We start from the raw sequence: 57,671 nt of genomic DNA, 5'->3' as shown, positions 1-57,671 counted from the left end.
TGATTAAAGATGATGATGGCAATTTATGGATAAGTACGGATAATGGTTTATCTAAAATGAACCTGAAAACCGGCAGGTTTAATACTTATACGAAAAGCGACGGCCTGGCAGGTAATGACTTTAATATGAGGTCTTTTCTTAAAACGTCAGAAGGTGAATTCTTTTTTGGCGGGTACAATGGTTTAACTTCATTTTTTCCCAATCAGATTGAAGTAAACAATACTGTAAGCCCGATTACTTTTACCGGTCTTAAGCTTTTTAATGAGACCGTGCAGGTAGACAATACAAATATAATGATGAGGGAAAACATCATTTACAGTCCAAAACTTAAATTCAATCATGATCATAATAACTTTACGATCAGTTACGCCTTATTAAATTATATTAAACCTGATAAAAATAAATATTATTACAAGTTGGAAGGTTATGATAAGGATTGGATAAGTACTAGTTTACCTTATGCAACCTATACCAATCTTCCATCTGGAAATTACATTTTTAACGTAAAGGGGATCAACAATGACGGAACACCTGGTGGAAATCTCGCTACCATAGGAATCAATATGCTCCCCCCGTTCTGGGCCAGCTGGTGGGCATATCTTTTTTACTTTTTTCTTTTTTCAAGCATCTTATTTGTAACACTGCGGTACTTTTTCGTGAAAGCAATGTTAAAGAAATCTGAAAACCTTCAAAAAATGAAACTGAATTTCTTCACCTACGTGGCGCACGAAATACGCACTCCATTGACCTTAATACTGGGACCAATCGAACATCTTTTAAATACGTCCAAAAACTACCCGGAAATAAATAATCAAGTAATACCACTTAAGAATAACGCCGACCGGTTGATGAGGCTGGTAACAGAACTTATGGACTTCAGAAAGGCCGAAACCGGTCATCTTAAACTTCAGGTCAGCATTGGCGACTTAGTCGGTTTCTGCGATGAAATTTTTGTAGCCTTTAAAGACATGGCCGTCAGCAGGAATATAGAATACAACTTTATAACAGATCAAGAATCTACGGAACTTTATTTCGACAAAGGCCAGTTGGAAAAAGTACTCTTCAACTTGATCGCAAATGCTTTTAAATTTAGTAATAAAGGTGGAAAAGTAGAATTATCAATACATCAGACGAGCCAGGAAGTGGAAATCAGAATTACCGATAATGGCCAGGGTATTCCTTACGAAAGTCAAAATAAATTATTTAGCGACTATTTTCAGGTAGATGAACAAGAATCTAACCACATCGGATCTGGTATCGGCCTTGCACTTTCAAAGGGGATAATTGACGCCCATCATGGTAAAATTGAAATTGTAAGTACACCTGCCACTATAGAACAAAATGGTTATACCTGTTTTACCATTAAGTTGAAAACGGGAAAAGCTCATTTTAAAAAAGAGGAACTTCTGGAAGTTAAAGAAACTGCATCACTGCATAAGGTTTACCTGCAGCAGGATGCCCCTCCTATTTTTGTGAATCAGAATACAGACGTTGTGAAAAGTAACGAAATGATCCTGATCGTTGAAGACAATATTGAAATCATACAACTCCTTGTTGATGCGATAAGTCCGAATTATCAAATAGAGACCTGCATGAATGGTCTTAGCGGCCTAAAAATCGCTGTCGAGCTTTTACCTGATCTCATCATTTGCGATGTAATGATGCCTTTAATGGACGGATTAGAGCTATGTCATAAACTCAAAACAGATGAGCGGACAAGTCATATTCCAATTATATTGCTCACAGCACGTTCATCCTATGACCATCAGCTGGCGGGATACGAAACAGGAGCCGATGTCTATGTTACAAAGCCGTTTAGTATGGCACTGTTAAATCTAAGCATCAAAAATCTGTTGGCGGCAAGAGATACGATGAGAAAGAAATTCTCCCAGGAAATTAATCTGCAGCCCCAAAATGTCACAATTAATTCGACAGATCATGCATTCATTGATAGGACAATCAAGTATATTGAGAAACACATGGCCGACGAAAACTTTGGAGTTTTTGATCTGGCGAAAGAAATGGGAATGAGTCTGCCGATTTTATACAAAAAAATAAGAGCTATGACTGATCTCTCTGTAAATGATTTTGTGAAATCAATAAGGTTGAAAAGGGCATCACAGTTGCTAAAACAAAATGTATATACCATATCTGAAATTTCCTATATGGTAGGTTTTAATGATCCAAAATATTTTAGCAGGGAGTTCAAACGAGTCTATGGTGAAACGCCGAAGACATTTAGCAAAAGCTTAAGCTAACTTATGATACTTTTAGCCATAGCTTTGTAAAATCCTTTCGAATTGTGGGTCAAATGGAAATTAGTATATACTTTTGACTAAAATAACCATTTAGTCAAAAATTATGAAAGCTATCTTATCGCTTATTTGTCTTGTAACGCTGCTTAGTGCTTGTAATAACACCACAAAAATGAAGCTTAGGGCACCTGAACCTGAAATCGCAGAGGTAAACACTGTAAAATCCGTCGATTCTTCAAAAACAGACACAACGATTGCTGTTGGTGTAAAAAACTAACCAATCAATTCTTTCATCAGTTTATTGAAAGCTTCTTTCAATTCCGCTAGTTCTTGTTCTACATGAGCAAGACGGATTTCCATATCGGTTGCGGGTTTACTATAATTATCCTCATTAGTTTCATCCTGTGTAAGATCTGGTATTCCGCTAAGCAAATGTGTATACCGAGTTTCCTTTTGCCCTGCTTTTCTTGGAAGTTGGAGAACATAAGGTAATTCAGAATCAGAAAGTCTTTCTAATACAGATTGTACTTCTTCTAATGATTCAAATTCATATAGCCTTCCTGAATTCGTATTTAATTCGCCGGGAGTTTGAGGTCCTCTCAACATTAGCAGGCAAACAATAGCGACCTCCTGAGGTGTTACCGCAAAAACAATTGCAAAGTTATGTTTATATTTAATACTACGACTGGAACCTCCCGTTGCCGTAGATATCAGGCTTTTTCTTTTAAGCGAATCAAGAGTTAATGTAACCGTTTGCTCATCATACTGTACTACAGGTTTCCTTGAGGTTTTCTGATTACATGCAGCCGTAATCGCATTAATTGTCATAGGATAATACTCCGGCGTAGTCCTTGCTTTTTCCATAAGCACACCAAGAACACGCAGTTCTTCAGCATTTAAAATAGGTAGCGTCTGTGATGTGTCCATTAATAGATACTAAGAATTGGAAAGGATCCGGTTAATACTATTGAGTTCCTCTTCACTAAAGTTAGTATTATCCAGGCATTTTAATGAATCTGCAAGTTGTTCTGGTTTACTCGCCCCTACCAGCACTGAAGTAATCCTTTCATCTTTCAATATCCAGGATAAAGCCATGTGAGCCAACTTTTGCCCCCTGCTTTCTGCTATTTTATTGAGCTGTACAAGCTGTTGAATTTTGGATTCAGTAATCTGATCCTTTTGTAGAAATCCATGCGATTTCGCTGCTCTTGAATCTTCAGGAATACCTTTTAAATATTTATCTGTTAACATCCCCTGTGCCAAAGGAGAGAAAGGAATACACCCAACACCTTCATTACCGAGCAGGTCTAATAGACCATCTTCTATCCAGCGTTCGTACATTGAATATTTTGGCTGATGAATCAAACAAGGTGTTCCTAATCTTTTGAGAATTCCGATGGCCTTCTTTGCCTCTTCAGGCTTGTAGTTTGAAATTCCAACATATAATGCTTTGCCTTGCCTTACAATAAGATCAAGAGCATTCATTGTTTCCTCTATCGGAGTTTCCGGATCTGGTCTATGGTGATAGAAAATATCTACATAATCCAATTCCATTCTTTTCAAACTTTGATCTATACTGGATATAAGATATTTCTTTGAACCCCAATCACCATATGGCCCATCCCACATGGTATATCCTGCCTTTGTGGAAATGATCATTTCGTCCCTGAAGCCCTTAAAATCTCTCTTTAAGATGCCACCAAAATTTTCTTCAGCTGATCCTGGAGGAGGACCGTAATTATTAGCAAGATCGAAATGTGTAATTCCGCTGTCAAAAGCCAGCTTTAAAATATTGGCTGAATTCTCCAGTTGATCAACATGCCCAAAATTATGCCAAAGGCCAAGGGAAATTGCTGGAAGTTTAATGCCACTATTACCACAGCGGCGGTATTTCATTTTAGTATATCTTTCTGGATCGGGTAGGTATGGCATATTATCGGAAATATTCAGTAGCAGTAAAAAACTGCTACTGATATTTAAAAAGTACTGATACTTATTTAGCGTTTTTCTTGTCTGTTACTTCAGTACGAATCTCCTGAGCAAGAACTTTTAAATCTTGCATAGCTTTACGTACTCTTGTTCCAGCAGCGTTGTTACCTGCATTGTAAAATTTCTCAGCATCAGCCTCTACGGAAGCTAACAATTCTTTAACTTTTGAAAATTTTTCCATAATTTTTAATTTTTGTTAATGCCATGAATCCGCTTTCACGGCCTTCATGTTGTGATTTTTAATTTATAAGCCAAATATATATTATTTTAGAAATAAATGGGTATAACTTCATTCCTATTGCAGTTTTTCTGACTAATGTTGTTTTTAGGGCAAACCTTTTACTGCGTCTGTTGGTTACTTTCACAATACAACTCACAAATATCCCAACTATGCCCAAACTTATATATATTGTTGAAGATGATCAAGATATCAGTTTTATTGTAGAATATATACTAATTGAAGAAGGGTATCTTGTAAACACTTTTAAAACAGCCAGGGCCTTTAATACCCAAATGAAATTAAATTGGCCCGATCTGATACTTTTGGACGTGATGCTTCCCGATGGAAACGGGATTGAAATATGTCATTCATTAAAAACTGCTGCTACAACTACGCACATCCCCGTAGTGATCATGTCCGCTCATGCAGCCGAAACAGCAATACTCGAAGAAGCTTGCGCAGATGATTTCATTAGTAAACCATTTGATCTGGAACATCTGATACAAATCATAAAAAATACATTATCTAAGGTGACATCATCAGGCGACTCCCGTCAATAGTGCCACCCCCACATAAAACATTCAAAAAACAACGCTTTACGAAATCCGACAGAATAAAGACCGATATTTCTTTGATATGAAGAAAAAGCTACCGAGATTAGCCGCAAATGAAATACTTTAAAAGTACATATAAAGCATGGATTGCGACCTACAACAAAGGTCAGTTGCAAATGTATGCCCTATTTAAAAAGTTTTTCAGAGAAAACTATCCTTTTGGATTTACATTCCAGACGACCAGTAAGGACTTTATCAATTAAGCCCCGGATCATTTCGACTTTTCTTCGATTCTGGGGCCGTTGATCTCCTGATCATTCTACATGTATTTATCACCTTGCGTTTAAAACCGAAGCTTCAACTATCTGATCCTAGATTTTAATGCGTATTCAATTATAACACTTTATGGAAACAAAATCACTATCGCTATCAAAAAGCGACTTTAAATTATTGAAAGAGCATTTAGAGAAATCTAACATGAGCGCATACAACAAAGAAAAACTAAGGCTTGAGCTAAAGGAAGCCACTATCTATTCTGAGGAAGATCTCCCCGCTGATGTGGTTTGTCTTAAATCTGAAGCAACAATAGCAAATACTAAAACCGGGCAGGAATTTACATTTACTTTAGTCATGCCCGAGGAAGCCAATATCCAGATAAAAAAAGTTTCTGTATTTGCCCCTATCGGTATCGCACTTTTTGGCTACCGAACCAATGATATCATTAACTGGGAAATGCCTGATGGGATACAGGAATTCAAAATCCTGCTTGTAAAAAGAAATTAATATTATTTTCTTCCGGCCATCTTAATCATTCGCTGTGCAAGGTCTTTACCCAGATAACCATCAATAAGACCATGTACAATATATAATATAGGAGTCATTAAGATGGCCACAATGAATTTATAAGTATAATTTACCAAACCTATCGCCGCTACCATTTGCCAGCTCCAGTGATAAGCAGGATTCAAATAGAAAGCAATAAAGATGACAACAAAACTGTCAATAAATTGAGACACCAGGGTTGATCCAGTGGCACGCAACCACAAAGCTTTATCGCCGGTTATCCTCTTAATCCTGTGAAAAATCAGTACATCAGCAATTTGTCCAACCAAAAAAGCTACTATGGAACCAACTATGATCCACATTCCCTGTCCAAAAATGCCTGCAAACGCATTATTCATATTCAATGGTGCTCCATTAACTTCCTGATTCACCCAAAATCCAGATGGTGTCAGGTGCATAGCTGCCCCAACAACAATAAAAGCATAACCTATAAGTGCAGCGGTCAGAATCGATAAAAATCTTACCTGTTTCACACCAAAATATTCATTAATGATGTCTGTCATGATGAATATAAGTGGCCATGTCAAAACACCCGCCGACATATTAAAAGAAAGATTTGGTACACCAAGTAAATTTATATCAAATTGTTTTATACCAAGTGTACCCTCTACGGTAAATATCTTCACACCAATAAACTCGGAAAGGATTGCATTGGCAACAAAAAAACTACCTAGAATGAGCAATAGCCTACTCTCTTTTGTTTTAAAACTCATAGCAAGATGAAATTATTAAATAAATCCGATATAACGAGATAAATATTATTTCTATTTTCGCTTTAACATGATATCTATACAATCCAAATTACCAGGTGTAGGCACCACTATTTTTTCCGTGATGTCAAAATTGGCTGAGACTCATAAAGCCATCAATCTTTCTCAGGGTTTCCCTGATTACAATTGCGATGACAAATTAATCAGTATGGTTAATGATGCAATGAAAGACGGATTCAACCAATATGCACCCATGCCTGGGCTATTATCACTCAGAGAACTGATTGCAGAAAAAGCAGAGTTTCTTTATGGTGCAAATTATCATCCGGATACTGAAGTTACAATCACCGCTGGTGGTACGCAGGCCATATTTACAGCATTATCTTCATGCATTAATGCCGGAGATGAAGTGATCATATTTGAGCCTGCTTATGATTGCTACGCCCCTGCTGTTAAGCTTTTGGGTGGACTGGTAAAACCTTACGAACTGAATCCGCCAGACTATGAAATTGACTGGGAAATGGTCAAAAAGCTTTTTACTGCAAACACAAAAATGATCATATTGAACAGTCCACAAAATCCTACGGGCTGTATCCTGTCTGAAAAAGATATAAAAGCTCTCATTAAACTCACAAAAAATACAGATGTCTTAATTTTAAGTGACGAGGTATATGAGCATATTATATTTGATGGCAAAAAACACCATAGTATAGCATTATATCCCGAATTAAGAGAAAGAAGCTTTATTATTGCTTCATTTGGAAAGCTATTGCATACCACGGGATGGAAAATGGGATACTGCCTGGCGCCGGAAAATCTAATGAAAGAATTCAGAAAAGTCCATCAGTTCAATGTCTTTAGTGTAAACACACCTATGCAGGTTGGCATCACCAATTACCTTCGCAATCCTGCTGTTTACAATGAACTATCCGATTTCTTTCAGGAAAAACGTGACTTCTTTAGATCATTACTAAATGAAACAAGACTAAAACCGTTACCTTGTCATGGCTCTTATTTTCAGTGTGTAAGCTATAGTCACATCAGTGATGAAAAAGACACCGATATGGCCGCTAGAATGATAAAAGAATACGGAGTCGCCGGTATTCCTGTTTCTGCCTTCCATATCCGCAGTACAGATCACAAGATATTGAGATTTTGTTTCGCCAAGAAACAAGAAACATTAGAAAAAGCCGTTGAAAGACTAATGCAATTATAATTCACATCCTTTAAATCAGCATAATGGAACATCCAAATTACCTGAACATTAACAATCTTAAGATAACTATCTTTCAGGCCTATTTATTTTGGGAAAACACAGACAAAAACCTGCAGAACCTGGCGCTTAGATTATCCATGGGTATCAAGGAAAAAACAGACCTGATCATTCTTCCCGAAATGTTCAATACAGGATTTACCATGAATGCTGAAGCATTGGCCGAAGAAATGAATGGAAAAACAATGCTATGGATGCAGCAGACTGCACAAAAATATGATTGTGTAGTTTGCGGAAGCCTGATCATAAAAGAAAACAATCATTATTACAACCGGTTAATCTGGATGTTGCCTGACGGCAGCTTTAGTCATTATGACAAACGTCATTTATTTGGTCTCGGGAATGAAGACAAAAGCTATACAGCAGGTGAACAACAGGTCATTGTTGATCTGAAAGGATGGAAAATTCGTCTCGCTATTTGCTATGACCTTCGTTTTCCTGTATGGCTTCGCAACAAATATCAAGAGTATGATATCCTTTTGATCATTGCAAGCTGGCCAGATAAAAGATCTGCACACTGGAATGCTTTGATTCCTGCAAGAGCTATTGAAAATCAAAGTTATGTAATCGGAGCAAACCGTGTCGGACATGACGGGAATGAAATCTACCATAGTGGCCATTCACAATGTATAGATCCACAGGGTAAAACTGTATATTATAAACCTGAAGACGAAGACCTATACACCTTCAGTATCAATTACGAAGAGGTAGTAAAAACACGTAGAATCTTTCCCTTTTTAAGGGATGCAGATCAATTTAAAATCATTTAATAATAGCATATATGCTTAACCGTAGAAAATTCATTAAGTCCACTGCTGCCACAGCTTCTTTGTTTGCTATAGGTAATAAAAGTGCCTCAGGGATGATACCTCCACCGGACATAAAAGACATTAAACCGATTGTGATTTCTACCTGGGATTTTGGAATTGCGGCCAATCAGGCAGCATGGAAGGTATTGGTTTCTGGCGGAAGAGCCTTAGATGCAGTTGAAAAAGGTGTTCACGTACCTGAGGCAGATCCCAAGAATCAGTCTGTAGGATACGGTGGTTTACCTGATCGTGACGGACACGTTACACTTGATGCATGTATAATGGATGAACTGGGTAATTGTGGTTCCGTAGCTGGATTAGAACATATCGTACACCCTATTTCAGTTGCCCGATTAGTGATGGAAAAAACGCCTCACGTCATGCTGGTTGGCGATGGCGCATTACAGTTTGCCCTTGAAAACGGCTTTAAAAAGGAAAATCTTCTGACCAAAGAAAGCGAAAAGGCCTGGAAAGAATGGCTTAAAACAGCTAAATATGCACCCGTGATGAATATAGAAAACAAACTATATGATAAGGCTGCACCTACAAAATTACCAGGAAATCAATACAACCATGATACAATAGGTATGCTTGCTATTGATAGCAAAGGTAACATTTCAGGTGCTTGCACTACGAGTGGAATGGCTTACAAACTACATGGACGTGTTGGAGACAGTCCTATTATTGGTGCTGGACTTTATGTAGATAATGAAGTGGGCGGCGCCACCTCTACCGGCGTTGGCGAGGAAGTGATCCGCAATGTAGGCAGTTTTCTGGTAGTCGAATTGATGAGACAAGGCTATAGTCCTGAAGCAGCTTGCAAAGAAGCAGTCATGAGAATCATCAAAAAGAAACCAGAGACAGCTAAAAACATTCAGGTGGGATTCCTGGCGCTGAATAAAAAAGGCGAATATGGTGCTTTTGCAATTCAGAAGGGTTTTAGCTATGCGGTGTGTACGGAAGAAAAAAATGATTTATTGATTCCTGGAAAGAGTTATTATTAAAATAAAAGTATCATGGTAAATATGGAGGTGTGCGCCAATTCTGTTAGGTCTGCTCTGGCGGCTCAGGAAGGTGGCGCAATTAGGGTTGAACTATGTGACAATTTACCTGAAGGAGGAACGACCCCCAGTTATTCCCAAATTGCACTCGCAAAAAAGACGTTATCTATAAAAATTTACCCCATCATTCGCCCCCGGGGTGGTGATTTTCTATATTCTGATTTGGAGTTTTCCATAATGAAGGAAGATATTAAAATATGCAAATCATTAAAATGTGACGGGGTCGTTATCGGTATTTTGAGAGCCGACGGCAGCGTAGATAAACAAAGATGTGCAGAATTGATCGAAATGGCAAAACCAATGCATGTAACCTTTCACAGGGCATTTGATATGAGCAATAATCTGGAGCAGGCCCTGGAAGATATCATCGAACTCGGATGTGAACGCATCCTAACTTCAGGTGGTGAATCATCCGCACACAGAGGAATTGAAGTATTGGCCAAGTTGAGTAAACTTGCAAACGGAAGAATCATTATTATGCCTGGCGCAGGTATCTCCACAAGTAACATTCAGGAAATCATCAAAATAACTGGTGCTATCGAGTTTCATGCCTCTGCAAAGCACGCAATAAAAAGTGAAATGCAATTCAGAAACCCTAAATTAAACATGGGCAGCATAGCTGATGAATTTAGTTATGATCTTACTGATAGTGAGACCGTAAAAAATTTAATTGAGCTGGCTAACAAACCTATATAATAATCCGCTCAAAATCTTATCTTTGCGCCACTGATGAAGCATATACGTAATTTTTGCATAATTGCACATATTGACCACGGAAAAAGCACCTTGGCTGACCGTCTATTGGAATACACCAAAACGATTTCTCAACGTGAATCGCAGGCCCAGTTACTGGATAACATGGATCTTGAACGCGAACGGGGCATAACGATTAAAAGTCATGCCATACAAATGAATTATAAAGTTGGTGAAATTGAATACAACTTTAACCTGATTGATACGCCTGGGCACGTAGATTTTTCTTACGAAGTGTCACGTTCTATCGCAGCGTGCGAAGGTGCCCTGCTTATTGTTGACGCATCTCAGGGAATTCAGGCCCAAACAATTTCAAACTTATATTTAGCTTTAGAGCACGATCTTGAAATTATCCCTATTTTAAATAAAATGGATCTTCCTGGGGCAATGCCTGAGGAAGTGAAAGACCAGATTATTGATTTAATTGGTTGTAAACGGGAAGAGATTATACCAGCATCCGGTAAAACAGGCATGGGTATTCCCGATATCATTCAAGCTATTGTAGACCGTGTTCCTGCACCTGTTGGCGATCCTGAAGCACCTTTACAAGCACTGATTTTCGATTCGGTTTTTAATCCTTTCCGGGGGATTATCGCTTATTATAAAGTAGTAAACGGGGAGATCAAAAAAGGTGATAAAGTTAAATTCATTAATACCGGCAAGCAATATTTAGCAGACGAAGTAGGTATTCTCAAGTTGGATATGTCGCCGCGTACAGTAGTTAAAACGGGCGATGTTGGCTATATTATTTCTGGCATTAAAGAAGCCCGTGAGGTAAAAGTCGGTGATACAATTACTACTGTAGACAGACCATCAACGGAGTCTATTCAAGGTTTTGAAGAGGTAAAACCTATGGTTTTCGCAGGTATCTACCCTGTTGATACCGATGAGTTTGAAGAATTACGTGAGGCAATGCACAAATTGCAACTGAATGATGCTTCTATCGTTTTCGAGCCGGAAAGTTCTGCCGCATTAGGTTTCGGTTTCCGTTGTGGATTTCTTGGAATGTTGCACATGGAAATTATTCAGGAACGCCTGGAACGCGAATTCGACATGACGGTTATCACTACCGTACCCAACGTGTCTTATATCGCAAAGACAACTAAAGGTGATGAAGTGATTGTAAACAATCCATCAGATTTACCGGATCCTAGTAAACTGGATTCTGTGGAAGAACCATATATTAAAGCAAATATCATTACCAAAGCGGAATTTGTCGGGCCGGTAATGTCTCTTTGTATTCAGAAAAGAGGAATTATTGTCAATCAGTCCTACCTTACTTCAGATCGTGTAGAACTTGTTTTTGAGATGCCTATGGGAGAGATCGTTTTCGACTTCTATGATAAGCTAAAAACGATTTCTAAAGGTTATGCTTCATTTGACTACCATCAGGTTGGATACCGAAAATCTGATTTGGTCAGATTGGATATGCTATTGAATGAAGAGCCTGTTGATGCTTTATCCTCATTGATCCACCGCAGCAATGCTTATGATTTTGGAAAGAAAATCTGTGAGAAGCTGAGAGAATTAATCCCGCGTCAGCAATTTGAGATTAAAATACAGGCATCTATTGGTGCAAAAGTTATTGCCCGCGAAACACTTAGTGCTTTACGTAAAGATGTCACCGCTAAATGCTACGGTGGTGATATTTCCCGTAAACGTAAATTATTAGAAAAGCAGAAGCAAGGTAAAAAACGAATGCGCCAAGTGGGTAACGTAGAAATCCCCCAAACAGCCTTCATGGCAGTATTAAAATTAGATTAACCAAAATACATCATTTCAATGCAGTTACTCGACGGAAAATTCGTATCGGAGAAAATAAAACAGGACATCGCTGTTGAAGCAGCAGATTTTTTAAGTGAAACAGGGAGAAAACCACATTTGGTAGCTATTCTGGTTGGAAATGACGGAGGTAGCGAAACCTATGTGGCCAGCAAGATGAAAAACTGTGAAAAGGTTGGCTTTCAATCTTCTCTGATAAGATATGACCTTACTGCAACTGAAGAAGAACTGCTAGGAAAAGTTAGAGAAATCAACCAGGATCCAGGTGTCGATGGACTGATTGTACAGCTACCGCTTCCTAAACATATTGATCCGGAAAAAGTTACTGAAGCAATTGATCACCGCAAAGATGTAGATGGCTTTCATCCAGTTAATCTGGGAAGAATGATGCGCAATTTACCATGTTTCATACCTGCTACTCCCTATGGCATCATGCTAATGCTTGAAGCTTACCAAATTGATACGACCGGTAAACATTGTGTAGTTGTAGGTCGAAGTAATATTGTAGGTAGTCCAATGAGTATTCTTATGGCTCGTAATGCCACCCCAGGGAACTGTACGGTTTCATTAACACACAGCAGAACCGCGAATCTCAAAGACATGACATTACAAGGCGACATTATCATCGCTGCTATTGGGAAAAAGAACTTTATCACAGCAGATATGGTCAAACCTGGTGCTATTGTTATTGATGTTGGTATGAACAGAGAAACTTCAACTCAGACTAAATCAGGTTATAAATTATATGGAGATGTTGATTTTAACAATGTAGCCCCTATTTCTTCATGGATAACTCCTGTTCCCGGAGGTGTAGGTTTGATGACGATAATCGGCCTGCTAAAAAACACATTGGCTTCAGCTAAAAAAGAAATCTATAAATAATCAGTATTCGGAAAATAACGTTGTTTATTTTCCGAATATTCTTTTAATCCAGCGCTCTTTTAAACCCACGTATATTCCATCAGTTCTGATTTCAACAGGATATATGTCGATATAATCCCCCTGTCCTTCAGCACCTCTGCCCGTCTGCAGATTATATTCCCATCTATGGATAGGACAAACTAAATGCCCTTCTTTGCACCACCCCCCACTAAGTATTCCTCCAGCATGGGGACAAGTATTCTGAACCGCATATAACTTATCCTGGTGTTTTAACAAACACATTTTTTTTCCGTTCACAACAACTTGTTTCACGAATTCACCATCTGGTAAATCGGTTTCTATTTTATACCATTTCAGATTCATGCAATATTTAAAGTCTAAATATAAGCAACGCAATTATTTTATCTACCTTTGCAATCTTAAATATGGCACATCAAATACCAGCAGACGGCACGTTACTTCCTTTAATGGAAGAATTTTATACTATACAGGGAGAAGGATTTAATACAGGTAAGGCAGCCTATTTCATTCGATTAGGTGGATGCGATGTAGGTTGTCATTGGTGTGATGTAAAAGAGAGCTGGGACGCTGAACTGCACCCGCTTACAAAATCAGATGATATCGTTACTAAAGCAGATAGCTTCCCCGGAAAAGCAGTAGTCATTACCGGTGGGGAGCCATTAATTTATAATCTTGATTACCTGACTCAAAAACTTCAGGAAAAAAACATACTCACTTTCATTGAAACCTCAGGTGCTTACCCCCTTTCAGGAAAGTGGGATTGGATCTGCCTGTCGCCGAAGAAATTTAAAGCGCCTAGACCGGATATCACTCCATTTGCAAATGAACTGAAAGTGATTGTATTTAATAAAAGTGATTTTGAATGGGCAGAGAAGTATGCAGAAACCGTTTCAGATACGTGCAAACTTTACCTGCAGCCGGAGTGGTCCAAATCAAAAGAAATTACACCCCTTATTATCGACTATGTAATGGCTAACCCTAAATGGGAGATTTCATTACAGACACATAAATTCTTAAATATCCCGTAAAGCTGATTTTTATTTCCAATGAATTGCAGTATATTTAAAATAAAGACAAATAGCTGCAAATGAGAGTAATACTGCTTATACTTTTCTTACACCTTAGCATTCAGCAAGTTGTAGCACAGTTAAGCAATGTAAAAAAGGCACAGACCAGTTTTGATAAAGCCCAGACTCACCTGAAATCTGACAACTACGATCAGGCCGTACTTATTTTGAAAGAGGCCGTTATTGCAGATCCCAATTTCCAATATGCCTTTATACAGCTCGGAGATATAAACCGTCGAATTAAGTCATTCGGAGCGGCTAAAAGTGCTTATAAAAGTGCATTGGCAATAAATGAAAATGTAGATGCCAGAGTTTATTATGGATTAGCGGAGTCGGAAATATTTACTGGTGATTATGATAATGCTTATAAGAATATCCGGATTTTTATCGAAAAGTATAAAGGAAATGACAAGGATTTTATAGTCAAGGCCAACAAGTACCTTAAAGATTGTGAATTTTCTGTGCTTGCTATTAAATCACCAAAAATATACAGCCCTGTCAATATGGGTAAGGAAATCAATTCAAGCTATCGTGATTATTTCCCGTCAATTACCGCAGATGGCGAAAAACTAATATTTAGCCGAAATATTGATGGAAATGAGGACTTTTACATTTCTGAAAAAAAAGCAGATACCTGGACTAGTCCGCGGGAATTGAGTGACAAGATTAATACCAAAAAATACAATGAAGGTGCACAGTCAATTTCCCCCGACGGCAAATATCTTTTCTTCACAGGATGCAACAGACCAGATGGCTTAGGAAGGTGTGACATTTACGTAAGTCATAAACAAGGCAACAGCTGGGGCGACCCATTTAATCTTGGCAACCCGATAAATACACAGTACTGGGAATCCCAACCGGCAATCAGTCCAGATGGCAGCACTCTTTATTTCGTAAGCAACAGGCCTGGTGGACTTGGGGGATACGATATATGGAAAAGTACATTGCAAAGTGATGGATACTGGAGTAAACCTGAAAACCTGGGGTCGGATATCAATACTCCCTATGATGAGCACACTCCCTTTATTCACCCTGATGGAAAAACCTTATACTTCTCTTCTGACGGCTGGCCAGGCTTAGGAAACAAAGATATTTTTCTAAGCAGAATGAGCGATTCCGGCAAGTGGTCGAAGCCGGAGAACATGGGATACCCCATCAATACTTTTAATGAAGAAACAGGACTAATCGTTACACCAGATGGCACCGAGGGTCTCTTTTCTTCTCTCTTGCAAGGAGGATTTGGTGATATGGATATTTATCATTTCAACATACCAAATGACAAGAAGCCGCTTGCAATCACTTATGTAAAGGGCATTGTAAAAGACAGACAAACCGGCAGTTTCCTGGAAGCCAAAGTACAAGTGGTAAACTTAAAAAACAAACAGGTAGAATATAATGATTACACATCTAATGAAACCGGTGATTTCTTAGCTGTAATGCCTATAGGAGGAAATTATGCTTTTAATGTTAGTGCAAATGGGTATTTATTCCATTCTGAGAATTATGAATTAGGTAATTCTTACATTAACAAGCCCTTTTTATTGGAGATAAATATGGACAAATTGAAGGTTGGAAGTAATGTTATATTAAAAAATATCTTTTTTAATACCAACGAATATAATCTCCTTCAAACTTCATTTATAGAATTGGCCACCCTGGTAGACCTTTTAAAAAATAATCCTGCCATCAATATTGAAATACAGGGTCATACCGATAACGTTGGAAATGACGAAAATAACATGAGACTTTCTCTTCAACGTGCAAAATCAGTTTACGATTACCTTTTAAATAGTAAAATAGCAGGCGAAAGATTAACCTATAAAGGTTTTGGAGAAACAAAGCCCCTAGCAACAAATGATAGTGAGACCGGTAGAAAGCTCAACAGAAGAACATCCTTTCTAATCACCAGGCTATAACCAGACTTAAAAAAGCGGTTAAATAACCGCTTTCCTTATTTTTATCAGTTTTACAAGTAAATCTTCAAGCAAGTCCAGATGAAGCATATTGGCACCATCAGACTTTGCATTGGCTGGATCGGGATGTGTTTCAATAAATAATCCATCAGCCCCTACTGCAATGGCTGCCTTTGCGATAGTACCGATCAGTTCGGGTTTACCACCTGTTACACCACTGCTTTGATTAGGTTGCTGTAAAGAATGTGTACAATCCATTACTACAGGAACTTCGAAACTCTGCATTTCAGGTAAACCTCTATAGTCTACAATCAAATCCTGGTAGCCGAATGTATTGCCCCTGTCAGTAAGTATAACTTTATTATTTCCGGCTTCTACTATTTTTTCAACCGCAAATTTCATTGAAGCGGCAGACAAAAACTGTCCTTTTTTCACATTCACTACTTTTCCCGTCTGGGCAGCAGCTATCAGCAAGTCTGTTTGTCTGCATAAAAATGCGGGGATTTGTAATACATCCACATAAGCAGCTGCCATTGCAGCTTCTTCATGGGCATGTATATCTGTTACCGTCGGCACATTAAATGTGGCCCCTATTTTTTCCAGGATCTTAAGTGCTTTTTCATCTCCTATACCGGTAAAAGAGCTTCCTTTTGAACGGTTCGCTTTACGGTATGAGCCTTTGAATATATAAGGAATCTGCAATTTATCTGTAATGGCAACTATTTTTTCTGCAATACGCATGGCAATATCCTCACCTTCAATAGCACATGGGCCAGCCATTAAAAAGAAATTACCGGAATTGATATGTTTTAGTTTATCTAACTCGAAATTGATCATTGTGTTTTTTAATTGTTAATTACCTAATTCAGACATGAACTTTATACGCATCAGTTGTATTTCTTCACGTGAATAATCGGTCTCACCAAGTTCTTTCAGGGCTTCATCAATTGAATCGTTCTCTGCGGATTGAAAGTAATCAAATACTTCATCCTGGCGATCCTCATCAATAACTTCGTCCACAAAATAACTTAAATTTAATTTCGTACCCGAATTTACAATCGCCTCAACCTCTTTCAAAATATCATCATAAGTGATACCCTTTGACTTAGCAATATCTTCGAGTCCTATTTTCCGGTCTATATTTTGAATAATAGAAACCTTGAGCTGTGACTTATTAGCCTGTGTTTTTATGATCAGATCGATAGGTCGTTCTATATCATTGTCCTCTACATACTTTTTGATCAATTCAAGAAAAGGACCTCCAAACTTAAGTGCCTTCCCGTTACCTACTCCCGAAATCTGCTTCAATTCGTCCATTGCAATAGGATAATGGGTGCACATTTCTTCCAATGAAGGATCCTGAAAAACTACAAATGGAGGTACATTTTTTTGCTTTGCTATCTTCTTCCTCAGATCTTTTAACAACTGAAGCAATTGCGTATCTAACGTGCCACTACCATGTTTCACATCATCTTCATCATCATCTGCAGCACTTTCTATTGGTTCATTCAACACAAATTTCAGGCTGTAGGGACTATCAATAAATCCTATACCGGCATTCGTTAATCCTAGTAGGCCATAATTATCAATGTCTTTAGACAAAAAATTATTAAGTACAGCCTGCCTAATTAAAGATTTCCAGTGATTTTCACCTTCTACTGTTCCAATACCAAACTCTGGTAGTTTACTGTGTTCATATGCAATCGTCTGAGCAGTTTCAGTCCCCATGATGATGGCTAAAATATGGCTGTCATCAAACTTCTCTCCTATTTTTTTGATCAGCTTGAGCAGAATCATTAATGAGTCTTCCGCTTCAAATTGCTTTTTAGGCTTTTTACAGTTGTCGCACATACAGTTACAACCAGTCTCATTGAAGTTCTCTCCAAAATAATGAAGAATCTGCTTTCTTCTACAAACGCCTGATTCAGCGTAGTCGATGACTTCCTTTAAGATTTGTGTGCCAATTTCACGTTCAGATACAGGCTTGTCTTTCATAAACTTAGCCAGCTTATCTACATCCTTTTGTGCATAAAATGCAATGCAGATTCCTTCGCCACCATCTCTTCCAGCCCGACCAGTCTCCTGATAATACCCTTCCATACTTTTGGGAATGTCATGGTGGATCACAAAACGCACATCCGGTTTATCTATCCCCATACCGAAAGCGATTGTAGCTACGATTACTTCCACATCCTCCATAAGGAATTTATCCTGAGTATCTGCACGTACTTTAGGTTCAAGCCCCGCATGATATGGAAGTGCTTTTATGCCGTTTAAATTAAGCGTTTCCGCCACTTCCTCTACTTTTTTACGGCTTAAACAATAAATGATACCTGATTTACCTGTGTTGTATTTAATGTACCTGATGATCTCTTTGATCACATCACGCTTCGGTCGAATCTCGTAAAACAGATTAGGTCTGTTAAATGACGACTTAAATAACGTGGCGTCAGACATTTGAAGATTTTTGATGATGTCCTGCTGAACTTTAGGCGTAGCAGTAGCTGTCAGTGCAATAATAGGGATATCCTCTCCAAGCCCTTGAATCACCTGCCTGATTTTCCGGTATTCAGGTCTGAAATCATGTCCCCACTCCGAAATACAGTGTGCCTCATCAACGGCAACAAAAGATATTTTGATCAATCTCAAAAAATCAATATTGTCTTGTTTAGAGAGTGACTCTGGCGCGACATACAAAAGCTTTGTCTGTCTGCTCAGCAGATCACTTTTAACCTGAGTGATTTCTGTTTTATTTAAAGAAGAATTTAAGAAGTGTGCAATACTGTCGCTCCCGCCAAAAGCACGCAGTTGATCTACCTGATTTTTCATCAGCGCAATCAGCGGTGATATAACTATAGCAGTACCTTCTTCCATTAAAGCAGGCAACTGATAGCAAATGGATTTTCCCCCACCCGTAGGCATTATCACAAACGTATTTCTCTTTTCGAGAATATTGGTGATGATAGACTCCTGATCACCTTTAAAATTATCAAAACCAAAAAAGGTTTGTAAGTTGTCAAACAACGACTTTTTCACATCCATTTCGTGTATAAAATATTCAGTGCTATTTTTACTTCAAAATAACATAATTTTGCACTAATTCAAAGCATCAATATACTAATAATTTCTGTTTGAAAAGTAAAAAATCTATTATAGACAACGCAATTAACACGTTACAACTAGAAGCTCAGGCCATTCTCGACTTAATTCAACATATAAATGATGATTTTGTAGAGATAATTAACCTGATTCACGAAAGTAATGGTCGTGTAATTGTAACCGGAATAGGAAAAAGTGCAATTATAGCGCAAAAAATTGTCGCTACTTTTAATTCTACAGGAACCCCTTCGGTATTTATGCATGCAGCAGATGCAGTCCACGGCGACCTTGGGATGATTCAAAAAAACGACATCGTGATTTGTATTTCCAAGAGCGGAAATACGCCTGAAATAAAAGTACTCGCTCCTCTTCTCAAACAATCCGGAAATATCATGATTGGTATGGTAGGACAAATTAATTCAGATCTTGCTTTACAGGCTGATTATGTATTAAACACTTCAGTTGAGAAAGAAGCCTGCCCACACAATCTCGCACCAACAACCAGCACGACAGCCCAACTTGCAATGGGTGATGCACTGGCGGTATGCCTGCTCCATGCACGCAATTTTAATGAAAATGATTTTGCCCGTTTCCATCCCGGCGGTTCATTAGGAAAGAGACTTTATTTAAAGGCCGCCGACATCGCGCTGAAAAATGAAAAACCACGTATACACCCTACTGCTTCAGTAAAAGATGTCATAATAGAAATTAGTCAAAACCGTTTGGGTACGGTCGTTGTTATTGAAAATGATACGATCATAGGAATAATAACTGACGGAGATATTAGAAGAATGCTGGAGAAACATTCTAACTTAGCAGACATCACTGCAAGGGATTTAATGAGCAAAAACCCCAAGAGTATTGATAAAGAGATACTGGCGGTACAGGCACTTGAACTGATTAAAAATCACAACATTACTCAACTGCTTGTTACTGACAACGGCAGTTATTTTGGGATCATACATTTACACGACCTTCTGCAGGAAGGTATAATATAGAGATACGCGATTACCAGATATGAATAAAAATAATTACGCCTTAATAATGGCCGGTGGCGTCGGAAGCCGCTTTTGGCCAGTAAGCAGAACTGAATATCCTAAACAATTCATCGATTTTTTTGGCGTCGGAAAGACCCTAATCCAAAGCACCTACGATAGGTTTTTAAAAATTTGTCCTCCTGAAAATATTTTCATTGTTACCAATGAAATATATACTGACATCATTAAAGAGCAACTACCTGATTTGGATGCTAATCAGATTCTTGCAGAACCAATCATGAGAAATACAGCTCCCTGCATTTCTTATGGTTCTACAAAAATTGCCAGGCTCAATCCTGATGCTACAATAGTTGTGGCTCCGTCTGATCATACCATTACTAATCAGGATGCCTTTATATCTGCTATTGAGCAGTCGCTTACGGCGGCTTCCCAAAATGACTGTCTAATTACCCTGGGAATCAAGCCAAGCAGACCTGACACGGGATATGGATATATTCAGTATACTGAAAATCGCTTAAAAACTGATGACCAGATCCATAAGGTAAAGATATTTACGGAGAAGCCTAATCTTGAACTTGCGAAATCATTCGTGCAAAGTGGCGATTTTTTATGGAATGCCGGGATATTTATCTGGTCTGCAAAGTCTATAAACAACGCTTTCTCTAAGCATTTACCAGATATGTATGAGATATTCCAACAGGGCGCTCCTATATACAACACTGCCAATGAACCGGAATTTATCAGCAATGCCTACCAGCAATGCACCAACATTTCAATCGATTTTGGCATTATGGAAAAAGCAGATAATGTTTATGTTCTCCCGGCAGACTTTGGTTGGTCTGATTTAGGGACGTGGGCTTCCATTTATGACATAGCTGAACACGACTATGTTGGCAATGCGGTGATCCCCTCTGAAAAGGTAATGATGTTCAATTCATCAAACTGCATGGTAAATGTCCCGAAGGATAAACTTGTGATCCTGCAAAACCTTCACGACTACATTGTGGTAGAATCCAATAACACTTTGTTGATTTGTCCAAGATCAGAGGAACAAAGCATCAAGCAGATCGTTGCAGATGTGAAATCTAAATTTGGAGTCAAATACATTTAGAGAAACCTAATTTCATAAAAAAGGGCTGTATGAATCAATTATACAACCCTTTTTTATATTCTGATCAATTAAAGAGTCCTCTGTCTGATGGCCTCATATAAAATGACACCTGCTGAAACAGAAACATTCAGAGAATTGATTTCTCCTATCATCGGTATTTTAGCCAAATGATTGGCCATACGCATAATCTCATTTGAAATTCCCTCATCTTCGGCTCCCATTACAATTGCGGTTGGAACAGTATAATCAGGAACATAGATCAATTCAGTTGTTTTTTCAGTACATGCTACAATCTGCAAACCACAATCTTGCAGATAAAGTGCTATCTTCTGAAGATTAGGGTGTCTGCATACTGGTATAGTAAACAATGCACCTGCAGAGGTTTTTATAGCATCTGCATTGATCTGTGCTGAATTTTTGGTCGGCACAACAATGGCATGCACACCCGCGCAGGCAGCTGTTCTTGCTATCGCCCCCATATTTCTCACATCTGTAATTCCATCAAGGATCAATACTAAAGGCACTTCACCTTTCTCGTAAATCACAGGAACAATGTCTTCGATTTTCTGAAAAGAAATGGCTGAAATTACAGCAATAACACCCTGATGATTTTTCTGGGTCATCCTGTTCAACTTCTCTACAGGAACATTGTGAACCGGAGCATCCACGTCTTTTAACAACGCTTTCAGTTCAAGGATAATTCCTCCTGTTAATCCACGCTGAATGTAAATACTTTCAATATCTTTGCCTGCTTTAACAGCCTCTATAACAGCGCGTATACCAAATATAAACTCATTATTTTCTTTAGGTCTTCCCGACCTCCTGGAATTTTCCATTTCATTGCAAATTGAGCTGCAAAAATAGTTCAAAAAATGGGATTATTTGAACCTTATTTTACAGATACTTCTTACCCGCTTATCCACATATCCTTGTTAGCAATTTCACAAAACAAACCAAGCCCCTAAAAATTGACTGATATTTCAGCTGTTAGAATGTGTATAAAGAATTTAAGATGGCACCTTATTTTTGTATATTTTTGTACCTATGATTACGGACAACGGAAAACAGGGACAGGACAAAGGCAGTTACAATGCCAGGAAAAACAGGTTAAGTAATTCTATGAATACCCTGGGAAAAATACCTCCTCAGGCTATTGATCTTGAAGAAGCTGTGCTCGGAGCCTTAATGCTTGAAAAAGACGCATTGTCTACCGTTATCGACATTTTAAAGCCTGAGGTATTCTACCATGAGGCACATAAGAAGATTTTCGAAGCCATTCAAGGCTTATTTCAAAAATCAAAGCCTGTTGACATACTGACCGTAACCTCTGAATTACGTACGCTAGGTTTGCTGGAAATGGTCGGAGGAGCCTATTACATTACCAATCTTACCAATAGGGTCGCTTCTGCCGCTAACATAGAATTTCACGCCCGTATCATATCTCAGAAATACATCCAAAGAGAACTGATCAGAATTTCTTCAGAAATCATTCAAAATGCTTACGAAGATACCACTGATATTTTTGATCTTTTGGACCACGCTGAGAAGAACTTGTTTGACATCGCTCAAAACAACCTGCGCAGGGATACGCAAAAGATGGATGAGATCATCAAACAATCACTTGCTACGCTTGAAGAGCTTCGTGGTAAAAGTGACGGACTCACAGGTGTACCTTCTGGATTTACCGACCTCGACCGCATCACTGGTGGATGGCAGCCTTCAGATCTTGTCATCATTGCTGCACGTCCTGCAATGGGTAAAACAGCTTTCGTTCTGACATGTGCCCGTAATGCTGCTGTAGATTTCAAAAGACCAGTAGTTGTATTCTCTCTGGAGATGTCCTCTGTTCAGCTCGTAAATCGTCTCATATCTGGTGAAACAGAAATAGAACAGGAGAAGATAAGAAAAGGTAACCTTGCAGAATGGGAATGGCAGCAATTACACAGTAAAATCGGAACCTTAACAGAAGCACCTTTATTAATCGACGATACACCAGCACTGAACATCTTTGAATTCAGGGCCAAGTGCCGTCGTTTAAAATCACAATACGATTTGCAACTGATCATCATCGATTACCTGCAGTTGATGCATGGTAAAGGAGAAGGCCAGAGTGGCGGCGGAAACAGGGAGCAGGAAATTGGTAGTATTTCAAGAGCCCTTAAATCTGTAGCCAAGGAACTAAACGTCCCTGTACTCGCACTTTCTCAGTTGAGTCGTGCCGTAGAAAGCAGACCCGGAGCAAACGGAAAAAGACCGATGCTATCCGACTTACGTGAATCCGGTTCCATTGAGCAGGATGCCGATATGGTATTGTTCTTATACAGACCAGAATATTATGGCATCACAGAGGATGAGCAAGGTCGTTCACAAGCCGGTATCGGTGAGGTAATCATCGCAAAACACCGTAACGGTGAAACCGGTATTGTGCCGCTAAGATTCATCGGTAAGTATGTGAAATTTGCAGATTTGGAAGAAAACTTCTCTGCACCAACTTCTTTCTCCATGGAAAGTTCCGGTGCCGGAATGCAGCCATCCCAGGATTTTGACAGACCAGCAGGAAATGTCATCATCAAACCTTCACGCATGGATGACATGCATGATGAGGATGCTCCCTTCTAGTTAAAGAAAATAACCCAGCAATACCCCTCCAAGTACAATAAACGTCGGGCTGATTTTGGTGAAATTCAAAATCAGAAAGGTAGATATCAATATGCTTATCGCCAGAAGATCAAAGCCAACCGGCTTTACCAGCAAAATAAAGGCGGCTATAATAAAACCCACACTAACGGCATTAATGCCTGATAGGGAATACTTTATTCTTCCCACTTTTTTTAGATCTTCCCAGAAAGGAACAATCAGGAGTACCAAAATCAATCCTGGAAGATTTATCCCCAATACAGCGACAGTGCCTCCAAGTATCTGCCCTGTCAATCCATATCCAAAATTTCGCATACTTAATGCGCCTACATAACTTGTAAATGAAAATGTAGGCCCGGGAAGTGCCTGTTGCAATGCAAAACCAGAAAGAAAACCTGGAGAAGTCAAATAATGTTTCATCTCCACAAATTCTGTAAACATCAAGGGTACCAGAACTTGCCCACCGCCAAATATCAGGATACCGTTACGGTAAAAATTCTCAAAAAGCCTGATCGGCAAACTAAATGGAGACGTCCTGTTTATAATGGCGCCAAGGAGCGCAAAAAACAAAAGCACACTCACAAAGTAAATCAGTTTTTTCCTGTTGATATTAGAAAATAGCTTCACCCTGATCACACTCTCTTCCTGAGGCGTTTCAAGCGCCGAAGATATCATACCACCTATTAAAATGGCCATAGGGAAAACGTAAGCATTTCTAAGCACCAGCGTTGCTATTACAGCTGAAACCGCAAGAAATATAGAAACCTGAGAGACCAAAACTCTCCTTGACAGGTTATAAGCTCCATAGGCTACAATCCCCAATGCAATTGGTTGAATATATTCCAGAATTTCTGTGAATTTTTGCTTCTGATCAAGCTTTGCGAAGGTAATGGCCGCAAAAGTCATAACTGCAGCTGAAGGTATGATCCAGATAAAAAAGGTGAAAAGTGACAGGCGCAAGCCCCCAACCTTATATGCTATGCCAACAAGCGTCTGTGTAGAAGCCGGTCCGGGCAACACCTGTGCCAGGGCATTCAGCTCGAGCAAATCCTCTTCAGATATAAACCTTACATCTTTTACAAAGTACTTGAGTAATAATGAAAGGTGTGCCTGGGCTCCTCCAAATGCGGTAAAAGTAAATAAGAAGACATTTCTGATAAATAAAAGTTGTCGTTTATTCATCTGATCATCATTTAGTCGTCTTCGTAATCCAAACCTGCCGCCGAATTATAAGCGCCCTGAAGTTCTGAAAAAGCATGCATATCACGCTTATTTCTCGCTGCAGTCATTCCAAGCTGGTAAATTTCTATCGCCTTTTCTTTACTATCTGTTTTTTCATAGAGCTTACCGAGGTGATAATAAGTGCCTACGTATTGCGGATGCTCCGCAACTAGTTTTAAATAATACTCAAATGCCTTTTCAATGTCATTTGATGAATTGTATTCCGTCGCCAAAGCGTATAAAACGAAGGGATCATTAGGATCGCTGTCTAAAAAGTTTAATAACTTCTCTATTCGGGTACTTTGCATTTTTTATCCCTGCTTTTTTAATTAGATTTGCAAAAAGGCTATTAATCAGCTCGGCTAAATAATAGCTTCATTACCTTTAAAAATCAATATGTAAACTTATGAAAATATTAGTTTGTATCAGTAATGTGCCAGACACAACCACAAAAATAACTTTTACTAATGATAATACACAATTCAATACAGCAGGTGTACAATTTATTGTAAATCCTTATGATGAAATTGCATTATCAAGGGCTATTGAACTTTGTGAAGGTGGTAAAGGCACTGTTACGGTAATCAATGTTGGTGAAAGCCAGACAGAACCAACTATAAGAAAAGCACTTGCTATCGGAGCTGATGATGCTGTACGCATCAATGCTGCGCCTAGAGATGCCTATTTCACCGCTTACCAGATCGCTGAATATGCTAAAACTACAGATTTCGACATGATCCTTTGCGGTCGCGAATCAATTGACTATAATGGTTCTCAGGTAGCGGCAATGATTGGTGAATTTCTTGATATCCCGTCCATATCTATCATTAAGAAACTTGATTACGATGGAAGTACTGCAACTATAGAAAGAGAAATCGAAGGTGGTAAAGAAATTGTTTCTGTTAGCGGAAAATTTGTTGCAAGTTGCGCTGAAGGAACAGCAGAACCTAAAATTCCAAATATGAGAGGAATTATGTCTGCCAGAACAAAACCACTTCAAGCTATAGAGGCTAAAGAAATTGAACAGGTTTCTAAAATTGACTCATTCGAAACCCCTCCTCCCCGCGGAACAGTTAAACTAGTTCCTGCTGATGAAACAGCAAAATTAATTGATCTATTACATCAGGAAGCCAAGGTAATCTAAACCAAAGCACTAATACAGTTTAAATTTTTAATAAAGATCCTATGTCAGTTTTAGTATATGTAGAACAAGTAGATGGCAAATTTAAGAAATCAGTTTTCGAAGCTGTATCTTATGCAAAAGCCATTGCAGATAATCAAGGTGGTAATTTAACCGCAATAGCTATTGGTAACGTTGATGAAAGTGAACTTAAAGCACTTGGTAATTATGGCGCATCCAAGGTATTGAATGTAACAAACGACCAATTAAAGAATTTTGTAAACCAGGCTTATGCCTCAATTATAGCGGAAGCTGCGAAAAAAGAAAATGCTGATATTGTAGTATTGTCCAATTCATTTTCTGGAAAAGGCCTTGCACCTCGTATTGCTGTTAAACTTAAAGCCGGTCTGGTTGACGGTGCAGTAGAACTTCCAAAAACCGATGGCGGCAAATTCTCTGTAAAGAAGATCGCTTTCTCTGGAAAAGCTTTTGCTATCACTGAATTAACTTCCGCTGTTAAAATCATCGCTTTAAACCCTAATGCATTTGGTGTCAAAGAAACTACCGGAAACATTACCATAGAAAGTTTTAGTCCTGAGGTTAAAGCTACAGACCTAACCGCTATTGTAAAAGAAATCGTGAGGGCAACCAATAAAATTTCCTTACCGGATGCAGAACTTGTTGTGTCAGCAGGACGCGGACTAAAAGGCCCTGAAAACTGGGGAATGATTGAAGAACTGGCTGATCTACTGGGAGCGGCTACAGCCTGCTCTAAACCCGTTTCTGATGCAGACTGGAGACCTCACTCTGAGCACGTTGGTCAAACCGGCATAGCCATTAGTCCAAACTTATACATAGCCATCGGAATATCAGGTGCCATCCAGCATTTGGCTGGTGTAAGTTCTTCAAAAGTAATCGTCGTTATCAATAAAGATCCAGAAGCTCCTTTCTTTAAAGTAGCTGACTATGGCATCGTGGGCGACGCGTTTGAAGTTGTTCCAAAATTAATAGAAGCATTAAAGGCACATAAAGGTTAATTAAACAGGTGGTTGTCGGCAACACTGACAACCACCTGTTACTTAATATGAAAAAAGTAAAACTCGATATCGTTGGTTTATCTTATAGCCAAACTCAATCTGGTGCGTATGCGCTTGTACTCGGAGAAGTAAACGGAAGAAGACGTTTACCAATTATAATTGGTGCTTTTGAAGCGCAGGCAATTGCAATTGAAATAGAGAAAATGACACCTAGCAGGCCACTTACCCACGACCTGTTTAAAACGTTTGCCCAGACCTATAATATCCAGATTCAGGAAGTGCTCATCTACAATCTTGTAGAGGGTGTATTTTTCGCAAAGCTAATCTGTACAGATGGTGAGAATACTCAGGAAATTGACGCCAGAACATCAGATGCCATAGCATTAGCCGTTCGTTTCAATGCCGTCATCTATACCTATGAGTTTATCCTGTCATCTGCAGGAATAGTAATTGAAGGAAATGATTTTCTATTCCTGGAAAACATGGATAACATGACTAAAGAGCAGGGCACCGAGGATATGAGTACTGCCATCCCTACCTCCAGCTACAAATCATTGAGTATAGAAGAACTGCAACAAAAATTACAGGAAGCTATCGCCGAAGAAGCTTATGAGAAAGCGGCAAAAATTCGTGATGAGATCAGTAAAAGAAATTCAGCGTAGTAAATAAACTATTTTGTTTCCCATAGAATTTGTATCAACAAATAATTCTATATTTCATTTATTAATTACTAGATCATTTTAGATTATCATTATGAACGTTAAGTTACGCTTAACCCTGATGAATTTCATGCAATTCTTTATCTGGGGTTCATGGCTCATCACCATTGGGGTGTATTGGTTTCAAAACAAACAGTGGTCAGGTGCCGAATTCGGAGCTATCTTTTCTACAATGGGAATATCTGCCATCTTTATGCCTGCGCTAACTGGAATTATCTCAGACAGGTTTATCAACGCAGAAAAATTATACGGTACCCTACACATATTAGGAGCCATTGTCCTTTTTTATCTGCCTATGGTTGATAATCCCGGAACATTTTTCTGGGTCATCCTGCTCAATATGATCTTTTATATGCCCACGCTGTCATTATCCATCACCGTTGCTTATTCCGCACTAAAAAGGCATCAAAAAGACGTAGTAAAAGATTACCCTCGTATCAGAATCTGGGGAACAATCGGTTTTATAGCTGCATTATGGGCAGTTAGCCTTTCCGGCAATGAGGCATCTTCAAATCAGTTCTATATTGCCTCAGCCGTTTCCCTGGTTTTAGGAATTTATTCATTTACACTTCCGAAGTGTCCTCCGTTGGCTAGTAAAGTAGATTCCAAGTCTTTCGTAGATGCATTGGGATTACGTGCTTTTGCCTTGTTTAAGCAAAGAAAATTTGCTGTATTTTTCCTGTTCTCTATGTTTCTGGGTGCAGCACTTCAGCTTACGAATGCTTACGGAGATACATTTTTACACGATTTCAAGAATATTCCTGAATACAAAGACCTGCTGGCAGTAAAGTATCCTGCCATCATCATGTCTATCTCACAAATTTCTGAAACACTCTTTATCCTTGCCATTCCATTTTTCCTAAGAAAATTCGGCATTAAATACGTAATGCTTTTTAGCATGCTGGCATGGGTGCTGAGATTCGGACTATTTGCTTTTGCAGACCCTGCAGGGGGCTTATGGATGATTATCCTATCATGTATTGTGTATGGAATGGCTTTCGATTTCTTCAACATATCCGGATCACTGTTTATGGAGACACAAATAGATGAGAAAATAAGGGGAAGCGCACAAGGACTATTTATGATGATGGTAAATGGATTTGGTGCATTGTTCGGCAGTTTCACCAGCGGATTAATCATAGATAAGTTTTTCACACAAGCGGACCAAACCAAGGACTGGACAGGCATATGGATCACCTTTGCATCCTATACCCTTATTTTAGCAATTGTCTTCCCGCTCATCTTTAAATACAAACACAATAAAGCAGAAGCAGCGGCCATAGAGGCGATGAACCACTAGCTATCACAAAAGACTATAAATAAAAAAGCCCGCTTTAAAACTAAAGCGGGCTTTTCGATTATTATAAATGAATATATGATTATCTCGTGGTAATGTCATTAAAGTCCCTGTTGGTATGGCCAACATATACCTGACGCGGACGACCGATAGGCTCTTTATTTTCATGCATTTCTTTCCATTGTGCAATCCATCCAGGTAGACGACCCAACGCAAACAAAACTGTGAACATATCTGTAGGAAACCCTAATGCTCTGTAAATGATACCTGAATAGAAGTCTACATTAGGATAAAGCTTACGTTCTACAAAATAAGGATCATTCAAGGCTGCTTCTTCTAGTTTTTTAGCAATCTCCAAAACTGGATCATCAATTCCCAGTTTCTCCAGGATATCATCGCAGGCCTTTTTAATGATCTTAGCCCTTGGATCAAAGTTTTTATAAACTCTGTGACCAAAGCCCATCATCCTGAAAGGATCATTTTTATCTTTTGCTTTATTGATCCATTTCTCAGTGTCGCCACCGTCTTCCTTAATGCGCTCAAGCATCTCAATTACAGCCTGGTTTGCACCGCCGTGCAATGGGCCCCACAATGCAGAAATACCTGCGGAAACAGAAGCGTACAGGTTACAGTCAGAAGAACCTACCATTCTTACAGTAGAAGCAGAACAGTTTTGTTCGTGATCAGCATGCAGAATAAGCAAAGTATTCATCGCGTTAACTACAACCGGATCAATATCAATCTCTTCAGTACGCTGACCGAAGATCATGTTTAAAAAGTTGCTTACGTAATCGTATTTGTTCTTTGGATAGATCAGTGGATGACCCAATGATTTTTTATAAATGAAAGAAACGATAGTTGGAAACTTAGCCAGCAATTTAATCATCGTCAGATCCATCGTCTCCGGTGATGAATTCGCATTCAGTGACTCCGGATAAAAAGTAGACAATGAGCAAACCAGAGAAGCCAATTGAGCCATTGGATGAGATTTTGAAGGATAACCATCCAAAAATTTCTTCATGTCCTCATGAATCAATGTATGCATCCTGATAGACGATTGAAATGCATCAAGCTCTCCTAAAGTCGGCAGGTTTCCATATATAAGCAGATAAGCAACTTCCAGAAAGGTAGATTTTTCGGCCAGTTCTTCAATAGGATAACCACGATACTTCAAAATACCCTGCTCCCCATCAAGGAAAGTAATAGCACTTTTAGTTGATCCTGTATTTTTGTAACCGAAATCTAAAGTAATATGACCGGTTAAATCTCTGAGTTTAGAAATATCAATGGCCTTCTCCCCCTCTGTACCTGTAATAACCGGGAACTCGTACACCTTCCCGTCAATCTTAATTTCTGCAATATCTGACATATATATTCTTAAATTTATAATAAACAAAACTAACTAATCCTTTTCGATTAGATTTTAATCAACTATAACAAAGCTGTTAAATAATTATTAAATGTGGGTCAAATTCCCGTAAGAATCCGAATTATTTAGCTGACTTGATCTCTTTCAATACCCTTCCGCACTCCATCATTTCATCTCCATAATAAGGGTTTTGAATCTTCTTTTCAGAAGCGAGCCAATCCCCTCCATTTCCGTCATTAGCCATTGGGCAATGCTGAACAAAAATGGATCCTTTTTGAACATCCGCATGCTTAAATAAAGCAATTACATCCGAACTTAAATCTGTAAATTCTTTCCTTTGTGCCACAATGTCTTTAGCAGAAGCTATTTTCTCTGCTGTCAAAGCTGTATTCTCACAGCCTTCATATCCTGCCAGACTAACCTGAAGTTTGGCAGCAGCACTTTTAGCATCTTCATATTTAGTGGCAACCAATGCATTTTTCAGATTGATGTAACCATCATAGATGCCTTGAACTTTAGCATTTTTTAATTCAACACCAGTTGGTGCTGTGGCCTCCTGTGAGGCTGTTGCAGTACTATCCGAAGAAACTGCTGCTTTTTTTTCAGCGTTGGTGCAGGAAAAAGCAATCATTATTACCCCCGCGGCAATATATCTTTTCATAGTTTATGTTTTGGTTTTTTAATAATTCTAAGTTAGCCCTATAAGTTACAAATATTTACACACATATTAGCTAATTATTGCTTTTATAGGCAATTAAAGCAATAATTCTCTTCTAATTTCTCTATCGCGGTTAAAATAACATTTTAAATTCAAATAAATAAAAAAGCCTCCCGATAATTCGGGAGGCTTTTAATAAAATGTTATAATTCAGGATTATAATTTGAAGCCATAAGCTAAACGTAAAGCAAACTGACCATTGTATGGTTGGTAAGTTGTAGACGCTGCATCTTGTTTGTAACCTTCGTATCTAGCACCGATATCAAAGCCACCTTGAAATTGGTAACCTAAACCTGCTGACCAGATTAAAGAAGTTTTACCACCATCTTTAGTTGCAAAACCTGCACCTGCTTCACCTAAAAGGTAAGTACCACCGATTTGAGGAAATACTTTAATTCCACCTTTTACCGGGATGAAGTTATAGTCAGTTCCATTGTCTTTAGCCATCATTGTAGTGTAACCACCTGTAGCTGTTAAAGCCACTTCTCTTGATAGACCAAACTGGAAACCTAAATCTGCACCTAATCCGTATTCAAATGGAGAGCCTTTATCTGCAACACCTCCGCTTACGCCAATTGCCAAACGTACACCTTTAGCAACCTCAGTTGATTGTGCATGTAAATTGGTTGTCGCGAATGTAACTAGTGCTGCTGCAACTGCAAATAATTTAGAAACTGTTTTCATAATGTTTAAATTTTTAAAAAATTTCGTGTGTTAATTAATTTATATGATCACTACAACATAAAAACCTTGCCAAACTTTTACGCCTGACAAGGTTTTTACATAAAAAATTTTATTTATAACGATTATAATTTGAATCCGTAAGCTATGCGTAATGCAACCTGACCCAATGAAGCACCGCTAACCTCAGCACCTTCATAACGTAATCCAAGATCTAAACCATTATCAAAACCATAACCTACACCTGGAGCCCATAAGAACGCAGTTTTAGATCCTGATTCTGTACCGAATCCAGCACCAAGCTCACCTGATACATATGCACTTTCAGCAAAGAAAATCTTAGCACCTGCTTTAACTGGAATCATTCCGAAGCTTCCGCCACCGTAAGAATCTTTTAATGACCAGCTATTGTAACCAGCTGAAAGAATACCAGATACATTAGAACTGAAATCTTTCTGTAAACGCAAATCACCACCAATTACAAAGCTATAGCCAGTAGTTGTAGGAAGACCTGCATTCAGACCAATACCTAAACGTAAAGCTTTAGAATCCTGAGCGTTAACACTCGTCGTAAAGAACAGCGCAACTGCAGCTACTGCAGAAGCAAGAATTTTAGTAGAATTTTTCATTTTTTGATCGCTTGTTTAAATTAAATAATGATAATTTTATCGTACAGTGGTTAACAAATTTCATACCACACATCCAAATTTATATATGTTCTTCATTAAGAACAACATTTTAGCAAAAAAAATTCATCTGAATTAATCCACCCCCCGCATATGTCTATTAAATGAGTCAGTGATGACAGCAGTCAAATCGTCTGCATCTTGAGAGGCATCATACCAATTAATTTCAACCCCGTCTTTTTCCATTTTCCTGAAAAATGTCATTTGACGCTTCGCAAACTGACATATCGCAATGGACAACCGCTCTTTCAATTCTGATATACTCATCTCGCCGAACAGATAAGCACTGATAAATTTATACTCCAATCCATAAAACTCAAGCATTTCTTTACTTACCCCACAGTCCAAAAGCATTTTTACTTCCGGTATCAATCCTTCGTCAAACCTGGCTTCTAATCGTCTAATCACCTTCTCTCTCCGCAATGCCACATCTGAGGTCAACCCAACTACGAATGGATTAATCACAGGTCGCTCTTCTGCCACCAGTTCATGACACAATAGGTATTCTGCAATCTCTATAGCTCTGATCATTCTCTTATGTGACGACAGGTCAGCATGCGATACAGATGCTAAAGGATACTGCCGAAGCCTGAGCCTCAGCTCCTCTTTAGTCAGCACACCAAGCGCATTTCTAAGCTCCTCATCGACAGGCACAGCAGTAAACGGTTGATTTTGGAGAACGGAATGGATGTACATTCCCGTGCCACCGCAAAGGATGGGCAAAATATCTCGATTTGTCAGATCTCCAAAAACCCTGTAAAAATCCTCCTTAAACTCATTCACGTTATATTTTTCTCCAGCCTCCTTAATATCTATCAGGTGATAAGGCACAACTCGACCGTTGAACTCATATGCACCCAGGTCTTTACCGGTACCAATATCCATACCTCTAAAAACCTGACGGCTGTCTGCACTAATAATCTCTGCATGAAGCGCTACAGCCAACCTTACAGCAAGATTTGTCTTTCCGGAGGCAGTCGGACCTAATATAACCAGCAAGGGGTTTTCAAGCATAAATCTGATTTAAGACTGCAAATATAACAGGTACTTGAGATTGCCAGTATTGAATATTTGAATATACTCATCTGAACAAAGTTCCTCATCACTTACCCTGTGAGGGAAGAACCGCTCTAGCGTATTTACATTTAAAAGGATCGTTGCAGGAGGCGTAATTTCTTTTAATTTAAATCCGGCACATTCATAAGCTTTACCCAGCGACCAGTCTCTATCCGAATAGCTCATCACATCATGCGGACCGTATTCTTTTATAAAATGCTTCAGTAATTTACTAAAACCTCCGATAACCGTGTACCCTGCCAATGTGGCAAAACGGATCAATTCAGCCGACCGATACCCTTCAACTCCGTTTTTCATATACCTGAGGTTACTGAAGGTCACCACCGCTACCAGCCGGTTATTTTCTCTAAGCCCAAACCTGTACTTTGCTTTTGCAGATTCCTGCAGATGATTGGCGATCAGGAATTCATCTGCCTGCTGTTGTGTCACAGCCACGATTTCTGTCTTTCTGGCATGAATGCGCCTGTTCACACCAATTACAGCAGCAATTCTGCCCAATACCTGATCTTTTCTGGTCACCCATATGTCTTCCCAAAGGTTAAAGCAATCTATTCCTTTACCTTTATAATTATCCTGCAATTCAATAAATTTATGGGGAGATGAATCATTTTCCAGGGAAACTAGATTCAATACAACACTATTAAATCTAATGAGAGTATGTTTCTCAGCAGATGTACCCTCAAAATGAAAACCCTGGGCTCTTAAACAATCTATAACTTCCTGCTTCCAAAGCGCTGCTATACCCAACCTTTTTCTTTATATAATTTGAAACCCGCTGCAAGTGCATTTTCAATATTCATCAACAGCGCGTCATCCAGCTTTTTAATATGAAAGCATGACTTACCTTTCAATAATTTTAACAGTTCGGGGTCAAATACATCTTTCATCTCCGACTCCATATATACCGGCATGTAATAAAATCCTACATGACCTTTTTTGATCATTACCGCTGCAAAATAAACCTCATTTCTCTTTTTACCTTCAATAACCACCAGTTTTTCACTCCAGAGGTCATAATCACTTTCACTATTGATCCTATTGGTAAACCCCTGTACCGTATACGGCTGCATTACCGCCCTGATGGTCTGAAATATTTCTACAAAATCTGTTTTCATCAGTATATCATTTAAGGGTGTCTATTAAAAATCATCTATAATATCAATTACACAACAAGATACCAATCTATATTGTTCTTAACAAAGATTAAAACGTCCACCATTCTTTTGAAGGATAGGTTTCATCTAAAATCACAGATTCTCCCATCAATGGCGTGGTTATTTTAAGCTGCTCAGCCTTAGCTTTTCTAACCACCCTGATCGCAGGCTCATTCCAGTCGTGCATAGCCAGTGTAAACTTACCCCAATGCACTGGCATCAGCACCTTTGCCTCCAAATCTATAGCCGCCTGAACAGTTTGCTCCGGAAACATATGGATCAATGGCCAGTAAGCGTTGTATTGTCCGCATTCCAGGATGGCAATGTCAAACGGACCAAACTCTTCGCCCGCCTTTTTAAAATGGGTATCATAACCTGAGTCACCTCCAAGATACAACCTGTTACCAGAAGTCTGCAGTACAAAGGCCGACCATAAGGTCTGGTTTCTCTTAAATAACCGTCCGGTAAAATGCCTTGCAGGCAAGGCAGTAAACTTTAACGGGCCAACTGTAGTATCTTCATTCCACACCAATTCAGTAATCTTTTCTGCCTGCACCCCCCAATATTCCAGGTGTGACCCAACCCCCAGCGAGGTTACAAACCGCTTGGTCTTGTCCTTCAACTTCAGAATGCTGTTGTAATCCAGGTGATCATAGTGGTCATGCGTAATCAACACCACATCCAAAGCAGGAAAATCCTCCGGCTTTACAAAATCAGTCCCTTTATAATTTTTACTCCCAATAAAACTGAGCGGAGATGGCCGCTCACTAAATACCGGATCTACCAATATGTTCAGCCCGTCTACCTGTATCAGATATGTGGAATGACCAAACCAGATGATCTTTGCTTTGCCTGAAGGTGAGAAATCAGGTTTGACGGTTGGAATCGCCTGTGGTGGCGTACCATTCTTATTCCCTTTGATCATCCCGCGGATCATATCCCAATAGCTTACACTATCCGGCTTCATGGGCGTCGGAGATAAGTTTTCGAGCGCACCATCCTTATAATTACTCAGGTTACTGATTCTTTCCAAACGCGCACCCTCCGGAACCTTACCAAAAATAGGGAGATTCACTACCCATACCGTTATCAAAACCAGTATTATAAACACGACTAAAGTATATATCATCCTTTTTTTCATTTACATCAAATGTGATGAATCTATTAAATTTATTTATCCACTTTTTCCTCTTTCATAAATTTTTCAGCCAGTCCGGCGCCTGCCTGAAGCAATTCATTGGTGATAGATCTGGTATATTCAATGATCTCGGCCTTAAAATCAGTCACCGATGCCCCCGACCGGATCTCTTCCAGTCTTTTTTCCCATTGACCCGTCAGTTCCGCCTGTGCTATTTTTTGATCTTTCACCACGTCATACACCGCCAGTCCTTTATTGGTTGGTACCAGGTTCCTTTTCTCCCTAACTACGTACTCCCTGTTGATCAACGTTTCAATGATCGAAGCCCTGGTGGCGGGTGTGCCCAAACCGCTGTCCTTCATTGCATACCTCAGTTCCTCGTCTTCAATATCCTTACCCGAAGTCTCCAGTGCCTTCAACAAAGATGCTTCGTTGTACATAGCTTTAGGCTTGGTTTGTTTCTCCAGCAAAGCTTTATTGACGATAGGTAGCTCTTCACCAGCCTTTACTTTCGGTAGTGAAGGGTTTTCTTCGTCCTTTTTCTCATCATCCGACTCGTTAAATACAGATCTCCATCCTGCCGAACGGATCACCGTACCATTTGCCATAAAAACTGAACCAGCTTCTATCGCAATCTTGGTGATTTCCTTTACACATTCCTGATGGAAGGCCTCCAGCATCCGGCCTATAACCATCTCATAGATCGCCTGCTTATCGCCGGTCAACTGGTACGGCGACTCGCCCGTAGGCAATATCGCATGGTGATCCGTAACTTTCTTCGCATTTACACTCCTCTTATTTAAAGGAACTGTAAGCAGGAAATCTGCCTGTTTCCCAAAGTCCTGATGCCCTTTCAATTTTTCAATCAAAACGGGTACCCCGGCAAAAACATCATCTCCGATATACCTGCTGCCCGTACGTGGATAGGTGACCAGCTTGCTTTCATACAATCCCTGCAATAAGTTTAGGGTCTGGTCGGCCGTAAAGCCTTTGCGTTTATTGGCTTCCTGTTGCAAACTACTCAAATCATGCAATAGCGGAGGCGGCTCCTTTCTGGGCTTCGCCTCTACTGTAAGCACCTTCGCTCCATTCGGAAACCCGGAAGCTACATCTTCTATTTTCTCGAACAATGCCTCAGCATCTTCCTTTTTATCGAAATTAATTACAGAAATTGCCTTGAACAGTTGCCCGTCCTTATCCAGTTGTATCGCCAGCTGATAATACAGTTGCGGCACAAAATGCTTGATCTCAAGGAAACGCGAACAGATCATAGCCAATGTGGGGGTCTGCACCCTACCCAGCGACAGTACCGAGCGTGCTCCAGCCGAAATACTCAATGCCTGCGTGGCATTCATCCCTACCAGCCAGTCCGATTCTGACCTGCAATGCGCAGAATTAAACAAGGTATCATAATCCGTACCCGGCTTTAGGTTTCTAAAACCTTCTTTGATCGCTTCATCAGTCTGCGAAGAGATCCAAAGCCGTTTAAATGGCTTTTTACATTTCAGAAAATAATAGATATACCTGAAGATGAGCTCACCTTCCCGCCCGGCATCCGTCGCCACAATGATCTCTGTAGCCTCATCAAATAGTTTTTTAATGATATCGAGCTGTTTCCGCACTCCTGGATCTTCCACCATTCCATCTTTCGTCTTGATCTTACGGATTCCCAGCTTAAATTTTTGTGGAAGCATAGGCAAATGTTGTCTCCTCCAACCAATAAAGCCGTACTCCTGTGGCGGGGCCAACTGCAATAAATGCCCAAATGCCCAGGTAAAGGAGTAACCTTTACCTTCTATATAACCATCTTTTTTAGTCGTAGCACCGAAGACTTTAGCCAACTCACGGCCCACAGAGGGCTTTTCTGCAATAACAATCTTCATAAATTATTCAAAAATATCTAAGCCAACTTTAAATGTATTGCAATGTGCTTCCACAATATCTCTGATGTCGGGCGAATAACCACCTCCCATGCTTACCTGTACCGGTAAATTGTGCTGCTTACAAAACTGCAATACCATATTATCTCTTTCTTTACACCCTGATTTAGTCAAGGCAAGCTTACCTAACTTATCGCTTTCCAGTACGTCTACGCCCGACAAATAAAACACAAAATCGGGTTCGTGCTTCAATAATTCGCTCAGCGCCCCATCTAATTTATCCAGGAACTGCTCATCGTTCAGCCCATCCTCCAATGCGATATCCAGGTCACTGCGCTCCTTTCTGAATGGAAAATTCCTGTCTCCATGCATCGAAAAAGTAAAAACCCTGGGCTCGTCATAAAAGATTTCTGCCGTACCATTTCCTTGGTGAACATCTAAATCTATAATTAAGATGCGACTTGCTAAACCATTATCCAGCAAATAGTTTGCAGCAATTGCCTGATCGTTCAACAAACAAAATCCTTCTCCCCAATTACTTCCTGCATGATGTGTACCACCAGCCACATTAAAAGCTATTCCAAACTGCTTTGCATACAATGCACCATCAACCGTTCCTTGCGCTATCCTCAGTTCCCTTTCCAGCAATTGCGCTGTCAACGGAAAGCCAATCCTTCTTTGTTCCGCAGCCGTTAGAGTCAAATATCTAAGCTGCTTCCAGTAATTTTTATCGTGAGATAACAACACAACATCCTCATTCAATACCTCAGGAGCAAACAAATGCTGTTCGGTAATCAAGCCCTCATGCAGCAATTGCTCCGGGATCAGTTCATACTTAAGCATCGGAAAGCGATGCCCCTCCGGCAAAGGATGTGCATACAGGGGGTGCCAGGCAACCTTAACCATCTACCTGAGGATCTCCCCTACATGTTTTTCTATATTGTCACAGATCTCATCCACCGGCAAATCATTGGCATCTTCTCCAAAAGGATTCTCAATTTCCTCTGCAATCAGCTCTAAACTCGCCAATACATAGAGAATAAATGGCACTATAGGAATCACAAAATAGCCCAGACTAAACACCCAGCCGAATGGCAATGTAATCACGTAAATGAAGATAAACTTCTTAATAAATGCACTGTAAGAATATGGAATTGGTGTCCGCTTAATACGCTCACAGCCACCACATATATCCGTGAATTGCTGAACATCTGCATTAAGTATGATTAATTGCTCCTGACTGATCTCTCCGCTGGCTTGCAGCTCAAAAATTCTGGACGCTATACTGGTCGCTACCTGGTTGGGAATGTGCTTACCACCATCCACTTCAATCAGCAAACTGTTCTTGCCAAAATACTGCTTCTCTCTCAAATGTTCTTTGAGTGCGAAAGCATATTTAGGAATCGCATATTCAAAAAATTCAATGTGTGTCTCCTTCAGTTTCAAAGCCTTAAGCTTAATCGCAAAATTACGGCTCACATTGGTCAGTCCACCTAAAAGTCTTCGTCCTTCCCACCACCTGTCATACGAAGTATTGGTCCTGAACACCAGCAGCATCGAGATGACAAAGCCCAGCAAACTGTGCATCATGCCTATATTTTTCACATAAGTAGTCTCCGCCAGCTTCAGATAATTCAGCTCCAGAAAAGCAATGCAGCCAGAAAACAAGGCTACACTCAACATCAACGGCCATAAAATCCTGATCGTGTCTGCCTTATGTACATGAAAAATAAATGTTACCCAGTCTTTAGGATTATAATTGATCATAATTAGCTAGCTTTCTCTCAAAATTAATGAAAACTTACAACAACTCTCTGCCAATACTCAACAGTAGTTCTCCTGTTTTAAAAACATCTTCGAATGAGTTATACAAAGGCACAGGACTCAGCCTGATGACATTGGGTTCTCTCCAGTCGCCCAATACATTATTAGCAACAAGTAAGTCAAATATCTTCTTTCCCTCAGCTCTTGCAATGATAGATACCTGCGCACCACGGTCTGCCTCTTCTGCAGGCGTAATGATTTTATATTGCTCTACTCCCAACTTGTTATTTACCTCATTTATAACATAAAATAAGTAACTGGTTAAAGTTTTACTTTTAGTTCTTAAAGGCGCTATAAATCCTGCTTTTTCAAAGATCTGCAAAGAAGCATGGTATAAAGCCATAGGCATTACCTGCGTGCAGCTCACCTGCCATCCATCTGCTCCAACTTCGGGCACAAAACCTTTTTCCATCTTGAACCGCTGCTCTTCCTGGTAACCCCACCATCCAGCAAATCGGTTCAACGTGCTGTCAGAAAAATGCTTTTCATGTACAAAAATACCACTAATCCCACCTGGTCCGGAATTCTGATATTTATAAGAACACCAGCAGGCAAAATCGATATCCCAGTCGTGCAGCTTCAAAGGAACATTACCCGCAGCATGCGCCAGGTCAAAACCTACAACAGCACCCGCAGCATGCCCTGCTTTGGTGATGGCCTCCATATTAAACCATTGACCGGTAAAATAATTTACTCCGCCGAACATCACCAGGGCGATTTCAGTGCCGTTTTCTTTAATAATACTAATGATATCATCAGTCCTCAGGGTATATTCCCCTTCACGTGGGACAACCTCGATGATCGCATCTTTAGGATCATAACCATGAAACCGAACCTGACTTTCTATCGCATACTGATCAGAAGGAAAAGCTCCGGCTTCCATGATGATCTTATACCTTCCTGCTTTTGGCTTATAAAAACTGACCATTAGTAAATGAAGATTTACCGTCAGGGTGTTCATCGGACAAACCTCAGCGGCACTGGCGCCAACGATAGGTGCCATTAGTTTTTTCAGCTCTTTGTGATAAAACATCCATGGACTATCACCTTCAAACCAGCCTTCTACAGCCAGGTTTTGCCAGTTACTAAGTTGCACCTCTAAAACTTCACGTGCAACTTTAGGTTGAAGCCCTAAAGAATTACCACACAGGTAAATAAATGGCTTTCCATTTTGTTGAGGAAATAAAAATTCATTTCTGATATCACGAAGCGGATCAGCCTGATCCATTTCCTGAGCAAATGCTAATGTGTTTTCAAAATTCATCGTTTCAAACTTATATAAAAGTAATCAGCAGTTATGAACATTTTTAAAATTTAGTCCAAGACTGTGGCATTTGTCGGAATTGTGCTCTAATTCTCTCTTGCTTTTCTCTTGCTTTCCTCTTGCTCCTCTCTTGCTATTCTCTTGCTCAAGCAGTAAAACACCAGGATTTAAGCAGTACTTAAGCGAATTAAATACCAGTCCGTATTAAACCACAGTATAACACTAGCTATTTGGTTTACTCACGAAACGGTTGCCTTTCACATAATACCTCCAGGGCAGTAAGGCATGATCGCCCGCATAGTCGACACCTACCCGTGGGGAAGAAACGATCTCATCGTCATTGAAGCTAAGACCTTTGTCCTCTATCCAGATTTCATCTCCGCCAAGATCCTTTGCATTCAACCCCCTGTCAATGCCCATAGCTTTAGCTAAGGCACCAGGCCCGGCTGTAAGATTTGGTTTTAAAACAGGCATATTTCTTCTCTCCTGCATCACATCCAATCCTTCCACCGGCTCCAGCCCTCTAATCAGCACGGCATGAGGTATCCCCTGAGGTGCTGTAACTACGTTAAACAGGTGATGGATACCATAACAGAGGTATACATAAGATAACCCTCCCTGCTCATACATCACTCTGGTCCGGTCTGTAAATCGGCCGCCATAGGCATGTGACGCTTTGTCCTCTACACCTTTGTAAGCTTCAGTCTCCACGATGATGCCACCGGTAAGCACGCCGTTGACACAAGTGTATAACCGTTTACCCAGCAGTTGCACTGCAAGCTGGTTTACTTCTATATTCTGATAAAATGATAGTGGTAACTTAGCCATTAAGCAGGTTAATTATTTCCTTCAAATACTTTGCATCAACTTCATCAAAATGAGATAGATATTGACTATCTACATCTAGTACACCGATCACCTCATCTCCTTTATATAAAGGCAATACGATTTCCGATCTGGAAGCTGAAGCACAAGCAATATGCCCGGGAAAAAGATCTACATCCGGAACAATCAGCGTTTCGCGCTGCGCCCATGAGGCACCACAAACGCCCTTACCTTTTCTGATCCTGGTACAAGCTACAGGCCCCTGAAATGGGCCAAGCACGAGTTCTTCTCCCTTAATCAAATAAAACCCTACCCAAAACCAACCAAATTGCTCCTTCAAAGCAGCCGCAATATTACCGAGGTTGGCAATCTGATCTTCCTCTCCTGTAATCAAAGCCTTAATTTGTGGAATCAGCGTCTTATACTGAGCCTCTTTATCTGCGTCTTTTAAGATTTCTAAATCCTCTGCCATTAGTTTATAATTGAAATTTCTTTTTATTGAACTGATAGCAAAAGTAATAAAGTCTATCTTAGAAAAATTCAATCTGCTGTCATGTTTCAGCGATTACTAAAGTGCTGACTTCATGGGCACCTTGTTCACACCTTGTCATTAGCTAGTTCGCAAAACGGTACTTATTAGCGACGGAGGTACGCACCAGGTAATAATCAGGTAATATCGAGCTACGACGCAGCCCCTATTAACACTACTGCAAGTATGTACGACACTCAAATTAAAATAATTAGATTTGTGATTTTAACGACCATTGCCGGAACCGGCAATGTGTTTCTATCTGATCACTAACTTACATAAAAACAGAGATGAATAAAAAGACGCTAATTACCTCCCTACTGAGCTGCTCACTGTTAACCATCGGTGTATTGCAGTCAGGTTACAAGCCCTGGGAAGAAGGCATGTTTCCTTTAAGCGAAATCCACAAGCTGGACCTGAAAAAAGCAGGACTAAAAATAGACCAGAATGAGATATACAATCCCAATGGAACAAGTCTGGTTGATGCCCTTGTAAACGTTGGCGGATGCACGGGATCTTTCATTTCAGATCAGGGATTGATCATCACCAATCACCATTGTGCCTTCAGTGCCGTGCAGCAAGCCAGCACACCGGAACACGATTACCTGACCAATGGATTTGTAGCAAAATCACATGAAGAAGAAATTGAAGCAAAAGGATTAACCTGCCGTATTACCGATAGTTATGAAGACGTATCGGATAAAGTAATGGGTGCTGTAGCGCAAATCGAAGATCCAGCCTCCAGACTACAACTCATCAACAACGCAATGAAAAATATCGTTGTGGAAGCTGAGAAAAAAGACCCTTCCATCAAAGCTGAGGTATCTGAAATGTTCATCGGAAAGACCTACGTACTGTTCCGCTACAAGACCATACAAGACGTAAGATTGGTATATGTACCAAACCGTCAGATTGGTGAATACGGCGGCGAAACAGACAATTGGGTGTGGCCTCGTCATACAGGCGATTTCTCTTTCATGCGCGCATATGTTGGCAAGGATGGCTCTCCTGCGAAGTATTCAAAAGACAATGTGCCTTATACGCCTAAAAAATTCCTGAAAGTAAATCCAAAAGGAACTACTGAGGAGGACTTTGTGTTCATATTGGGTTATCCCGGCAGAACCTTCCGCCACAGACCTGCACAATTCATTGAATATCAGCAGAAGTTTGTGCTCCCTTACACCTCAGATCTATACGATTTCCAGAATACAACCATGGAAACCGTAGGCAAGAAAAATAAGGCTACAGAGATCAAACTGGCCACCAGGATTAAAAGAAATGCCAATACGCTAAAAAACTACAGAGGTAAGCTACAGGGATTGAAAGGCATAGACCTGATCGCACAAAAGAAACAGGAAGATGCTGCCCTATCCCAATTCATCAATAACAATGCGGATGTAAAGGCCAAATACGGGAGTCTGATGACCGACATCGATAACCTTTACAAACTCATCAATGGTGATGCACAAAGAGACCTTTGGCTGTCGCAGATCTACAGCTCTACCAGCTTACTAGGGGTAGCGAGAAACATAAACACGTTTAAAGCCGCTTATGACGCACAGCCGGCGGCACAAAAACAGGCGTTTTTTGAACAGAACCATCCGAAGCTAAAGCAGAACCTGGCCGCCATCTATGATGCTTATGAAATAGATGCCGACAGAAAGATCTTCAAGAGAATGATGAGTGATGCAGCAGCGTTTAATTTTACTCAAAAAGTGAATGCGGTAGATAAAATCAGCAGCAAAGGATCGAACGGCAATACCGTGATAGACCAATACATCGACAATACTTTTGGCTTGAGTAAACTAAAGGATGCAGAATATGTATTGAATACCTTAATCCAATCACCTAAATCGATCAGCACATATAATGATGGCCTGCTTCTTTTTGAAACAGATCTATCTAAACAAATAGCTGAACTGAAACCGGAGAAAGACCGCAGAGAGGGGCTTTTGAATAAACTGATGGGCGATTACGTGAATGTAAAAGAGAAATTCCTGAAAAAGGATTTCATTCCGGATGCCAACAGCACACTGCGCCTGACTTACGGATACGTGAGAGGCTACTGGCCGGCTGATGCATCGTACATGCGCCCCTACACGACCATAAAAGGAATCCTGGAAAAAGGCACGACCGGCAACCCTGAGTTTGCATATCCTCCACAAATCAAGGCGCTATGGGATGCGAAAGATTTTGGGCCTTTTGTAAAGAAAGACCTGAATGATGTACCTGTTTCATTCCTGTACAACATGGATACTACAGGCGGCAACTCCGGCTCTCCTATCATGAATGCTTACGGAGAACTGATTGGAGTAAATTTTGACCGTGCATATGGCGCTACGATCAATGATTACGCATGGAATGAGAGCTACAGCAGATCTATCGGGGTTGATATTCGCTATGTACTTTGGGTAGCCGCAAAAATCGACAAGGCAGACTTCCTGCTCACCGAAATGGGAGTCAAACTTTAAAACAATTGAAATAACCGACAGCCGTCCCTTAATTGAGGACGGCTTTTTTTTAATCAATTTAATCTTCACCATCTTTAAATAAATCACATGAGAGTAATAGCAGAACTTCCACATCCGGACTGTAAGATCACCTTGTTCAATATGAACCAAAAATACATCGTCAAATTTGAGCAGGGAACATTAGAGCAGAGTTATAAATTATCAGAATTAGACCTCACCGGAGGAGGGGCAAACGAGATCTTCCAGATGCTGGATGAAGCTTTTATAGCGACTGTTGTGGAGCGTTTTAAAACGATGAGAAGCGATTTCTCTGCAGCGTATGACCGTCAGCAATATTAACCCAAATAAAACACATAAAATACTGTAAAACAACAAGATAAAACTACAATCAAAATAATATTCTGTATTTAGACGCTGTTTTCATCTTAAAAAGTTCCTTTATGTAAATAAATACTTAAAAATCATTGATTTAAATCGCTTGAAATACAGCACGTTAAAAACATCAACAATATTAAATTCTGTTAGTGAAAATAGCCAAATAAATGAGAGGTTTGGTAAAAACGCAATCTAATTATACCCGTTTATTGGTATTGTTTAATTCGACAAATTTTGTGAATATTTGCAACTTATAAATATAAACTAAAACCAAATTACATGAACATTAAAATCTCTACCCTATTTACATCAGCAGTTGCCTTGATGATTGCTTTTTCATCATGCAGCAAAATTAAAGAAGCAACACAACGCGACATTTCTATCAGTCCAGCAGGTGTTACTTTCACTGTGCCAATCATCACATCTTTAAATGCAGGTACTACAATCGGAACTGTTCCGGTAACTATGGATTTGGATGCTTTGATCAAAGCGCAAGCTTCTAAGTTTGGCATCAGCAATGTAAAGAATGTAAGAATCACCGGCGTTAAGATCAAACTTAATGATTCTGATGCAACGAACAACTTTGCAAACCTTGAAAACCTGAGCGCTACTATTAAGTCTAATACTTCAGAAGTTGTTGTAGCTTCCGTGACCGGTAATGCTGACGCAGAGAAATCTGAACTGACTATCCCTATCACAGGAGGTAATGCAGAATTGAAAAGCTTTGTGACTGCTAGTTCTTTTAGCTATGTATTGACTGGTAAAGCAAGAAGAGTAACCACAAAACCTTTGAGCGCTACTGCTACATTTACTTACACGCTTACTGTGGGTTTATAAGACAAAATACTACGGCAAAATTTGCTGTATTAAAGGGCTGTTTGAAAAGATAGTCCTTTTTTATTGGGGACAACCCAGCAGACTGTTACCAAGGGGTAATCAAGCACGCAAATCCAAAGCTTTGATCTTAACCTAAAAATTGCTATATTTGCAAAACGGGTTTATAAATCACAAAAACTTTTTCTCTAATTGTAATTATCTGCCGGTCAGGCCTTGACCGGAAGTCCAATTTCTCCACGACACTGGCCCGTTGCCGCCGGGATAATCTGCAAAAAGATAAATAGAGAAAGGTTATTTTTTAACTAATACATTGAATTTATGGCTAAATCTCAGGCTACCTTCATGAAGAAGCAACTGGAAAAAAACAGACAAAAGAAAAAAGAAGATAAGGAACAACGCAAATTGGAGCGTCAGCAGAATTCGTCCGGAGGTGATCTAGACAGTATGATGGCGTATGTAAACGAATTTGGTGAAATCGTTTCTACTCCTCCGGAAAAAAAATAGTCTGCATAAAAAACAAAAAAAGGCAATGATGTTTCATTGCCTTTTTTTATAGTTCAATTTCCTGATCCTATTTTCGCTGTGCTTTTTCCCAGATCACAGATTGCTCCCCAAAGAAATACCTGATCAATCCTGCCAGTACCGCATAATTCATCACACAGAAATAATAGGGTATAAAAAGGATCTTTACCCTGAGCTTCCGTGCTTCCAATAACTTACCTAGATAAGCAGAGAGATAAAACAGTACTTGTCCGCCTAGTAAAACGACATATAAAGGATTTGCTTCATTCACTACGATACATACGTTTAAAACAAAGGAAAGGATCATCAGGAAAGGCGTGATTGTCCACCTCAGTACGCGGTGACTTATATACTGAAAAGAAAGCAGAGGATATCTGAAGGGATTGAGCAATGCACTTAGCCAAATCACCGACTGTATTCCGCCGGCTGCAATCCTGATTTTCCTTTTCAGCTCTTCTTTAATATTTGCCGAAGACGTCTCCTGAGCATAAGCTTCAGGTTCATAAACAATCACATATCCCTTTTCAGCAATGCGCATAGAGATCATAAAATCATCGAGCACGCTATTTGAGGGAACAGGTTCATAAAGGCTTTTGCGGATGCTGAACAATTCTCCTGCCGCACCTACCACAGAATACAACTCAGAATCCCACTCCTTTAACTTAGATTCATATTTCCAGTAAAACCCTTCTCCAGCTGTAGCATCAGCTGCCTCATCGATCATTACACGCTTCTCTCCTGCTATGGCACCCACTTTCTGATCTGCATAATGACGACAAATCAGCACAAGCGCATCCTGGTTTAAGAAAGTATTGGCATCAGTAAAGACAATCACCTCAGAGGTCACCTGAGCTATGGCGCGGTGTACCGCAGATATTTTGCCTTTACGTTCGGGCGAATGCAGCAATTTGATCTGAGGATATTTCGCAACCAGTTCCGGAGTATTGTCTGAAGAACCATCAGTGACAAAAATCAGTTCTAGCTTACCCTGCGGATAGTTAAGTTGTAATGTGTTGGCAATCTTTTGCTCTATGAAATCAGACTCATTGTAGGCAGCGACAATAAGCGTACAGGTCGGCAACTCGTCAAAACCAGACATTTTTCTACGTGTCTTTTTAAACAGCCTCTTGATCCTGATGAGGAAATATAATAATATTCCATAGCCGAAGAAGGTATAGAAAACCAGGAACAGGGAAACCCAAAATGTCATTTTCATTATTACTTTAATCTAAATCCTAAATCCCGGCTATTTGTTTTATTGCGGATGTTCCAGAAGATGGCAGACCACAAGACCTTTGTGAAACCAGCAGTACCCGCTGCCAGGTATTTTAGCATATTTCTGGGAACTACCAGCAGCATGAAATAAATATAGAAGACCATGCGCTGAAGTGGCTTTGCATTGCGTCTTATAAACAGAATTCTGTTGCGGTTCATAAAAAACTCTTTTAATGCACTGTTTTTACCAACAGAAAGCGATTCTTTATGGTAGATCAATCCATTGGTGTCGACCCAGATCTCATAGCCCGCATCTTTGATGCGTTCGCACCAGTCCATTTCTTCATAATAAAGGAAGAAATTCTCAGCCATAGGACCTGCCTTTTCCAGCGCTTCGCGTCTGATCATCATTGCTGCCCCATGGATAAAACCAGTTTGTTCTATTTTATTATGGTATTGCCCGCTATCTGTTTCAAACTGCCCAATGCAGGCATTTCGACAGGTGTAATAATCCATTGGCGTAAAGCCAGCGTACTGGATGATTTTCTTATTATCAAAATAATTGATCTGGGGCGAAATAATGCCGATTCGCTCATTTTTCTTTAAAGTATCAGCTAAGGTTTCTATCAAACCAGGCGTAACTTCTGTATCATTATTGATAAGAAAAAGATACTCTCCCGTAGCGTGAGCAATTCCAAGGTTATTTCCACCCGCAAAACCTAAGTTTTTTTCAGAACGTATGTATTTGATATTCTGATAATCTCGTTTAAAGTAAAGTTCATTATCAATAGGACTACCATTATCAACTAAAATTATTTCTATATTAGCTATAGCATAATATTGATATAAAGAATTAAGCAATTCTATTGTAGCCTGTGGCTGAAAAAAGTTTACGGTTATAATCGATATTGAACTCATAAAATATTAATACACCCTCAAAGTAGACTATTTTGGCTGATAAAAACAAACTTATTCAAGATCTGCGGCATTTTGAACAGCTTGAAGCTAAAGATCAGGAACTGATTCATAAGCTCAATGAGTTTATCGCGCTGCTTGAGGGCAGTAAAATAGACACTGAGAATATCCATGGGATCAAAACAAAGATCAACCAGGCACTGGATAAAAAGCTGACGGGCAAAGAGCTGATCAAACAAATCCAGGACGTATCCTCATCAGACGCCAGCAAATTTGATCAGCTGAGCCAGCTCGAAGATCTGTTGAACAATAACTACATTGATTCCGTTCAGGCAAAAAAAATTGGCTTCGGCAAAACAATAGTTAATATCGTAAAGCTTATTATCGGGTTTTTATTTGTTACATTGGGCTTTGCCATGATCATTATGCCCGCCCCGCCCTATTTTGAGATGTTCGTGATCTTCAATTTTAATGCCGACGACGGTTTTACATTAATGGACCTCATCTCACTCATCATCATCGTCATTGGAATTTATATTGTTCTGAATTCGTTAATCCACAAGAAAAAATATGAATAAGCTCATTTTACTTGTTGATGATGACATTGTGCAGCTGAAGCTGTTTGAAAAGCTCTTGACCAGCAACGGCTATACCTGTAAAATTGCATTGTCTGTTGATGAAGCAGAGCAGTTGCTGATGGATGAAACACCTGACCTGATCATATCAGATTACCAGATGCCGGTAAAGAACGGGTTTGATTTCAGGAAAAAACTGCTGAACAATGATTTATTTAAAAACATTCCCTTCCTGTTCCTCACCTCTGTAAACGACGATAATTTTATACAGCAAGGTCTGGACCTGAAAGCGATTGATTACATCAGCAAAGGAACGCCGTCCGCACATGTATTGTCTAAAATAGACAACCTGATGCAATCGGTCAGGGAACACTATGAGCGATCCCTGAGCGAGGTAAAAGGTATCGCAGAGAAACTAAACCTTAGAAATACGCCACAAAAGGCTCCTGAGTTAAAAAACTATGGCATCAGTTATTTCAATCAGACTTTTCAAAACCAGCCCGGCGGAGATTTTATCGATTTTATAACCATCGGCAACAGGTTTACGTTTGTGGTTCTTGGTGATGTAATGGGAAAGAAATGGGGAGCATGGTTTTTTTCATTCAGCTTCCTAAGCTATATCAGATCCGCTATCCGGCTTTGCGTTTATGACGGAAATTTTTCTTTATCAGAAATTTTAAGTAAATTGAACAAAGTAATTCATTCAGACGAAATCCTTAGCGATATATTTTCTACGCTGAGTATTGTGTTGATTGATGATGAAGAAGAAAAAATAAGTTACGCCGGCGCCGGTGATTTGCCTTTACTGAAGTATGAGAATGGACATGACGCTCTAAAAATTTACCAGTCAGACGGTATTCTACTCGGCTTTTCAGAATACAGTGATTTTAATGAAATCGAAATTGAGCTAAAAGAAGGTGAAGAGTTATATCTAATATCCGACGGAATGATAGATTTCGAAATAAACGGGGTTAAAAAGTCAGACCTGGGTTTATTAAAATCGAGACTTTATGAAATGAAAAAAAATGGAAAAACTGCTATAGATATTAAAAATAACCTGTTCAATAAACATACATCACAGGTTGACGATTGCAGTATTATTATTATAAATAAAAAGCGTACTAATAAAAGCTTGCATGATGAAGACAAGAAAACAGAAAATTGACGGTGTGCTTGCGATTGTTATTGAAGAAAGAGAAGCAAACCTTTCGAGATCAGAACAATTCAAAGAACTCGTGCAACAGGAAATAAATGCAGGAGAAAGAAAATTAATCATTTCCTTTATCAATGTTGATTACGTCGATAGTTCCTTTTTAGGTGCTTTAGTGGCGATATTAAAAAGCCTTCTTCCGTTGGATGGCAAACTCGTACTCATTGGCATGAACGACGACATAGTAAACCTGTTTCAACTTACCCGCCTTGACAAGATCTTTAGTTTAAAAGACTCTTTGGAAAATGCATTAAAGGAATTTTAGATGGAAAATTCATTCCCCATTATTGTAGAACTTGAAACACCCAGAAATGCCGACGATATTTTCACTTTTACTAAAAGTGTATTAGAGAAAATACTTAAGTATAAAGATCTTGATCTGGCACAACAGCGAAGAATTAAGCTGATTTTGATAGAATTGGTCACAAATTCAATCAAACATTCTTATGATGGCACTTCGCAGATTAAACTGGTGATCGATCACCCCTCTCTAACGATTCAGAAATTTGAAAAGGGGCTTCAAATTGAGTTTAGCTCCAGTTCACAGCAGATTCCTTTTGAAGATATTGATAAAACGTTAAAAATCAGTTTTTCAGAACAAAACAAACATCATATACAGACGCTAGACAAATACAAGTTTAGATTTCTGAACCCATATATTGAAAAAGGATTGAACATTGAACACATGCCTGAGCATTTCGGATTTTACATCATTACGCTTGCTTCAGACAGCTTCATTTATCAGTACGACCCTGATGTTAAAGAAAACAGATATATCGTAAATATAAATACCTAACCGTTATTTTTAATACAAATATTACATTTAACATACAATCAACATAAACTCATACTACACGACAAATCTCAAAAAGATAATTCGTTTCACAAACGGATAAGTACCTACGCGCACATATTGCTCAATTCCCCATTTTTGCGGGTATAATTTTCCCCGATTTGTCATGAAAAACATTGTAAAAATGACAGTTCTTCCTGAAAATATCAGAAAAAACAGTTCCTATCCATTAAAACTAGAACATTCTCTTAATTTCCCCAATTTCAGGGTTTTTCGGAATGGTATTTGAATATCACGAGATATATCATTAATTAATAATAAAAATGAACAAAAAGTTACTTTCGTTTATATTAGGATTCACCATTCTTTTAGGTGCCTGTAAAAAAGACAATACCGTTGAAAACAATGAAGGCAAAAATATCACAGACATTGTGGTGCCTGCTGACTTTCAATGGCAAACTTCAAGAGATGTAAATTTCAGCATTGGCATTAGTGATTCCCGTTTCCAAAATTTACTGCACGTGATTGCAATTTATTTAACTGATCCTTCAAAAGGAGGTACTCCTGTGGCTAAAGGTTCGGCTTCGTTAATTACTCCATTTAATGCCAAGCTTTCTGTTCCTTCGACAATTAAAGAAGTTTATGTGATAAAAACTGCTCCTGACGGCTCTTCAGTTACAGAAAAACTTTCATTGATATCTAATAAGGTTTCTACCTCTATAAGCTCCGTGAGCAGCGCAATTAACAGGAAAGTAGGTGTTGTAAATGTAACTGCAGATGCTGAGCCGGAATGTATTAATTCAACTACAAATACGAATATTGATGTACCAAGCAGTTCGAGTGTAGTTTGCTTTACAGCTTCGAGTGATGTGACAGTCAATGTAACCGCAAATAGCGGTGGTACATTAAAATTAAGCGCCCCCGGTAAGACCATCACTGTTGGAACATTTAACCACAGTAAACTGAAAGTGTACGTGTCAACTGGTACAACAGTAAAAATTAATAGTGACCTTAACCTATCTTCTTCTGAAGAATTTACCAATAATGGCACAATAAACGGAAGCGGGTTTATTAATGGTGGTAGATTTGTAAACAATGGGGCGGCAACATTCACAGGTAACTTTAACCTGAACGGAAATTCAACAACCATCAATAATGGAACATTTACTGCTCCTTCGTCAAACCTAAACAGTGACCTTACCAATAATGGTACATTTACTTTTAGCGCTCTGACCATTAATGGACAAGGCTTACTTAACAACTATTGCAAGCTTAACGTGACCGGAAACCTGGTTGTAAACAAGATCTTGAACAACTATAAACTGGTTGTAGTGGGTAATGAAACTGAGGTGAACGGAAACGGTGAAATTAACCTGTATGATGGTGCAATGTTCCAGACCAACAACCTTACGAAATTGAATGGTACGGTAAATGGACAGGGAGCTACGTCGTTGTTTAAAGTAGTTACCAATGTGGGAGATGATGTTTTGAACAACAATGGTTATTTCAAAGGAGCACTTCAATATTGCGGAACTAAAGACATCGAGGTTAACCAGAACAACAAAAAACACTTTAGTGATGGCGCTACAAAGGGCTGTGGGGTTTACATAGCTAAAGATGGATGTAATACTATAGGTAACGGAACTGCTCCTGCCCCGGTAAAACCTGATACGGATAATGATGGTGTAATAGATGAACAGGATGCATATCCTAGTGACCCTACTAAAGCTTTTAACAACTATTCATTAAATTATAATGGTGGGGGTTCAACTGTAGCTTTCGAAGATAGCTGGCCTTTAAAAGGTGACTATGACTTAAATGATGTTGTGCTTTCATACCGTTATCTTGTGGTAACGAACGCTGCCAACAACGTGGTAAGACTTCAGGCTGAATGGAATTTATTGGCTACAGGCGGTAATTTCCGCAACGGCGCTGGTATACAGTTCAACCTGCTGGCAAATTCAGCCAAAAACTTCAATGCTTCCAACGGTTTATCACCAGAAGCAGGTCAGGATAGTCTTGTTGTGATCTTATTTACCGACAGCCGTGCAGAGCAGGCAAACTGGAATACAAAACCAGGGGTAACGGTTTCTCCTTCTAAAACTTATACATTTAGCTTTGATCTGGAGAATGGACCTTCATTACAGACATTCGGTATCAGTTCTTACAACCCATTTGTGTGGAACAATACAACGGGATTTGGAAGAAGTTATGAAGCGCATTTATATGGCAAGAACCCTACAAAACTGGCAAAGAACAGTAATTTATTCGGAACTGGAGATGACAATTCAATAAATGGCAAATTCTACGGAACAGATAAAAAACTTCCCTGGGCTATTGAATTGCCTATCGCTCCTTTCCAATATCCGGCTGAGCAAAATTCAATTGCTGATACTTACCTTAAGTTCTCAGACTGGGCAATGTCTGGCGGAACAACCGACCAGGACTGGTATAGCAATACAGCTTCCGGTTATAGAAACAATGCAAAAATATTCTCTGCAAATTAATAGTAATTTCCAGAGTCATAAAAAAAGGGCAGACTATACAGTCTGCCCTTTTTTTATGGTGAATCAGATTAATCTTTTAAGACCGGCTTGAACGTTTCGAAGAAAACCATTTCTTAATGACATTGTCTATCTTCTTTAAATACCTGTGATTTTCGCCGATCAGCTTAAAGTCATTCCATTCTGTCAATTTAAGAAAAGAAAAAAATATTCCCTGATACTCGGGACTGTAGGTATAAGACTGATAAATAGGCTTTCTTTCTGTAAAGTGAATGAGATTGGGCAAAACATCAGGTGCACTGGCAGCAAAAGTATTCCAACTTGGATCAATGTGAAACCAATTATCGGCAAATACAACATTCAAACCATACTGATCCGGATAGTTTAAATAGGATTTATTCTTTTCTATACAATCGATAACCTTTTGAGTGGTATTGTTCTTTTTCCATTCATCAATATCAATCAACAATAAGCCTGTATTAAAGTAGGCGGCATTTCCATCCAGACCCAGTTCCTTATAATTTTTTATGCCCCCCCATGAATTGTCAAATGTTTTAATTTTTGGATCAAGAACAGCTCCTATTGGAAATGATTTAAGATCTGTATGATACAATGTGCTGATCTCACTGAGTACAATCATGTCAACATCAAGATAAAGCACCCTTTTTACCTCTTCTCCGATAAAAGCGGAAAAAAATAAGCGCATATAAATATTTAGAGGGTACGATGTTTTATCTGCAGGAAGCTTAACCGATTTGGACATGATGGATTTCATATCATGCCAAATGATATTTATCGATTGATTGCGGAAGGAAGAATTGAATTTATTTCTATTGGCATCGCTGATATGATCACCAACAATATTCATGTCGATAATTTCCTCCGAATGGTGGTTGATTTCTATTGATTTAAGTAAAGCTGCAAGTAGGATCAGATAGTGATTATCCGTTACCGTAACAATAGTTATTCTTCCTTTCGGACTCATAGTGACACTTGATGTTTTTCATTTTTAATTCATACTTTGGGATGCCTATAAATATACGATTTTTAGACCTTTCTATCTTCACTTTTCCAATTAAAATACAATAATAAATGGCTTTAAGAAACATTTTTATACCTTTATCATGCAATTATTGAATCAAAAGAAAATGAGGTCCATTAGAATTCCAAAAGACATTAACTATTACATTAACAATAGTTTAAGCAAAGAAGAAATGTGTCTCAAGGCAGCCGAAGCATACAAAAACCTGAATACTCAGGATCCGCAGATCAGTATCGTAATGCCGGCATATAATGAAAGTCACAATATCGTTCCTACACTATGGTCTCTTTGTGCAAATAACACAAAACTGGGTGTGGAAATCATCGTTTCCAATAACAATTCCAGTGATGACACCGGGGCTCTTGCAAGCGCATGCGGAGTAACCTGTATATTTGAAGGTAAGCAAGGAATTACTTTTGCAAGAAATGCAGGTTTGGAGGTGGCCCGGGGAAAATATATTGTAAATGCTGATGCTGACACTATATATCCTAAGGACTGGATAGAAGAAATGGTAAGGCCACTGATCCAAGACGAGAACACCGCAATCACTTATGGCCGGTTTGCTTTTATACCCATCGGATCAACCGGAAGGTTTACCTATTTTTTCTATGAGTACCTGGCTGAGCTTTCACGCTGGTACAATAAAAAGGTAAAAGATGAAGCTGTGAATGTTTATGGCTTTAATTCTGCTTTCAGAAAAGAACAGGGATTACAGGTAGAAGGATTTAACCATCCTCCCGGGACAAACGAAGATGGATGGCTTGCTGTGAAGCTCAGAGAAAAAGGTTTCGGAGTTCCTCACTATGTAACTGCAATAAAGGCAATGGTATGGACAACAGACAGGAGAATCCAGATCGATGGAGGTCTATTTAAAGGAACTATCAAAAGGGCTAAAAGACTCCTGAATTTGGGGTAATTTTCTTAGATCATCCCCCTGCATTATCCAATAACCTTTGCAGGGAATCCGCAAACTTCCGGTTAATGGGTGTGTTAAAAATTGTATCATGCTCTCCATCTATCTGGTGAATATGCACAGCTTTCGCATATGGTTTCCAGCCCAGGAACTTAAAATCATTCAGATAAGTAGCTACCTTTCTTGCCCTGAACAAGTGAATATCCCCATGGTAAGGCTTTAATTTATACTTTGGAATAGCAGCACGATGAACTTCACCTACTTTAGTGATAAAGTCAAAGTCTTCATCCAAAACACCCCTTACCTCTTCGCCCTTCATCTTTTTAAAAGACTGAGCAATCGTAAAAAGCTTATGTTCTATGGTGCGTCTGGGCTCTGCCAGCAGCAAACTAAAAGTATAGAAAAACTTGGCTATTCTTGAAGTGACTCTATGTATGGATTTATACAATCCAGGTTCAAGCTGGTTATTTTTTATAATATAAGTGTCGAACATAGCCAAAACCCTGACTTCTTTTCCCATTGCTTCCAGTTGCCTGGTCATTTCAAAAGCAATTAATCCACCAAGAGAATAACCAGACAATGCGTATGGTCCGTCAGGATTACTTTTAAGAATTTCCGTAATGTATTGTGTTGCCATTTCCTCAATAGTTTCTGCGGGATTTTCAGTTCCGTCAATTCCCCGCGCTTGCAAGCCAAAAACGGGCTGGTCCTCACCTAGCTGTTGAGCAAAATCAAAGAATTTGAAAACCGTTGAGCCAATGCCATGGATAATATAAAGTGGCATCTTTTTTCCCAAAGGCTGCAAGGGTATTAAAGATTCCGGGGAAGCATGAGGCAGTTCGGCCTCCAGACATTCGGCAAGTTCCACTATTGTGGGATTTTTAAATAAAGTGCCCAGTGGCAATTGCTTACCTATTTTATTTTTTATGCGAACCATTACCTTAACTGCGGTTAAAGAATGTCCTCCGAGATCAAAAAAATTATCATGAATCCCGATAGCATGAACGCCTAAATGTTGTTTCCATATCTCGGCCAGAATTTGCTGGATCTCAGTTTGTGGCTGATCACCTTCGATGGCCAGACTTGCTCTTATTTCTGGAACGGGTAATGCTTTCCTGTCTACTTTTCCATTATTGGTAAGCGGCATTTTTTCCAGCAAGACAAAGTCACCAGGTACCATATAAGTCGGCACAGATGCCTTAAGCGCTTCCTTCCATATCGGAATCTGTTTCAAAAAATCCTCATTTGAAAGTCTGTTTTCAGGAACAATATAAGCGGCTAGTCTTTTATCACCGTTAGGTCCATCCCATGGCGCTACAACAGTTTCTTTGACGCCTGATTGTTGAATAAGTGCATATTCAATTTCACCAAGTTCAATCCGGTACCCTCTTATTTTTACCTGATGATCAATCCTGCCGAAACACTGTATTTCTCCATTAGGTAAAATCCTGCCTAAATCTCCCGTTTTATAAATTCTATAAAGCGGATCATCAGGAAGAACATGGGTAATAAATTTTTCAGCACTAAGTTCAGGCTTGTTAAAATATCCCCTGGCTAAGCCCTCCCCACCGATGCTGATCTCACCTGTTTCCCCTTCGGACAAAATATGATTTTGTTCATCCAGGATGTAAACTGACGTATTTTGTATAGGATACCCTATGGTTATGACTTCATCTGTAGCTAGTATTTGTTTGCCTGATGAATATATTGTAGTTTCTGTAGGGCCATACATGTTGTAGAGTCCCTTACATCTGCTCAGCAGTTTTTCAGCTAAATCTTTTGG

At 39.4% G+C, this 57,671-nt stretch carries 58 protein-coding genes (2 of these 58 cut by a window edge); 30 read left to right on the top strand and 28 right to left on the bottom strand.

What is annotated here, in order from left to right:
- Together FA047_RS04615 and FA047_RS20415 are read left to right on the top strand one after the other, a co-directional pair.
- Window positions 1–2,258: the 3' portion of a hybrid sensor histidine kinase/response regulator transcription factor gene (locus FA047_RS04615; RefSeq protein WP_136834794.1), read on the top strand. 1,813 nt of this gene lie to the left of the window's left edge; 2,258 of the gene's 4,071 nt are visible here — the last part of the coding sequence; the start codon falls outside the window, past its left edge; its stop codon occupies window positions 2,256–2,258.
- Window positions 2,259–2,361: 103 nt separating this feature from the next.
- Window positions 2,362–2,532: a hypothetical protein gene (locus FA047_RS20415; RefSeq protein ID WP_169304313.1), complete on the top strand. Its 171-nt coding sequence runs from the start codon at window positions 2,362–2,364 to the stop codon at window positions 2,530–2,532.
- Here FA047_RS20415 and FA047_RS04610 read toward each other — a convergent pair.
- The 3 genes from FA047_RS04610 to FA047_RS04600 all read right to left on the bottom strand — a co-directional run bounded on the left by FA047_RS04610 (window position 2,529) and on the right by FA047_RS04600 (window position 4,425).
- On the bottom strand, window positions 2,529–3,182 hold the full coding sequence (locus FA047_RS04610; RefSeq protein WP_136834793.1) for a YceH family protein: 654 nt from the start codon (window positions 3,180–3,182) through the stop codon (window positions 2,529–2,531). The genes FA047_RS20415 and FA047_RS04610 overlap by 4 nt on opposite strands.
- Before the next feature lie 9 nt (window positions 3,183–3,191).
- Entirely contained in the window at window positions 3,192–4,187 is a 996-nt protein-coding gene (gene mgrA, locus FA047_RS04605) for an L-glyceraldehyde 3-phosphate reductase (protein WP_136834792.1), read from the bottom strand.
- Between the two features lie 61 nt (window positions 4,188–4,248).
- Window positions 4,249–4,425, bottom strand: a complete 177-nt coding sequence (locus FA047_RS04600) for a histone H1 (protein ID WP_136834791.1) — start codon at window positions 4,423–4,425, stop codon at window positions 4,249–4,251.
- A gap of 209 nt (window positions 4,426–4,634) precedes the next feature.
- On the opposite strand from FA047_RS04600, the gene FA047_RS04595 reads away from it, so the two are divergent.
- The 3 genes from FA047_RS04595 to FA047_RS04590 all read left to right on the top strand — a co-directional run bounded on the left by FA047_RS04595 (window position 4,635) and on the right by FA047_RS04590 (window position 5,801).
- Entirely contained in the window at window positions 4,635–5,024 is a 390-nt protein-coding gene (locus tag FA047_RS04595) for a response regulator transcription factor (RefSeq protein ID WP_136834790.1), read from the top strand.
- 107 nt (window positions 5,025–5,131) lie between these two features.
- Window positions 5,132–5,281: a hypothetical protein gene (locus tag FA047_RS20410; protein WP_169304312.1), complete on the top strand. Its 150-nt coding sequence runs from the start codon at window positions 5,132–5,134 to the stop codon at window positions 5,279–5,281.
- 142 nt (window positions 5,282–5,423) lie between these two features.
- Window positions 5,424–5,801: a GreA/GreB family elongation factor gene (locus tag FA047_RS04590; RefSeq protein WP_136834789.1), complete on the top strand. Its 378-nt coding sequence runs from the start codon at window positions 5,424–5,426 to the stop codon at window positions 5,799–5,801.
- A gap of 2 nt (window positions 5,802–5,803) precedes the next feature.
- Here FA047_RS04590 and FA047_RS04585 read toward each other — a convergent pair whose 3' ends face one another.
- Window positions 5,804–6,574 (bottom strand): queuosine precursor transporter, encoded by a 771-nt coding sequence (locus FA047_RS04585; RefSeq protein ID WP_136834788.1) that lies wholly within the window; start codon window positions 6,572–6,574, stop codon window positions 5,804–5,806.
- Window positions 6,575–6,641: 67 nt separating this feature from the next.
- Here FA047_RS04585 and FA047_RS04580 point away from each other — a divergent pair, with 67 nt between their 5' ends.
- From FA047_RS04580 to FA047_RS04555, 6 genes are read left to right on the top strand one after another with little or no spacing between them, the layout of a single operon-like run.
- Window positions 6,642–7,787: a methionine aminotransferase gene (locus FA047_RS04580; protein ID WP_136834787.1), complete on the top strand. Its 1,146-nt coding sequence runs from the start codon at window positions 6,642–6,644 to the stop codon at window positions 7,785–7,787.
- 23 nt (window positions 7,788–7,810) lie between these two features.
- Complete coding sequence (locus tag FA047_RS04575; RefSeq protein WP_205943236.1) at window positions 7,811–8,614, top strand: nitrilase family protein; 804 nt, start codon at window positions 7,811–7,813, stop codon at window positions 8,612–8,614.
- Between the two features lie 11 nt (window positions 8,615–8,625).
- Window positions 8,626–9,657, top strand: coding sequence for a N(4)-(beta-N-acetylglucosaminyl)-L-asparaginase (locus FA047_RS04570; protein ID WP_136834786.1), 1,032 nt, complete (start codon window positions 8,626–8,628; stop codon window positions 9,655–9,657).
- A 12-nt stretch (window positions 9,658–9,669) separates the two neighbouring features.
- The gene (locus FA047_RS04565) at window positions 9,670–10,410 is read left to right on the top strand and encodes a copper homeostasis protein CutC (protein WP_205943235.1); all 741 of its coding nucleotides are present in this window, start codon (window positions 9,670–9,672) and stop codon (window positions 10,408–10,410) included.
- Window positions 10,411–10,443: 33 nt separating this feature from the next.
- Window positions 10,444–12,231, top strand: a complete 1,788-nt coding sequence (gene lepA / locus FA047_RS04560) for a translation elongation factor 4 (protein WP_136834784.1) — start codon at window positions 10,444–10,446, stop codon at window positions 12,229–12,231.
- 18 nt (window positions 12,232–12,249) lie between these two features.
- Window positions 12,250–13,131, top strand: a complete 882-nt coding sequence (locus FA047_RS04555) for a bifunctional 5,10-methylenetetrahydrofolate dehydrogenase/5,10-methenyltetrahydrofolate cyclohydrolase (RefSeq protein WP_136834783.1) — start codon at window positions 12,250–12,252, stop codon at window positions 13,129–13,131.
- Between the two features lie 24 nt (window positions 13,132–13,155).
- Here the strand turns inward: FA047_RS04555 and FA047_RS04550 are convergent, their stop codons facing one another.
- A complete protein-coding gene (locus FA047_RS04550) occupies window positions 13,156–13,494 on the bottom strand; it encodes a Rieske (2Fe-2S) protein (RefSeq protein ID WP_136834782.1) in 339 nt (112 codons plus the stop codon).
- A 62-nt stretch (window positions 13,495–13,556) separates the two neighbouring features.
- On the opposite strand from FA047_RS04550, the gene FA047_RS04545 reads away from it, so the two are divergent.
- A complete protein-coding gene (locus FA047_RS04545) occupies window positions 13,557–14,180 on the top strand; it encodes a 7-carboxy-7-deazaguanine synthase QueE (RefSeq protein ID WP_136834781.1) in 624 nt (207 codons plus the stop codon).
- Between the two features lie 59 nt (window positions 14,181–14,239).
- Entirely contained in the window at window positions 14,240–16,135 is a 1,896-nt protein-coding gene (locus FA047_RS04540) for an OmpA family protein (RefSeq protein ID WP_136834780.1), read from the top strand.
- A gap of 18 nt (window positions 16,136–16,153) precedes the next feature.
- Here FA047_RS04540 and kdsA read toward each other — a convergent pair whose 3' ends face one another.
- Window positions 16,154–16,969 (bottom strand): 3-deoxy-8-phosphooctulonate synthase, encoded by an 816-nt coding sequence (gene kdsA / locus FA047_RS04535; RefSeq protein ID WP_136834779.1) that lies wholly within the window; start codon window positions 16,967–16,969, stop codon window positions 16,154–16,156.
- Window positions 16,970–16,984: 15 nt separating this feature from the next.
- Window positions 16,985–19,174: a DNA helicase RecQ gene (gene recQ, locus FA047_RS04530; RefSeq protein ID WP_136834778.1), complete on the bottom strand. Its 2,190-nt coding sequence runs from the start codon at window positions 19,172–19,174 to the stop codon at window positions 16,985–16,987.
- An 89-nt stretch (window positions 19,175–19,263) separates the two neighbouring features.
- On the opposite strand from recQ, the gene FA047_RS04525 reads away from it, so the two are divergent.
- Both FA047_RS04525 and FA047_RS04520 read left to right on the top strand, forming a co-directional pair.
- On the top strand, window positions 19,264–20,229 hold the full coding sequence (locus FA047_RS04525) for a KpsF/GutQ family sugar-phosphate isomerase (protein ID WP_136834777.1): 966 nt from the start codon (window positions 19,264–19,266) through the stop codon (window positions 20,227–20,229).
- A 19-nt stretch (window positions 20,230–20,248) separates the two neighbouring features.
- Window positions 20,249–21,340, top strand: a complete 1,092-nt coding sequence (locus tag FA047_RS04520) for a mannose-1-phosphate guanylyltransferase (RefSeq protein ID WP_136834776.1) — start codon at window positions 20,249–20,251, stop codon at window positions 21,338–21,340.
- Between the two features lie 68 nt (window positions 21,341–21,408).
- Here FA047_RS04520 and rlmB read toward each other — a convergent pair whose 3' ends face one another.
- Complete coding sequence (gene rlmB, locus FA047_RS04515) at window positions 21,409–22,176, bottom strand: 23S rRNA (guanosine(2251)-2'-O)-methyltransferase RlmB (RefSeq protein ID WP_136834775.1); 768 nt, start codon at window positions 22,174–22,176, stop codon at window positions 21,409–21,411.
- 208 nt (window positions 22,177–22,384) lie between these two features.
- Between rlmB and dnaB the strand changes: the two genes are divergently transcribed.
- Entirely contained in the window at window positions 22,385–23,959 is a 1,575-nt protein-coding gene (dnaB, locus tag FA047_RS04510; protein ID WP_136834774.1) for a replicative DNA helicase, read from the top strand.
- On the opposite strand, the gene chrA is transcribed toward dnaB, so the two are convergent.
- Together chrA and FA047_RS04500 are read right to left on the bottom strand one after the other, a co-directional pair.
- A complete protein-coding gene (chrA, locus tag FA047_RS04505) occupies window positions 23,960–25,159 on the bottom strand; it encodes a chromate efflux transporter (protein WP_136834773.1) in 1,200 nt (399 codons plus the stop codon).
- Between the two features lie 11 nt (window positions 25,160–25,170).
- Window positions 25,171–25,506 carry a tetratricopeptide repeat protein gene (locus FA047_RS04500; RefSeq protein WP_136834772.1) on the bottom strand — a complete coding sequence of 112 codons (336 nt, stop codon included), beginning with the start codon at window positions 25,504–25,506 and terminating at the stop codon, window positions 25,171–25,173.
- A gap of 98 nt (window positions 25,507–25,604) precedes the next feature.
- Here FA047_RS04500 and FA047_RS04495 point away from each other — a divergent pair, with 98 nt between their 5' ends.
- The 4 genes from FA047_RS04495 to FA047_RS04480 all read left to right on the top strand — a co-directional run bounded on the left by FA047_RS04495 (window position 25,605) and on the right by FA047_RS04480 (window position 29,374).
- Entirely contained in the window at window positions 25,605–26,342 is a 738-nt protein-coding gene (locus tag FA047_RS04495) for an electron transfer flavoprotein subunit beta/FixA family protein (protein ID WP_136834771.1), read from the top strand.
- A 41-nt stretch (window positions 26,343–26,383) separates the two neighbouring features.
- Window positions 26,384–27,355 (top strand): electron transfer flavoprotein subunit alpha/FixB family protein, encoded by a 972-nt coding sequence (locus FA047_RS04490; RefSeq protein WP_136834770.1) that lies wholly within the window; start codon window positions 26,384–26,386, stop codon window positions 27,353–27,355.
- Window positions 27,356–27,402: 47 nt separating this feature from the next.
- On the top strand, window positions 27,403–28,017 hold the full coding sequence (locus tag FA047_RS04485; protein WP_136834769.1) for a bifunctional nuclease family protein: 615 nt from the start codon (window positions 27,403–27,405) through the stop codon (window positions 28,015–28,017).
- Window positions 28,018–28,108: 91 nt separating this feature from the next.
- On the top strand, window positions 28,109–29,374 hold the full coding sequence (locus FA047_RS04480) for a nucleoside permease (RefSeq protein WP_136834768.1): 1,266 nt from the start codon (window positions 28,109–28,111) through the stop codon (window positions 29,372–29,374).
- 79 nt (window positions 29,375–29,453) lie between these two features.
- Here the strand turns inward: FA047_RS04480 and FA047_RS04475 are convergent, their stop codons facing one another.
- The 14 genes from FA047_RS04475 to FA047_RS04410 all read right to left on the bottom strand — a co-directional run bounded on the left by FA047_RS04475 (window position 29,454) and on the right by FA047_RS04410 (window position 42,459).
- Entirely contained in the window at window positions 29,454–30,740 is a 1,287-nt protein-coding gene (locus tag FA047_RS04475; RefSeq protein WP_136834767.1) for a citrate synthase, read from the bottom strand.
- Window positions 30,741–30,861: 121 nt separating this feature from the next.
- A complete protein-coding gene (locus FA047_RS04470) occupies window positions 30,862–31,401 on the bottom strand; it encodes a DUF3347 domain-containing protein (protein ID WP_136834766.1) in 540 nt (179 codons plus the stop codon).
- A gap of 213 nt (window positions 31,402–31,614) precedes the next feature.
- On the bottom strand, window positions 31,615–32,142 hold the full coding sequence (locus tag FA047_RS04465; protein WP_136834765.1) for a porin family protein: 528 nt from the start codon (window positions 32,140–32,142) through the stop codon (window positions 31,615–31,617).
- A 122-nt stretch (window positions 32,143–32,264) separates the two neighbouring features.
- Window positions 32,265–32,768 carry an outer membrane beta-barrel protein gene (locus tag FA047_RS04460; RefSeq protein WP_136834764.1) on the bottom strand — a complete coding sequence of 168 codons (504 nt, stop codon included), beginning with the start codon at window positions 32,766–32,768 and terminating at the stop codon, window positions 32,265–32,267.
- Between the two features lie 132 nt (window positions 32,769–32,900).
- Complete coding sequence (miaA, locus tag FA047_RS04455) at window positions 32,901–33,839, bottom strand: tRNA (adenosine(37)-N6)-dimethylallyltransferase MiaA (RefSeq protein WP_136834763.1); 939 nt, start codon at window positions 33,837–33,839, stop codon at window positions 32,901–32,903.
- A 9-nt stretch (window positions 33,840–33,848) separates the two neighbouring features.
- Complete coding sequence (locus FA047_RS04450) at window positions 33,849–34,532, bottom strand: hypothetical protein (protein WP_225872628.1); 684 nt, start codon at window positions 34,530–34,532, stop codon at window positions 33,849–33,851.
- 107 nt (window positions 34,533–34,639) lie between these two features.
- On the bottom strand, window positions 34,640–35,017 hold the full coding sequence (locus tag FA047_RS04445; RefSeq protein ID WP_136834761.1) for a DUF1801 domain-containing protein: 378 nt from the start codon (window positions 35,015–35,017) through the stop codon (window positions 34,640–34,642).
- 88 nt (window positions 35,018–35,105) lie between these two features.
- Complete coding sequence (locus tag FA047_RS04440; protein ID WP_225872627.1) at window positions 35,106–36,185, bottom strand: MBL fold metallo-hydrolase; 1,080 nt, start codon at window positions 36,183–36,185, stop codon at window positions 35,106–35,108.
- Between the two features lie 41 nt (window positions 36,186–36,226).
- Complete coding sequence (gene topB / locus FA047_RS04435; protein WP_136834759.1) at window positions 36,227–38,077, bottom strand: DNA topoisomerase III; 1,851 nt, start codon at window positions 38,075–38,077, stop codon at window positions 36,227–36,229.
- Between the two features lie 3 nt (window positions 38,078–38,080).
- Complete coding sequence (locus FA047_RS04430; RefSeq protein WP_136834758.1) at window positions 38,081–38,980, bottom strand: histone deacetylase family protein; 900 nt, start codon at window positions 38,978–38,980, stop codon at window positions 38,081–38,083.
- Complete coding sequence (locus FA047_RS04425; RefSeq protein ID WP_136834757.1) at window positions 38,981–39,841, bottom strand: bestrophin family protein; 861 nt, start codon at window positions 39,839–39,841, stop codon at window positions 38,981–38,983.
- Between the two features lie 34 nt (window positions 39,842–39,875).
- Window positions 39,876–41,162, bottom strand: a complete 1,287-nt coding sequence (gene kynU, locus FA047_RS04420) for a kynureninase (RefSeq protein ID WP_136834756.1) — start codon at window positions 41,160–41,162, stop codon at window positions 39,876–39,878.
- A gap of 222 nt (window positions 41,163–41,384) precedes the next feature.
- A complete protein-coding gene (locus tag FA047_RS04415; RefSeq protein WP_136834755.1) occupies window positions 41,385–41,990 on the bottom strand; it encodes a DNA-3-methyladenine glycosylase in 606 nt (201 codons plus the stop codon).
- Window positions 41,983–42,459 carry a GAF domain-containing protein gene (locus FA047_RS04410; protein ID WP_136834754.1) on the bottom strand — a complete coding sequence of 159 codons (477 nt, stop codon included), beginning with the start codon at window positions 42,457–42,459 and terminating at the stop codon, window positions 41,983–41,985. Before FA047_RS04410 ends, FA047_RS04415 begins: the two co-directional genes overlap by 8 nt.
- 347 nt (window positions 42,460–42,806) lie before the next feature.
- Here FA047_RS04410 and FA047_RS04405 point away from each other — a divergent pair, with 347 nt between their 5' ends.
- The 4 genes from FA047_RS04405 (at window position 42,807) to FA047_RS04390 (ending at window position 46,703) form a co-directional block, all read left to right on the top strand.
- A complete protein-coding gene (locus FA047_RS04405; protein WP_136834753.1) occupies window positions 42,807–44,987 on the top strand; it encodes a S46 family peptidase in 2,181 nt (726 codons plus the stop codon).
- Between the two features lie 87 nt (window positions 44,988–45,074).
- Window positions 45,075–45,326 (top strand): hypothetical protein, encoded by a 252-nt coding sequence (locus tag FA047_RS04400; protein WP_136834752.1) that lies wholly within the window; start codon window positions 45,075–45,077, stop codon window positions 45,324–45,326.
- Window positions 45,327–45,641: 315 nt separating this feature from the next.
- Window positions 45,642–46,199 carry a hypothetical protein gene (locus tag FA047_RS04395; RefSeq protein WP_136834751.1) on the top strand — a complete coding sequence of 186 codons (558 nt, stop codon included), beginning with the start codon at window positions 45,642–45,644 and terminating at the stop codon, window positions 46,197–46,199.
- A gap of 318 nt (window positions 46,200–46,517) precedes the next feature.
- Window positions 46,518–46,703, top strand: a complete 186-nt coding sequence (locus FA047_RS04390; RefSeq protein WP_136834750.1) for a hypothetical protein — start codon at window positions 46,518–46,520, stop codon at window positions 46,701–46,703.
- Between the two features lie 67 nt (window positions 46,704–46,770).
- Here the strand turns inward: FA047_RS04390 and FA047_RS04385 are convergent, their stop codons facing one another.
- Entirely contained in the window at window positions 46,771–47,937 is a 1,167-nt protein-coding gene (locus FA047_RS04385) for a glycosyltransferase family 2 protein (RefSeq protein WP_136834749.1), read from the bottom strand.
- Window positions 47,938–47,939: 2 nt separating this feature from the next.
- Complete coding sequence (locus FA047_RS04380) at window positions 47,940–48,854, bottom strand: glycosyltransferase family 2 protein (protein ID WP_136834748.1); 915 nt, start codon at window positions 48,852–48,854, stop codon at window positions 47,940–47,942.
- Between the two features lie 32 nt (window positions 48,855–48,886).
- Here FA047_RS04380 and FA047_RS04375 point away from each other — a divergent pair, with 32 nt between their 5' ends.
- From FA047_RS04375 to FA047_RS04355, 5 genes are all read left to right on the top strand, one after another.
- Window positions 48,887–49,429: a hypothetical protein gene (locus FA047_RS04375; RefSeq protein WP_136834747.1), complete on the top strand. Its 543-nt coding sequence runs from the start codon at window positions 48,887–48,889 to the stop codon at window positions 49,427–49,429.
- Window positions 49,422–50,591, top strand: a complete 1,170-nt coding sequence (locus FA047_RS04370; RefSeq protein WP_136834746.1) for a SpoIIE family protein phosphatase — start codon at window positions 49,422–49,424, stop codon at window positions 50,589–50,591. The genes FA047_RS04375 and FA047_RS04370 overlap by 8 nt, the downstream gene beginning before the upstream one ends.
- Window positions 50,563–50,901: an STAS domain-containing protein gene (locus FA047_RS04365; RefSeq protein ID WP_136834745.1), complete on the top strand. Its 339-nt coding sequence runs from the start codon at window positions 50,563–50,565 to the stop codon at window positions 50,899–50,901. Before FA047_RS04370 ends, FA047_RS04365 begins: the two co-directional genes overlap by 29 nt.
- Window positions 50,902–51,432, top strand: a complete 531-nt coding sequence (locus FA047_RS04360; protein WP_136834744.1) for a hypothetical protein — start codon at window positions 50,902–50,904, stop codon at window positions 51,430–51,432.
- Between the two features lie 320 nt (window positions 51,433–51,752).
- Window positions 51,753–53,936: an LruC domain-containing protein gene (locus FA047_RS04355; protein WP_136834743.1), complete on the top strand. Its 2,184-nt coding sequence runs from the start codon at window positions 51,753–51,755 to the stop codon at window positions 53,934–53,936.
- Window positions 53,937–54,012: 76 nt separating this feature from the next.
- Here the strand turns inward: FA047_RS04355 and FA047_RS04350 are convergent, their stop codons facing one another.
- Window positions 54,013–54,918 (bottom strand): glycosyltransferase family 8 protein, encoded by a 906-nt coding sequence (locus FA047_RS04350; RefSeq protein WP_136834742.1) that lies wholly within the window; start codon window positions 54,916–54,918, stop codon window positions 54,013–54,015.
- Window positions 54,919–55,057: 139 nt separating this feature from the next.
- Here FA047_RS04350 and FA047_RS04345 point away from each other — a divergent pair, with 139 nt between their 5' ends.
- A complete protein-coding gene (locus FA047_RS04345) occupies window positions 55,058–55,891 on the top strand; it encodes a glycosyltransferase family 2 protein (protein WP_136834741.1) in 834 nt (277 codons plus the stop codon).
- A gap of 10 nt (window positions 55,892–55,901) precedes the next feature.
- Here FA047_RS04345 and FA047_RS04340 read toward each other — a convergent pair whose 3' ends face one another.
- Window positions 55,902–57,671: the 3' portion of a non-ribosomal peptide synthetase gene (locus FA047_RS04340; RefSeq protein WP_136834740.1), read on the bottom strand. Its footprint extends 810 nt past the window's final position; the window shows 1,770 of its 2,580 coding nt (coding positions 811–2,580); the start codon falls outside the window, past its right edge; the stop codon is at window positions 55,902–55,904.

The organism is Pedobacter frigoris (assembly GCF_005116445.1).
Lineage (GTDB): Bacteria > Bacteroidota > Bacteroidia > Sphingobacteriales > Sphingobacteriaceae > Pedobacter > Pedobacter frigoris.
The sequence above is the reverse complement of the archived record's forward strand: the minus strand, read 5'-3'. Positions and strand labels throughout refer to the sequence as shown.

Bases quoted from the DNA above. Each gene is read 5' to 3' on its own strand.
- FA047_RS20410 (WP_169304312.1), top strand. From the start codon at position 5,132: ATGAAATACTTTAAAAGTACATATAAAGCATGGATTGCGACCTACAAC.
- FA047_RS04610 (WP_136834793.1), bottom strand. From the start codon at position 3,182: ATGGACACATCACAGACGCTACCTATTTTAAATGCTGAAGAACTGCGT.
- FA047_RS04575 (WP_205943236.1), top strand. From the start codon at position 7,811: ATGGAACATCCAAATTACCTGAACATTAACAATCTTAAGATAACTATC.
- FA047_RS04460 (WP_136834764.1), bottom strand. From the start codon at position 32,768: ATGAAAAATTCTACTAAAATTCTTGCTTCTGCAGTAGCTGCAGTTGCG.
- FA047_RS04410 (WP_136834754.1), bottom strand. From the start codon at position 42,459: ATGGCAGAGGATTTAGAAATCTTAAAAGACGCAGATAAAGAGGCTCAG.
- FA047_RS04595 (WP_136834790.1), top strand. From the start codon at position 4,635: ATGCCCAAACTTATATATATTGTTGAAGATGATCAAGATATCAGTTTT.
- FA047_RS04485 (WP_136834769.1), top strand. From the start codon at position 27,403: ATGAAAAAAGTAAAACTCGATATCGTTGGTTTATCTTATAGCCAAACT.
- FA047_RS04355 (WP_136834743.1), top strand. From the start codon at position 51,753: ATGAACAAAAAGTTACTTTCGTTTATATTAGGATTCACCATTCTTTTA.
- FA047_RS04390 (WP_136834750.1), top strand. From the start codon at position 46,518: ATGGCTAAATCTCAGGCTACCTTCATGAAGAAGCAACTGGAAAAAAAC.
- FA047_RS04430 (WP_136834758.1), bottom strand. From the start codon at position 38,980: ATGGTTAAGGTTGCCTGGCACCCCCTGTATGCACATCCTTTGCCGGAG.
- FA047_RS04445 (WP_136834761.1), bottom strand. From the start codon at position 35,017: ATGAAAACAGATTTTGTAGAAATATTTCAGACCATCAGGGCGGTAATG.
- topB (WP_136834759.1), bottom strand. From the start codon at position 38,077: ATGAAGATTGTTATTGCAGAAAAGCCCTCTGTGGGCCGTGAGTTGGCT.
- kynU (WP_136834756.1), bottom strand. From the start codon at position 41,162: ATGAATTTTGAAAACACATTAGCATTTGCTCAGGAAATGGATCAGGCT.
- FA047_RS04385 (WP_136834749.1), bottom strand. From the start codon at position 47,937: ATGAAAATGACATTTTGGGTTTCCCTGTTCCTGGTTTTCTATACCTTC.
- mgrA (WP_136834792.1), bottom strand. From the start codon at position 4,187: ATGCCATACCTACCCGATCCAGAAAGATATACTAAAATGAAATACCGC.
- FA047_RS04495 (WP_136834771.1), top strand. From the start codon at position 25,605: ATGAAAATATTAGTTTGTATCAGTAATGTGCCAGACACAACCACAAAA.
- dnaB (WP_136834774.1), top strand. From the start codon at position 22,385: ATGATTACGGACAACGGAAAACAGGGACAGGACAAAGGCAGTTACAAT.
- FA047_RS04590 (WP_136834789.1), top strand. From the start codon at position 5,424: ATGGAAACAAAATCACTATCGCTATCAAAAAGCGACTTTAAATTATTG.
- FA047_RS04380 (WP_136834748.1), bottom strand. From the start codon at position 48,854: ATGAGTTCAATATCGATTATAACCGTAAACTTTTTTCAGCCACAGGCT.
- FA047_RS04555 (WP_136834783.1), top strand. From the start codon at position 12,250: ATGCAGTTACTCGACGGAAAATTCGTATCGGAGAAAATAAAACAGGAC.
- FA047_RS04490 (WP_136834770.1), top strand. From the start codon at position 26,384: ATGTCAGTTTTAGTATATGTAGAACAAGTAGATGGCAAATTTAAGAAA.
- FA047_RS04475 (WP_136834767.1), bottom strand. From the start codon at position 30,740: ATGTCAGATATTGCAGAAATTAAGATTGACGGGAAGGTGTACGAGTTC.
- FA047_RS04480 (WP_136834768.1), top strand. From the start codon at position 28,109: ATGAACGTTAAGTTACGCTTAACCCTGATGAATTTCATGCAATTCTTT.
- FA047_RS04565 (WP_205943235.1), top strand. From the start codon at position 9,670: ATGGTAAATATGGAGGTGTGCGCCAATTCTGTTAGGTCTGCTCTGGCG.
- FA047_RS04470 (WP_136834766.1), bottom strand. From the start codon at position 31,401: ATGAAAAGATATATTGCCGCGGGGGTAATAATGATTGCTTTTTCCTGC.
- kdsA (WP_136834779.1), bottom strand. From the start codon at position 16,969: ATGATCAATTTCGAGTTAGATAAACTAAAACATATCAATTCCGGTAAT.
- FA047_RS20415 (WP_169304313.1), top strand. From the start codon at position 2,362: ATGAAAGCTATCTTATCGCTTATTTGTCTTGTAACGCTGCTTAGTGCT.
- FA047_RS04365 (WP_136834745.1), top strand. From the start codon at position 50,563: ATGATGAAGACAAGAAAACAGAAAATTGACGGTGTGCTTGCGATTGTT.
- FA047_RS04465 (WP_136834765.1), bottom strand. From the start codon at position 32,142: ATGAAAACAGTTTCTAAATTATTTGCAGTTGCAGCAGCACTAGTTACA.
- chrA (WP_136834773.1), bottom strand. From the start codon at position 25,159: ATGAATAAACGACAACTTTTATTTATCAGAAATGTCTTCTTATTTACT.
- miaA (WP_136834763.1), bottom strand. From the start codon at position 33,839: ATGCTTGAAAACCCCTTGCTGGTTATATTAGGTCCGACTGCCTCCGGA.
- FA047_RS04545 (WP_136834781.1), top strand. From the start codon at position 13,557: ATGGCACATCAAATACCAGCAGACGGCACGTTACTTCCTTTAATGGAA.
- FA047_RS04520 (WP_136834776.1), top strand. From the start codon at position 20,249: ATGAATAAAAATAATTACGCCTTAATAATGGCCGGTGGCGTCGGAAGC.
- FA047_RS04440 (WP_225872627.1), bottom strand. From the start codon at position 36,185: ATGATATATACTTTAGTCGTGTTTATAATACTGGTTTTGATAACGGTA.
- FA047_RS04425 (WP_136834757.1), bottom strand. From the start codon at position 39,841: ATGATCAATTATAATCCTAAAGACTGGGTAACATTTATTTTTCATGTA.
- FA047_RS04500 (WP_136834772.1), bottom strand. From the start codon at position 25,506: ATGCAAAGTACCCGAATAGAGAAGTTATTAAACTTTTTAGACAGCGAT.
- FA047_RS04400 (WP_136834752.1), top strand. From the start codon at position 45,075: ATGAGAGTAATAGCAGAACTTCCACATCCGGACTGTAAGATCACCTTG.
- FA047_RS04550 (WP_136834782.1), bottom strand. From the start codon at position 13,494: ATGAATCTGAAATGGTATAAAATAGAAACCGATTTACCAGATGGTGAA.
- rlmB (WP_136834775.1), bottom strand. From the start codon at position 22,176: ATGGAAAATTCCAGGAGGTCGGGAAGACCTAAAGAAAATAATGAGTTT.
- FA047_RS04405 (WP_136834753.1), top strand. From the start codon at position 42,807: ATGAATAAAAAGACGCTAATTACCTCCCTACTGAGCTGCTCACTGTTA.
- FA047_RS04415 (WP_136834755.1), bottom strand. From the start codon at position 41,990: ATGGCTAAGTTACCACTATCATTTTATCAGAATATAGAAGTAAACCAG.
- FA047_RS04570 (WP_136834786.1), top strand. From the start codon at position 8,626: ATGCTTAACCGTAGAAAATTCATTAAGTCCACTGCTGCCACAGCTTCT.
- FA047_RS04585 (WP_136834788.1), bottom strand. From the start codon at position 6,574: ATGAGTTTTAAAACAAAAGAGAGTAGGCTATTGCTCATTCTAGGTAGT.
- FA047_RS04370 (WP_136834746.1), top strand. From the start codon at position 49,422: ATGAATAAGCTCATTTTACTTGTTGATGATGACATTGTGCAGCTGAAG.
- FA047_RS04350 (WP_136834742.1), bottom strand. From the start codon at position 54,918: ATGAGTCCGAAAGGAAGAATAACTATTGTTACGGTAACGGATAATCAC.
- FA047_RS04360 (WP_136834744.1), top strand. From the start codon at position 50,902: ATGGAAAATTCATTCCCCATTATTGTAGAACTTGAAACACCCAGAAAT.
- FA047_RS04345 (WP_136834741.1), top strand. From the start codon at position 55,058: ATGCAATTATTGAATCAAAAGAAAATGAGGTCCATTAGAATTCCAAAA.
- lepA (WP_136834784.1), top strand. From the start codon at position 10,444: ATGAAGCATATACGTAATTTTTGCATAATTGCACATATTGACCACGGA.
- FA047_RS04540 (WP_136834780.1), top strand. From the start codon at position 14,240: ATGAGAGTAATACTGCTTATACTTTTCTTACACCTTAGCATTCAGCAA.
- FA047_RS04580 (WP_136834787.1), top strand. From the start codon at position 6,642: ATGATATCTATACAATCCAAATTACCAGGTGTAGGCACCACTATTTTT.
- recQ (WP_136834778.1), bottom strand. From the start codon at position 19,174: ATGGATGTGAAAAAGTCGTTGTTTGACAACTTACAAACCTTTTTTGGT.
- FA047_RS04395 (WP_136834751.1), top strand. From the start codon at position 45,642: ATGAACATTAAAATCTCTACCCTATTTACATCAGCAGTTGCCTTGATG.
- FA047_RS04600 (WP_136834791.1), bottom strand. From the start codon at position 4,425: ATGGAAAAATTTTCAAAAGTTAAAGAATTGTTAGCTTCCGTAGAGGCT.